Annotated in this window: 58 protein-coding genes and 2 tRNA genes (1 of these 60 only partly in view); 29 read left to right on the top strand and 31 right to left on the bottom strand. The window is 70.4% G+C overall.

Translation table 11 applies throughout. The features are described from left to right. From ACZ3II_RS42310 to ACZ3II_RS42295, 4 genes are all read left to right on the top strand, one after another. Positions 1-1,586, top strand: partial view of a putative bifunctional diguanylate cyclase/phosphodiesterase gene (locus tag ACZ3II_RS42310; protein ID WP_465526315.1) — the 3' portion only. The gene continues 358 nt to the left of window position 1, outside the view; the window shows 1,586 of its 1,944 coding nt (coding positions 359-1,944); its start codon lies off the left edge, out of view; the stop codon is at positions 1,584-1,586. Between the two features lie 81 nt (positions 1,587-1,667). Next, positions 1,668-2,882: a hypothetical protein gene (locus ACZ3II_RS42305; RefSeq protein ID WP_465526313.1), complete on the top strand. Its 1,215-nt coding sequence runs from the start codon at positions 1,668-1,670 to the stop codon at positions 2,880-2,882. A 70-nt stretch (positions 2,883-2,952) separates the two neighbouring features. Further along, positions 2,953-3,468 carry a SigE family RNA polymerase sigma factor gene (locus ACZ3II_RS42300; RefSeq protein WP_465526311.1) on the top strand — a complete coding sequence of 172 codons (516 nt, stop codon included), beginning with the start codon at positions 2,953-2,955 and terminating at the stop codon, positions 3,466-3,468. A gap of 14 nt (positions 3,469-3,482) precedes the next feature. Next, positions 3,483-4,688: a hypothetical protein gene (locus ACZ3II_RS42295; RefSeq protein ID WP_465526309.1), complete on the top strand. Its 1,206-nt coding sequence runs from the start codon at positions 3,483-3,485 to the stop codon at positions 4,686-4,688. A gap of 46 nt (positions 4,689-4,734) precedes the next feature. Here the strand turns inward: ACZ3II_RS42295 and ACZ3II_RS42290 are convergent, their stop codons facing one another. The 5 genes from ACZ3II_RS42290 to ACZ3II_RS42270 form a co-directional block, all read right to left on the bottom strand. Continuing rightward, positions 4,735-6,195 carry a glycoside hydrolase 5 family protein gene (locus tag ACZ3II_RS42290; RefSeq protein WP_465526307.1) on the bottom strand — a complete coding sequence of 487 codons (1,461 nt, stop codon included), beginning with the start codon at positions 6,193-6,195 and terminating at the stop codon, positions 4,735-4,737. A gap of 150 nt (positions 6,196-6,345) precedes the next feature. Beyond that, the gene (locus ACZ3II_RS42285) at positions 6,346-7,617 is read right to left on the bottom strand and encodes an SPFH domain-containing protein (RefSeq protein WP_465526305.1); all 1,272 of its coding nucleotides are present in this window, start codon (positions 7,615-7,617) and stop codon (positions 6,346-6,348) included. Positions 7,618-7,619: 2 nt separating this feature from the next. Further along, positions 7,620-9,185, bottom strand: coding sequence for an SPFH domain-containing protein (locus tag ACZ3II_RS42280; RefSeq protein WP_465526303.1), 1,566 nt, complete (start codon positions 9,183-9,185; stop codon positions 7,620-7,622). A 114-nt stretch (positions 9,186-9,299) separates the two neighbouring features. After that, on the bottom strand, positions 9,300-12,362 hold the full coding sequence (locus ACZ3II_RS42275) for a DUF4132 domain-containing protein (RefSeq protein WP_465526301.1): 3,063 nt from the start codon (positions 12,360-12,362) through the stop codon (positions 9,300-9,302). Between the two features lie 30 nt (positions 12,363-12,392). Further along, a complete protein-coding gene (locus tag ACZ3II_RS42270) occupies positions 12,393-13,889 on the bottom strand; it encodes a M1 family metallopeptidase (protein WP_465526299.1) in 1,497 nt (498 codons plus the stop codon). Between the two features lie 111 nt (positions 13,890-14,000). On the opposite strand from ACZ3II_RS42270, the gene ACZ3II_RS42265 reads away from it, so the two are divergent. Next, positions 14,001-15,119: an effector-associated domain 2-containing protein gene (locus tag ACZ3II_RS42265; protein WP_465526297.1), complete on the top strand. Its 1,119-nt coding sequence runs from the start codon at positions 14,001-14,003 to the stop codon at positions 15,117-15,119. A gap of 90 nt (positions 15,120-15,209) precedes the next feature. On the opposite strand, the gene ACZ3II_RS42260 is transcribed toward ACZ3II_RS42265, so the two are convergent. From ACZ3II_RS42260 to ACZ3II_RS42250, 3 genes are all read right to left on the bottom strand, one after another. Beyond that, on the bottom strand, positions 15,210-16,166 hold the full coding sequence (locus tag ACZ3II_RS42260) for a carboxypeptidase-like regulatory domain-containing protein (RefSeq protein ID WP_465526295.1): 957 nt from the start codon (positions 16,164-16,166) through the stop codon (positions 15,210-15,212). Positions 16,167-16,295: 129 nt separating this feature from the next. Beyond that, positions 16,296-16,949, bottom strand: coding sequence for a Bax inhibitor-1/YccA family protein (locus ACZ3II_RS42255; protein WP_465526293.1), 654 nt, complete (start codon positions 16,947-16,949; stop codon positions 16,296-16,298). Positions 16,950-17,032: 83 nt separating this feature from the next. Then, on the bottom strand, positions 17,033-17,254 hold the full coding sequence (locus tag ACZ3II_RS42250; protein ID WP_465526291.1) for a hypothetical protein: 222 nt from the start codon (positions 17,252-17,254) through the stop codon (positions 17,033-17,035). A gap of 147 nt (positions 17,255-17,401) precedes the next feature. On the opposite strand from ACZ3II_RS42250, the gene ACZ3II_RS42245 reads away from it, so the two are divergent. After that, positions 17,402-18,049, top strand: coding sequence for an RNase H family protein (locus ACZ3II_RS42245; protein WP_465526289.1), 648 nt, complete (start codon positions 17,402-17,404; stop codon positions 18,047-18,049). Positions 18,050-18,372: 323 nt separating this feature from the next. After that, positions 18,373-18,516, top strand: coding sequence for a hypothetical protein (locus ACZ3II_RS42240; RefSeq protein WP_465526287.1), 144 nt, complete (start codon positions 18,373-18,375; stop codon positions 18,514-18,516). Positions 18,517-18,771: 255 nt separating this feature from the next. Here ACZ3II_RS42240 and ACZ3II_RS42235 read toward each other — a convergent pair. The 4 genes from ACZ3II_RS42235 to ACZ3II_RS42220 form a co-directional block, all read right to left on the bottom strand. Further along, positions 18,772-18,845: transfer RNA gene (locus ACZ3II_RS42235), tRNA-Ile, on the bottom strand. 50 nt (positions 18,846-18,895) lie between these two features. Further along, complete coding sequence (locus ACZ3II_RS42230) at positions 18,896-19,066, bottom strand: hypothetical protein (RefSeq protein ID WP_173476693.1); 171 nt, start codon at positions 19,064-19,066, stop codon at positions 18,896-18,898. 21 nt (positions 19,067-19,087) lie between these two features. Further along, a complete protein-coding gene (locus ACZ3II_RS42225) occupies positions 19,088-20,353 on the bottom strand; it encodes an NAD(P)/FAD-dependent oxidoreductase (protein ID WP_465526285.1) in 1,266 nt (421 codons plus the stop codon). Positions 20,354-20,751: 398 nt separating this feature from the next. Continuing rightward, a tRNA-Asn gene (locus ACZ3II_RS42220) sits at positions 20,752-20,824 on the bottom strand. Positions 20,825-21,029: 205 nt separating this feature from the next. On the opposite strand from ACZ3II_RS42220, the gene ACZ3II_RS42215 reads away from it, so the two are divergent. Continuing rightward, positions 21,030-21,365 (top strand): hypothetical protein, encoded by a 336-nt coding sequence (locus tag ACZ3II_RS42215; protein ID WP_465526283.1) that lies wholly within the window; start codon positions 21,030-21,032, stop codon positions 21,363-21,365. Between the two features lie 68 nt (positions 21,366-21,433). On the opposite strand, the gene ACZ3II_RS42210 is transcribed toward ACZ3II_RS42215, so the two are convergent. From ACZ3II_RS42210 to ACZ3II_RS42175, 8 genes are all read right to left on the bottom strand, one after another. Next, complete coding sequence (locus ACZ3II_RS42210; RefSeq protein ID WP_465526281.1) at positions 21,434-22,258, bottom strand: hypothetical protein; 825 nt, start codon at positions 22,256-22,258, stop codon at positions 21,434-21,436. A gap of 1,032 nt (positions 22,259-23,290) precedes the next feature. Further along, positions 23,291-24,394, bottom strand: coding sequence for a YihY/virulence factor BrkB family protein (locus ACZ3II_RS42205; protein WP_465526279.1), 1,104 nt, complete (start codon positions 24,392-24,394; stop codon positions 23,291-23,293). 153 nt (positions 24,395-24,547) lie between these two features. Next, positions 24,548-25,357 carry an ABC transporter permease gene (locus tag ACZ3II_RS42200; RefSeq protein WP_465526277.1) on the bottom strand — a complete coding sequence of 270 codons (810 nt, stop codon included), beginning with the start codon at positions 25,355-25,357 and terminating at the stop codon, positions 24,548-24,550. Between the two features lie 21 nt (positions 25,358-25,378). Further along, a complete protein-coding gene (locus tag ACZ3II_RS42195; protein ID WP_465526275.1) occupies positions 25,379-26,137 on the bottom strand; it encodes an ABC transporter permease in 759 nt (252 codons plus the stop codon). A 1-nt stretch (position 26,138) separates the two neighbouring features. Next, complete coding sequence (locus ACZ3II_RS42190; protein WP_465526273.1) at positions 26,139-27,062, bottom strand: ABC transporter ATP-binding protein; 924 nt, start codon at positions 27,060-27,062, stop codon at positions 26,139-26,141. Between the two features lie 10 nt (positions 27,063-27,072). Continuing rightward, complete coding sequence (locus tag ACZ3II_RS42185; RefSeq protein ID WP_465526272.1) at positions 27,073-27,600, bottom strand: hypothetical protein; 528 nt, start codon at positions 27,598-27,600, stop codon at positions 27,073-27,075. Next, positions 27,597-29,462 carry a DNA primase gene (gene dnaG, locus ACZ3II_RS42180; protein WP_465526271.1) on the bottom strand — a complete coding sequence of 622 codons (1,866 nt, stop codon included), beginning with the start codon at positions 29,460-29,462 and terminating at the stop codon, positions 27,597-27,599. Before dnaG ends, ACZ3II_RS42185 begins: the two co-directional genes overlap by 4 nt. A gap of 45 nt (positions 29,463-29,507) precedes the next feature. Beyond that, complete coding sequence (locus ACZ3II_RS42175) at positions 29,508-30,722, bottom strand: deoxyguanosinetriphosphate triphosphohydrolase (protein WP_465526269.1); 1,215 nt, start codon at positions 30,720-30,722, stop codon at positions 29,508-29,510. Between the two features lie 46 nt (positions 30,723-30,768). Here ACZ3II_RS42175 and ACZ3II_RS42170 point away from each other — a divergent pair, with 46 nt between their 5' ends. Further along, positions 30,769-30,933 carry a hypothetical protein gene (locus ACZ3II_RS42170; protein WP_465526267.1) on the top strand — a complete coding sequence of 55 codons (165 nt, stop codon included), beginning with the start codon at positions 30,769-30,771 and terminating at the stop codon, positions 30,931-30,933. Between the two features lie 59 nt (positions 30,934-30,992). Here the strand turns inward: ACZ3II_RS42170 and ACZ3II_RS42165 are convergent, their stop codons facing one another. Further along, complete coding sequence (locus ACZ3II_RS42165; RefSeq protein ID WP_465526265.1) at positions 30,993-31,352, bottom strand: VOC family protein; 360 nt, start codon at positions 31,350-31,352, stop codon at positions 30,993-30,995. Positions 31,353-31,472: 120 nt separating this feature from the next. On the opposite strand from ACZ3II_RS42165, the gene ACZ3II_RS42160 reads away from it, so the two are divergent. From ACZ3II_RS42160 to ACZ3II_RS42120, 9 genes are all read left to right on the top strand, one after another. Then, positions 31,473-31,979 carry a DUF4388 domain-containing protein gene (locus tag ACZ3II_RS42160; protein WP_465526263.1) on the top strand — a complete coding sequence of 169 codons (507 nt, stop codon included), beginning with the start codon at positions 31,473-31,475 and terminating at the stop codon, positions 31,977-31,979. A 99-nt stretch (positions 31,980-32,078) separates the two neighbouring features. Further along, complete coding sequence (locus ACZ3II_RS42155) at positions 32,079-32,459, top strand: roadblock/LC7 domain-containing protein (protein WP_465526261.1); 381 nt, start codon at positions 32,079-32,081, stop codon at positions 32,457-32,459. A gap of 36 nt (positions 32,460-32,495) precedes the next feature. After that, a complete protein-coding gene (locus tag ACZ3II_RS42150; RefSeq protein WP_465526259.1) occupies positions 32,496-33,542 on the top strand; it encodes a DUF4388 domain-containing protein in 1,047 nt (348 codons plus the stop codon). Positions 33,543-33,585: 43 nt separating this feature from the next. Then, positions 33,586-34,068, top strand: a complete 483-nt coding sequence (locus ACZ3II_RS42145) for a roadblock/LC7 domain-containing protein (protein WP_465526257.1) — start codon at positions 33,586-33,588, stop codon at positions 34,066-34,068. A 56-nt stretch (positions 34,069-34,124) separates the two neighbouring features. Continuing rightward, positions 34,125-34,496, top strand: coding sequence for a hypothetical protein (locus ACZ3II_RS42140; RefSeq protein ID WP_465526255.1), 372 nt, complete (start codon positions 34,125-34,127; stop codon positions 34,494-34,496). Between the two features lie 211 nt (positions 34,497-34,707). Continuing rightward, the gene (locus ACZ3II_RS42135) at positions 34,708-36,339 is read left to right on the top strand and encodes a family 43 glycosylhydrolase (protein WP_465526253.1); all 1,632 of its coding nucleotides are present in this window, start codon (positions 34,708-34,710) and stop codon (positions 36,337-36,339) included. Between the two features lie 76 nt (positions 36,340-36,415). Then, positions 36,416-37,483, top strand: a complete 1,068-nt coding sequence (locus tag ACZ3II_RS42130) for a DUF2786 domain-containing protein (protein WP_465526251.1) — start codon at positions 36,416-36,418, stop codon at positions 37,481-37,483. A 99-nt stretch (positions 37,484-37,582) separates the two neighbouring features. Next, positions 37,583-38,566, top strand: coding sequence for an arabinan endo-1,5-alpha-L-arabinosidase (locus tag ACZ3II_RS42125; protein ID WP_465526249.1), 984 nt, complete (start codon positions 37,583-37,585; stop codon positions 38,564-38,566). Next, a complete protein-coding gene (locus ACZ3II_RS42120; protein ID WP_465526247.1) occupies positions 38,566-40,056 on the top strand; it encodes a family 43 glycosylhydrolase in 1,491 nt (496 codons plus the stop codon). Before ACZ3II_RS42125 ends, ACZ3II_RS42120 begins: the two co-directional genes overlap by 1 nt. A gap of 52 nt (positions 40,057-40,108) precedes the next feature. On the opposite strand, the gene ACZ3II_RS42115 is transcribed toward ACZ3II_RS42120, so the two are convergent. The 3 genes from ACZ3II_RS42115 to ACZ3II_RS42105 are packed head-to-tail and all read right to left on the bottom strand — an operon-like array spanning position 40,109 to position 42,331. Then, entirely contained in the window at positions 40,109-40,795 is a 687-nt protein-coding gene (locus ACZ3II_RS42115; protein ID WP_465526245.1) for a hypothetical protein, read from the bottom strand. 43 nt (positions 40,796-40,838) lie between these two features. Further along, entirely contained in the window at positions 40,839-41,972 is a 1,134-nt protein-coding gene (gene dusB / locus ACZ3II_RS42110) for a tRNA dihydrouridine synthase DusB (RefSeq protein WP_465526243.1), read from the bottom strand. Between the two features lie 50 nt (positions 41,973-42,022). Then, positions 42,023-42,331: a hypothetical protein gene (locus tag ACZ3II_RS42105; RefSeq protein WP_465526241.1), complete on the bottom strand. Its 309-nt coding sequence runs from the start codon at positions 42,329-42,331 to the stop codon at positions 42,023-42,025. Between the two features lie 139 nt (positions 42,332-42,470). Between ACZ3II_RS42105 and ACZ3II_RS42100 the strand changes: the two genes are divergently transcribed. Next, positions 42,471-42,953 carry an XdhC family protein gene (locus tag ACZ3II_RS42100; RefSeq protein ID WP_465526239.1) on the top strand — a complete coding sequence of 161 codons (483 nt, stop codon included), beginning with the start codon at positions 42,471-42,473 and terminating at the stop codon, positions 42,951-42,953. Positions 42,954-42,963: 10 nt separating this feature from the next. Here the strand turns inward: ACZ3II_RS42100 and ACZ3II_RS42095 are convergent, their stop codons facing one another. The 4 genes from ACZ3II_RS42095 to ACZ3II_RS42080 form a co-directional block, all read right to left on the bottom strand. Further along, positions 42,964-43,155 carry a hypothetical protein gene (locus ACZ3II_RS42095; protein ID WP_465526237.1) on the bottom strand — a complete coding sequence of 64 codons (192 nt, stop codon included), beginning with the start codon at positions 43,153-43,155 and terminating at the stop codon, positions 42,964-42,966. A 38-nt stretch (positions 43,156-43,193) separates the two neighbouring features. After that, positions 43,194-44,573, bottom strand: a complete 1,380-nt coding sequence (locus tag ACZ3II_RS42090) for a glycine--tRNA ligase (protein WP_465526235.1) — start codon at positions 44,571-44,573, stop codon at positions 43,194-43,196. 68 nt (positions 44,574-44,641) lie between these two features. Beyond that, positions 44,642-45,133: a hypothetical protein gene (locus ACZ3II_RS42085; protein WP_465526233.1), complete on the bottom strand. Its 492-nt coding sequence runs from the start codon at positions 45,131-45,133 to the stop codon at positions 44,642-44,644. Positions 45,134-45,149: 16 nt separating this feature from the next. After that, complete coding sequence (locus ACZ3II_RS42080; protein WP_465526231.1) at positions 45,150-45,491, bottom strand: antibiotic biosynthesis monooxygenase family protein; 342 nt, start codon at positions 45,489-45,491, stop codon at positions 45,150-45,152. A 35-nt stretch (positions 45,492-45,526) separates the two neighbouring features. On the opposite strand from ACZ3II_RS42080, the gene ACZ3II_RS42075 reads away from it, so the two are divergent. Genes ACZ3II_RS42075 through ACZ3II_RS42045 form a run of 7 tightly spaced genes read left to right on the top strand, consistent with a single transcriptional unit; the run spans position 45,527 to position 49,753 of the window. Next, positions 45,527-45,775, top strand: a complete 249-nt coding sequence (locus ACZ3II_RS42075; protein ID WP_465526229.1) for a DUF6703 family protein — start codon at positions 45,527-45,529, stop codon at positions 45,773-45,775. Between the two features lie 49 nt (positions 45,776-45,824). Then, a complete protein-coding gene (locus ACZ3II_RS42070; RefSeq protein WP_465526227.1) occupies positions 45,825-46,748 on the top strand; it encodes a metal ABC transporter substrate-binding protein in 924 nt (307 codons plus the stop codon). Next, entirely contained in the window at positions 46,749-47,531 is a 783-nt protein-coding gene (locus tag ACZ3II_RS42065; protein WP_465526225.1) for a metal ABC transporter ATP-binding protein, read from the top strand. Then, positions 47,531-48,397: a metal ABC transporter permease gene (locus ACZ3II_RS42060; protein ID WP_465526223.1), complete on the top strand. Its 867-nt coding sequence runs from the start codon at positions 47,531-47,533 to the stop codon at positions 48,395-48,397. Before ACZ3II_RS42065 ends, ACZ3II_RS42060 begins: the two co-directional genes overlap by 1 nt. Positions 48,398-48,427: 30 nt before the next feature. After that, the gene (locus ACZ3II_RS42055) at positions 48,428-48,730 is read left to right on the top strand and encodes an ArsR/SmtB family transcription factor (protein ID WP_465526221.1); all 303 of its coding nucleotides are present in this window, start codon (positions 48,428-48,430) and stop codon (positions 48,728-48,730) included. Then, positions 48,727-49,128 (top strand): Fur family transcriptional regulator, encoded by a 402-nt coding sequence (locus tag ACZ3II_RS42050; protein WP_465526219.1) that lies wholly within the window; start codon positions 48,727-48,729, stop codon positions 49,126-49,128. The genes ACZ3II_RS42055 and ACZ3II_RS42050 overlap by 4 nt, the downstream gene beginning before the upstream one ends. Before the next feature lie 16 nt (positions 49,129-49,144). Beyond that, a complete protein-coding gene (locus tag ACZ3II_RS42045) occupies positions 49,145-49,753 on the top strand; it encodes a hypothetical protein (protein ID WP_465526217.1) in 609 nt (202 codons plus the stop codon). On the opposite strand, the gene ACZ3II_RS42040 is transcribed toward ACZ3II_RS42045, so the two are convergent. Then, a complete protein-coding gene (locus tag ACZ3II_RS42040) occupies positions 49,733-50,254 on the bottom strand; it encodes a DUF6328 family protein (RefSeq protein ID WP_465526215.1) in 522 nt (173 codons plus the stop codon). The genes ACZ3II_RS42045 and ACZ3II_RS42040 overlap by 21 nt on opposite strands. A 31-nt stretch (positions 50,255-50,285) precedes the next feature. Next, positions 50,286-51,101 carry an alpha/beta fold hydrolase gene (locus ACZ3II_RS42035; RefSeq protein ID WP_465526213.1) on the bottom strand — a complete coding sequence of 272 codons (816 nt, stop codon included), beginning with the start codon at positions 51,099-51,101 and terminating at the stop codon, positions 50,286-50,288. Between the two features lie 159 nt (positions 51,102-51,260). Between ACZ3II_RS42035 and ACZ3II_RS42030 the strand changes: the two genes are divergently transcribed. The 3 genes from ACZ3II_RS42030 to ACZ3II_RS42020 all read left to right on the top strand — a co-directional run bounded on the left by ACZ3II_RS42030 (position 51,261) and on the right by ACZ3II_RS42020 (position 54,499). After that, on the top strand, positions 51,261-52,976 hold the full coding sequence (locus tag ACZ3II_RS42030; RefSeq protein WP_465526211.1) for a CehA/McbA family metallohydrolase domain-containing protein: 1,716 nt from the start codon (positions 51,261-51,263) through the stop codon (positions 52,974-52,976). Then, complete coding sequence (locus tag ACZ3II_RS42025) at positions 52,973-53,497, top strand: hypothetical protein (RefSeq protein WP_465526209.1); 525 nt, start codon at positions 52,973-52,975, stop codon at positions 53,495-53,497. The genes ACZ3II_RS42030 and ACZ3II_RS42025 overlap by 4 nt, the downstream gene beginning before the upstream one ends. Before the next feature lie 81 nt (positions 53,498-53,578). Further along, positions 53,579-54,499, top strand: coding sequence for a methylenetetrahydrofolate reductase (locus ACZ3II_RS42020; protein ID WP_465526207.1), 921 nt, complete (start codon positions 53,579-53,581; stop codon positions 54,497-54,499). A 6-nt stretch (positions 54,500-54,505) separates the two neighbouring features. Here ACZ3II_RS42020 and ACZ3II_RS42015 read toward each other — a convergent pair whose 3' ends face one another. After that, complete coding sequence (locus ACZ3II_RS42015) at positions 54,506-54,691, bottom strand: hypothetical protein (protein WP_465526205.1); 186 nt, start codon at positions 54,689-54,691, stop codon at positions 54,506-54,508. Positions 54,692-54,813: the final 122 nt, after the last annotated feature.

Genomic DNA, 54,813 nt, shown 5'->3' with positions numbered 1-54,813 from the left:
ACACCCTGTTCGAGCTGCGGCGTTCCCACAAGGATCACGAACGCGCCCAGGACCTCGCCGACCAGGCCACCCTCGGATCGTCGCTGCTGCGCAAGACCGCCAACGCCAACGTCACCCGGCACCGGCTGGCGATGGAGGCGTACCTGGCCGAGGCCGCCGAGTTCAACCGCAAGCTCAGCCTGGCCGCCGGCGTGATCTGCGGCGCCGACTTCCTGCTGCTGGTGCTCTGCGCGGGGATCCTGCTCACCCACCAGCGCCGGATCGAGGGCCAGGCGGTGGAGAGCCGGTACAAGGCGCTGCACGACGAGCTGACCGGGCTGGCCAACCGGGCGCTGCTCGCCGACGAGATCGAGAACGCCCTGTGGGCCGCCCAGCAGGACCAGGAGTCGGTCGGTCTGCTGCTGCTCGACCTCAACAAGTTCAAGGAGGTCAACGACACCCTCGGGCACCACGCCGGCGACCTGCTGCTCAAGGAGGTCGCGGCGCGGCTCACCCGCGCGGTCCGCAACAGCGACACGGTGGCCCGGCTGGGCGGCGACGAGTTCGCCGTGCTGATGCCGGCCGTCCACTCCGCGGCGCACTGCTCGGAGATCGCCCGCCGCCTGCTGGACGGCCTGGAGGTGCCGGTCGAGCTGGACGGCGTCACCGTCGACATCAGCGGCAGCATCGGCGCGGCTGTTTACCCGCTGCACAGCGCCAGCGGCGCCGAGCTGCTCCAGCACGCCGACATCGCGATGTACGAGGCCAAGCGCAACCGGCTCGGCGTCGCCGTCTACGACCCGCAGGCGGACCGGCACAGCTCCCAGCAGCTCGGCCTGATCGGCGAGTTGCGCCGGGCCATCGACGAGGACGAGCTGGTGCTGTTCTACCAGCCCAAGGTGGCGACCGGCACCGGGCGGGTCGCCGGGACCGAGGCGCTGATCCGCTGGGAGCACCCGGTCCGCGGGCTGCTCCAGCCGGGCGACTTCATCCCGCAGGCGGAGGAGAGCGAGATCATCGTGCCGCTCACCGACCGGGTGCTGACGATGGCGCTGGAACAGCACCGGCGCTGGCGCGACGCGGGCACGATCCTGCCGGTCGCGGTGAACGTGCCCACGGTCTGCCTGCTCGACCCGGCGTTCCCGGACCGGGTCGCGGCCGCCCTCGCCGCCAGTGACGTGCCGGCCGGCGTCCTGACCCTGGAGATCACCGAGACGTCGATCATCAACGACCCGGTGCGGGCGTCGGCGATCCTGACCCGGTTGCGGGAGATGGGCGTACGGCTGTCGGTGGACGACTTCGGCACCGGGTACTCGTCGATGTCGTACCTGCAGAGCATGCCGCTGCACGAGTTGAAGATCGACCGCAGCTTCGTCCGGACGATCACCGAGTCGCAGGGTGGCACGGCGATCGTCCGGGCGGTCCTGGAACTGGCCCGCGCCCTGGACCTGGAGGTGGTCGCCGAGGGTGTGGAGGACGAGGCGGCGCTGACCGTGCTCGGCGAGATGGGCTGCACGTACGCGCAGGGGTACCACATCAGCCGGCCGGTCCGGGCGGACGATCTGATCGCGTGGATGGAACGGTCGGCGCTCGCGGCCGCGTACTGATTGAACCCGGGTCCCGGTGGCGGGGTTCCCCAAGGTGAGCGTGTCCATGCCGGACGACACCTTCACCGAGAGGCAAATCCCATGTACAGCGAGCAGTGGCCGCCGTATTCGCCGCCGGAATATGCCCGGTCACGGACCGAGTTCCTCTATCAACATCCGGGGTACGCGCCGGATCCGTACGGTCATGGATACGCCCGGCAGGGCGATTCCGCGGCGATCACGATCACCGCCCGGTATTTTCCGCTCGCTTTCCTGCTGGCTCTGGTGAAGCCGGTGGTGACGGTCGACGGCCAGCCGATCCGGATGCGCTGGCGGGAACCGGCGGTGGTGCCGGTCACGCCCGGACAGCACCATCTGCACGCGCACACGCCCTATCTGCTCCCGCGCCGGATGGGCAAGGCCGATCTGGTCGTCACCGCGCACCCCGGGCAGAACGTGGACGTGGAGTACAAGGCGCCGCTCGTGGTCTTCGCCGGGGGCGCTCTCGGCGCGCCGCCGCAGAAGTACCCGGGCACCGCCGCGTTCGTCGCCCTGATGGTGGTGACCGTGGTGCTGGGCCTGTTCAGCATCGTGTCGACGGCTCTGGGCGTGGGGCGGATCGCGTCGTTCCGGCCGGCCGCCGGGCAGACCGCGGCGCCGTCGCCGACCGTGTCGGACATCCCGGCGCTGCCCCCGCTGTCCACCGACGGCCCCGGCCTGCCGACCGACGCGCCGGACGCACAGATCCCCGGCCAGGGCGCCCCCGGGCAGACGCCGGGGCAGACCCCGCCGGCGGAGTCGGCCGGAAAGCCGCGGCTCCGGGCGGACGCCCCGTCCCGGCGCATCGCCGGTCCCACGTTCGCGGCCGGTGACCGTACCCGCACCATGGGGTTCGCGGGCTGGCCGTTCGCGTTCCGGGTGCCGTCCGGCTGGGCCTGCAACCGGCAGAGCGAGAAGCGCCCGGACACCCGGGTGTACGTCTGCGCCGCCGACGACGGAACCGACCGGAGCCAGGCCGCCCTCGTGGTGCTGCGGCCCTGCCCGTCCGCCTGCGGGACCGCGCAGATGGACGCGCTGAACGCCCAGTTCTTCCGCCCCACCGACAAGCCGCGCCGGGACGGCGGCGACGCCACCTTCGTCATCGAGGAGGCCAAGGGCAAGTCCGGCGGGTACGAGCTGGCGGTCACCCATTTCTTCAGTGCGACGACCGGCGCCGGCACCGAGAACTGGCAGGTCGGGGTGGCCGGGTTCGCGTCACCGAACGCCCGGAGGAACGCGCAGAAGGTCGTCAATGACGTGGTGAGCCAGACCACGTAGAAATCGTCTGCAACCGATCCCCGCGAGACCCCGTTGGAAGGATGAGACAACGAACAGGGAAGCGGGGGCCATGCCGGACGGATCCGACAGTGACTACCTGGCCTATGTGCACGGACGTGCCGCCGAACTACGGCGTACCGCCTATCTGCTCTGCGGCGATCCGCACCAGGCCGACGACTTCGTGCAGGAGACGCTGACGAAGCTGTACGCCCGCTGGCCACGGATCGCGGGCATGGACAACGTGGACGGTTACGTGCACACCATGCTGGTCCGGGTGTTCCTCGACGACCGGCGGCGCGGGTGGTGGAAGGTCCGGCTGCTGACCGGCCATCCGGAACCGCCGCCCGTCGACGGCAACCCGGAGGACGGGCCGGTGATCCGCGCCGCGCTGGCGAAGCTGCCGCCACGGCAGCAGGCGGTGCTGGTGCTGCGCTACCTCTGCGACCGCTCGGTCCGGGAGGTCGCCGACCTGCTCCGGTGCACCGAGGGCACGGTCAAGAGCCAGACCGCGCACGGCCTCACCCGGCTGCGCGCCCTGCTCGGCGTTCCGCTTCCCGGAGCCGCTGTCTCATCGGGGCGACGATGAGAGGTGAGGACGAGATGACCGACGACCAGGCCGACCGGCTGCTGCGCCCGTTGCGGCAGGAACCGGAGACGCCGGCCGGGTACGACGTGTCGCGGGCAATGGCGGAGGGTCGCCGGCGACGGGTGCTGCGCCGCTGGTCGTCGGGGGCGGCGCTGCTCGCGGTGACCTCGGTCGCCGCCGGCGGGGGGACCTTCGCGGTCGCCGCCCTGCGTGACGAGAAGCCGCTGCCGGCGCCGACCACGACCGCCTCGGTGGCCCCGAGCGTGGCAGCGGCCGCTCCGGACGTTCCGAAGGACTGCAAGGTGGTCCGGCTGCCCACCGACGGGGTGAAGAAGGCGCTGGTCACGTCGGGTGATCCGGAGGGCCGGTATCTGGCCGGGCGGCTCTACGACTCGTCGGTGAGCACGATCATCTGGAAGGACGGGAAGATCCTCGCCCGGCCGGACGTGATCGGCGGGGACGCGAGCTTCGACGACATCAACCGGTCCGGGATCGCGGTCGGGTCGGCCTACGTGGGGGACGAACGGCAGCAGGCGTACGCGTACCGCAACGGGAAGGTCCGCACGCTGGACGGGGAGCACACCGCCGCGCACGCGATCAACGACGCCGGAGTGGTCGCCGGGGCCATCGGCCCGACGTTGTCCGAGGCTCCGGCCCGCTGGAAGTCGGTCACCGCGCCGGTGGAGCGCCTGCCTCTGCCCAAGGGCATCACGGTCGGGAGGGCCCGGCTCATCGCCGAGGACGGCACGATCGCCGGCACGGTCGCCAAGGACAGCAGCCAGACCGAGAGCGGCTACCTCTGGTCACCGGACGGCGCCGGCAAGGCGATGCCGCTGCCGACCGTCAAGGGCAAGAAGGCGGACTACTTCTGGCCGATGTCGATCGCCGACGGCTGGATCCTCGGCCGGGCCGTCTTCGACACCGAACAGACGCGGGACTTCGCCGCGCTCCGCTACCACATCGCCGGCGGCAGGTACGAGGAGCTGAAGAAGTACCTGGGCTACGACATGCTCATGGCCGACAACGGCTGGATCGCCGGGACCGCCGAGCAGCCGACGATCCTCGCCGGTTCCCGGACCGTGACGCTCCCCCGTTACGGCAAGCTCCGGGATTACCACGTCAGCAGCTTCAGCGCGGACGGCCGGGTGGTCGGTGGCTACACCAGCGACTCCGACGCCGACGGCGTGGGCAACGAGCCGCTGCTCTGGACCTGCCGCTGACCGGAAACAGCGCGGGCGGGCCGGGGCCCGCCTGCGCTGTGCTCGTTCAGGAGATCGCGACGTCGTCGAACCAGACCGTGCCGCTGTTGTCGCCGGACTTCAGGTGCAGCTGGACGCTGGTGGCGCCGGCCGGGGCGGCCGCCTCGACGACCAGCTTGGTCCAGGTGCTGTTACCCGCGGGCAGGCGGTTCGAGGTGTTCTGGCTGATCCACTTGCCGTTGATGTCGAACCAGCTCAGCGCGATCTCGGTGGTGCCGGTGGCGTTGATGCCGCGGGCGAACGCCTCGGCCCGCCAGCGGTAACCGGCCTGGACCGGGGTGATCGGCGAGGTGACCATCGACGGCAGGCCGGCTGTGGTGCGGGTGGTGCCGGAGAACCGGACCGACCGGCTGCCCAGGCGGGGCATGTCGGTGGTGACCACCGGGACGCCGGCCGCGGTGTTTGCCTCGCGCCACGGCGAGTCCTCCTCGGCCGCCTCGAAGCTCAGGTTCAGGATGCTGTTCGGCAGGGTGCCGGTGGTCCAGGCGGAGGTGACCACGGCGGCGGCGAGCTTGGCGGTGCCATCGGCGCGGAACAGGCCGAACTTGTACTGCGCGGGCATCGCCGACACCGACGAGTTGGCCGGGATCGCGCCGTCCGCGAAGTCGTTGAGCGTCCACGGCGACACGGAGCCCACGCCGGCGACCATCGCGGCACGGAACACCCGGGCCAGGTACGCGCCCTGCTCGCCCTCGCTGACGACGGCGCTGCTGACACCGGTCTCGCCGATCACGATCGGGGACGGGGCGACCGCCGCCTGCGCCTTGCGGATCTCGGCGAGCGCCCGCTCCGAGGAGCCGTAGAAGTGGAAGTCGTAGTAGTCGAGCGGGGTCCCGGACAGCGACGACTTGATCCTCGCCATGCCGGCCGCGCCGGTGCCGCCGTCCACCGACAGGGTCAGCGGCAGGTTCGGGGCGAACGCGCGGATCGCCGGGATCAGCTGCTTGACCCAGGTCACGGCGGCGGTGTCGCCGGGCTGGAACTCGTTCTTCAGCTCGACGGCGATCACCCGGGGGTCGTCGACGTACGGCTCGAGCACCGACTTCGCCCAGTTGATGCTGTTGGTGACCTCGTTGTAGCCGGACCACCAGTCGAACAGGGTCACCTTGACGGTGAGGCCGTGCGCGTCGGCGATGCTGACGAACTTGCGCAGCTTCTCGGTGAACTCCGGCTTCGGCGCCGGCCAGCCGAACGCCTGCGGGAAGACGATCACCCGGACGTTGTCGGCGCCCAGTTCCGCGGCCTTGGCCAGGTCCGCGTCGACCCGCTCGGCGTCGAACCCGGTCCACATCGCCGACCAGCCGGCGTCCGACGGGTAGTAGTTGATCGACTTGGCGGCCGTGACCGCGGCCATCCGGTCCGTCATGGACGCAGTCTGCACCTCGGCCTGGGCCGGGGCGGCGAGGACGCCGAGGCTCATCAGAACGGTGGAAGCGACGGTCGCGGCACGAACACGGAGGCTGCTCATCAGGTCGGGGTGGCCTTCCTCGATCAGGTTGCTTTTCGGGGGTGACCTCTCATTCGGCGGCCGCGTCGTCTCCTGCAGAATCCCGCTGATCGCATTGAGGTTGCAAAAGGGGTGCCCCCATCCGGCGACACCCCTCCCCTGCTCGGCACCTCACTCGGTGGCGCCGTCACTCCTCTGCGGCCGGTCCGCGCCGCCCAGCGCGATGCGCGGCAGCAGTTGCGCGGCGAGCAGGGTGGCCAGCGCGGAGTCGCCGCCACCGTCGCCGTCGGTGCGCACCACCACCGGCTGCGGCGCCCGGCCGGCCAGCTCGGCGCCGACCTCCAGCCGCCGCAGCGCCAGCTCGTACTGCAGCACCGCGCGGTTGTCCCGGTACGCCTGGGCCAGCCGGCGCTGCGCCTTCGCCTCGTTCTCCGCCGAGATCAGCCCGCTGCGCCCGCGCGTCTCGATCTCGAACCGGACTCGCTGGGCGTTGGTCTCCTGCTCCTCGAGCAGCTGCGCGACCTGCTCGCGGGCGTTGTTGAGCGCCGCCTTGACCTCGACGATCCGGGCGTCGCGCACCTTCTTGGCCCGCTCGATGTCCATCTGCAGGCTGTCGATGCGGCGTTTGCGGGTGAGTCCCCACTCCTGCTCGTAGGCGGCGCTCTCCTTGGACACCCGCTCCCGGGTGGCGAGATGCTGCTGGTACTGGGCGGGGAGCTGGACGTCCGGGATGTTGCAGCCGGTGATCCGGACGCCGTACCGGGAGAGCTGGCGGTTGAGCAGCTCCTGCATGTCGGCCACATCGGAGCCGCGCAGGTCGTACGCCCGCTCGGTCTGCACCATCCGGGCCCGCTGCCGGATCGCGTCCTGCACGGCGCTGGACAGCACCAGGTCGAAGTTGCCGGCGCCGATGGTCCGCACGAACAGCACGGCGTCGGTGATCCGCAGCTTCATGAAGAACTCGATCGAGCGCAGCGGCACGTTCTCCCGGGTCGGGCAGGCCATGACCGGGGCCGAGTACGGGATCTCGGTGGCCACGTCGACCACGAACGAGACCCGCGACCACGGGTGCCACAGGTAGTGCCGGCCCGGGTCCAGGGTGCTGACGACCGCGCCGTACCGGGTCAGGACGCCGTTGGTGCCCTGCTCGATCTCCACGATGGACGAGCGCCACCACCACAGCACCCCGACGAGCAGGAACAACACCCCTGCGAGGTACGACAGGACGGCGAGCGTCTCGTCACCGCGCACCGTGAACATCACGCCGGACAGGACCGCGAGCAGCCCGAACCAGAGCGGCAGGATCCAGAACAGCCGCCGCCGGTGCTTGGGGATGACGACCGGGATCAGGGTGCCGGCCTCGCCGCCGCCGCGCAGCAGCCGGGCGATGTCACCCCACGGCGCCACGGCCTCCGTGATCACCGAGCTTCGTGCCTTGGCCATCGTCACTCCCCCGCCTCGTCGTCGCCGTCTGCCGCGGCGGCCGGGATGGCCGGCTGGTCGTTCGCCCGCAGCGCGTTGATCTCCACCTCGCGGTCGGCGATGCGTTTCGCCACCTCGGCCAGCCGGGTCCGCATGGCCGTCATGTCGGCCTCGCTGAACAGCTCGTTGCCCCGCTCCCCGACCAGCTCCCGGGCCAGTTGCAGCAGGTCGACGCCGGCCGCGCCGTTCGGGTCGCCGGAGCCGCCGATGCGGACCAGCCGCGGCAGGTGGTCGGCGACCTCCTCCAGCCGGTCGAGCACCTCCCGCTGGTAGCGGTACTCCAGGATCTCCGGGGCCTCGGCGACGGTGACCGCGCGGATGTCCAGGGCCTGCGCCTCCAGCAGGGCGGCGTTGGCCTTCGCCTCGGACTCGGCCAGCACGTACCGCTGGCGGGCCAGGGCCTGCGCCCGGTTCGTCTCCCGCTCCACGGCGGTGTCCATCTGCGCCTGGTACTGGGCGATGTCGGCCTGGATCGCCGACAGCGTCTCCCGCAGCGAGGCGAGCTCCTTGCTCAGGTCACCCTCGTCCTGCTCCTTGCGCAGCTGGAGCGCGTACTCGTGGGTGTACGCCTCCTTGGCGACCCGCACCATCTCCGGCGCGGCCAGGTCCATCCGGTACTTGCGGTCGGACGGCTCGGCGTGGGTGATGTTGGCGTTGGTCAGCTCGACCGCCGGGCGGAACTGCTGGTTGAGCTGGTCCAGCAGCCGGCCGGTCTCCTCACCGACCATGTTGTAGATGTCGGCGGCCGCCTGCTCGTAGATCAGGCTACGGATCGTCTCGCTCACCGCGTTGCCGAGTTTCTCCTCGAAACCGCGCACCGCGCCGAGGGTGTAGACGAACTCCACCGGGTCACTGATCCGGAACTGGATGAACAGGTCGATCGACGCCTTCACGCCGCCCTTGGTGGGCGCCTCCCGGACCGGGGCGTTGAACGGGTACTCCCGGGTGGTGTTGACGATGTACGACACCCGCTTCCACGGGTTCAGCAGGATGACCCGGCCGGGGCCGACGACCTGCTCCAGCTTGCCGAACCGGGTGATCAGCGCGGCGCAGCCGTCCGGCACCATCACCATGCCCTGCCGCCACCAGACGAAGCCGACCGCGAGCAGCGAGAGCACCCAGTAGTGCACGCCGAAGAACGGGTTGGTCAGCACGTCACCGCCGGCCACCGCGACCGCCGAGGCGCCGATCGCGCCGATCACCAGCAGCAGCGACACCGGCAGCATGGTCACCAGGGACCGGCCGCGCGGGATCACCATCGGGCAGATGACGTGCACCTGCTCGCCGCCGTCCCGGCGCAGCTCGCTGTGGTTGAGCGCCTCGCCCGCGTCGTCCAGCGGCACGGTCCGCTGCTCCATCACCGTGTCGACGCTGCCGCCGATGTCGCGGGCGGCCGGGAAGTCGACCGGGTCGACGCCCAGCACGTCCTCACTCAGACGGCGCGCCTCGTCCATCGCCACGGCCCGCGGATCGGCGCCCTCGGCGATCGCGGTGGCGGCTCTCCGTAAACCTTGCTGGACACGTGCCACGGTTCACCTTCCCGATCTCGTCCGGCTGGTCGTGGGTGCTGTCTCAGCGGCGCTGAGACAACCCTGACAGCCAGCCGGGATGCTATCGACACGCCTCAACCGGGCGGGGCCCCGTCAGTCCAGAATTCGCAGGTCGTGGAGGAGTTCGCTGAAGACGACAGGCGGCAGCTCACCGAAGGTGACGCCGTTGCCACGGAACAGCGTCACCGCGCCGGTCGTCTGCGGCGGCGCGGTGTCCACGGTGTCGGTGGCGTGCCAGCCGGGATCCGTCTCCAGCACCGCCCAGGCGCCACCGCCGAGCGGCTTCGCCATCTGCACCGGCGAGTCGTGCCAGCGGGTCCAGCCGTGCCGTTCCAGACCGCGCAGGACGGCGTACGTCGTCTTCCGCCCGGCGTACCGCTCGATCTCGTGCTCCTCTCCCGGCCCGATCCGGTGCACCGGCCGGTCGAGCTGGGCGAACGGCTGCAGCAGCTCGTAGTCGGCGAACACGCCGGCCCAGTCGCCGAGCATGCCGTCGGGGAAGTTCAGCGGGTGCAGCACACCTACCGCAGAACCGGCCGGCAGCTCCAGCGTCTCGTCGTCCACGGTGGCCGGTGTGCCGTCCTCGGCGATCCTGGCCGTCGCGGTCAGGGTGTCCCCGGCGTACACGCCCCAGACCAGGCGCTGCGCGAGATGGGTCATCCACGGATGCCCCGCGAACCGCTCCAGGAAGATCCCGGACGGGATCCGCCGTTCCGTGCGCATGGCCCGTTCCAGCCGTGCGACGTGCAGTGACGCCGACGAGCGGGCCTCCTTGCGCAGCGCCGCGATCCGCGCCTTGCCCTCCTTGCCGAGCCGGCCGGTCATGTCCCGGACCACCGGCGCGAGCTGGTGGTCGAAGGTGATCCGGAACGTTCCGGTGTCGGTGACGACGGTGTCGCCGCCGTCCTCGGTCAGGCCCAGCGACGGGACGAGACGATCGGCCAGCTCGTCCGAGGTGAGGCCGCGCAGGTCGGCGATCGCCTCGATGTGCTCGCGGGCCCGGCTCTTGAAGACCGGGAACCGGGACTTCTCGGCGAGCAGGCTCAGCTCGATCAGGGCCACGTCGGTGCCGCGGTGGCGCAGCGCGTCCAGGGCGGCCTGGGCCCGGGCGGCGGCGTTGGCGCCGGCCCACTGGCGGGCGTGCGCGGCCAGCTTGCGGGCGCCCGCGTCGTCGCCGATCAGCCCGACGGCCTGCATGCACCAGTTGTCGGCGGCCGGGGCGCCGGCGGCCACCCAGCGGTCGAAGAGGGCGCCGGCGAACACGGCGCGGGAATCAGCGGTCCAGTGCTCCCGTGCGGACAGGACGGCCGGATGGACCTCGTCGGTGTCGCAACTCGCCAGGCGTACCAGCAAACGGTGTTGCTCGTGATCGTCGGCGACCGCTCCGGTGGGGGTGGTCAGCGGCGGCAACGGATCGGCGGTGAGATAGCCCGAGATCTTGGGCGGTTTGGCCCGGGGCGCGTCCAGCGGATCCCGTTCCAGCAGCGCGATCAGGTCCGTGGCGCGGTCCCCGGCCTGCTCGGTGAGAAGCGCGCGGTGACCCTGTGTGTCGAGGTAGCGCAGCACCCGGGTGGTCGTGGCGTCGCCCGGATCGTTCGCCCACAGCGCCACTGTCCCGGCCGCCGCGTGCCGCGGATGCCGCAGCAGCCAGGACCGTGCGAGACGGCGGTGCTTGCGGGCCGCGAACGCGCGCACCATCGGCGCGGCGAGCGCCACGTGCCCGGCCGGCTGCGCCACCTCCAACGCCGTATCAACACAGTTCCGGTCACCGAACGCGGCCAGCAGCGGCGCGACATGATCCACGCCGTGCCGGAGCAGCAGCGACGGCATCAACGTGCGCAGCCGGTACTTGTGGAGCGTGAAACCGAGCGCCATCAACCGGTCGTGGGTCCACCGTGGCGCCAGCACCAGCGACGCCAGATCGGCCGGGATCGCCCAGCGTTCGCGGTGGTCCAGCCAGGCGGTCACGGCGGCGGTGTCACAGCGGCCGATCGGCGTCCCGTCCCACGTCTCGGCGTCCTCGCGGATGCCGGCCTGCTCCGCCTCCGCCCGCTCCTCGTCCCGGAACCGCAGCTCCGGCGTCACCGGGACGGCCACGTCGAGCCATTGCGGCCGGGCCGCCTCCGGCGGCTGATAGGGATCAGGCAACCCTTGCGGTACGCCCAGCGGCTCGTACTCCGGCTCGGTGAAGAAGCCGGTCGCCCAGACGTGCCCGGCGGCCCGTTCCCGCGCCAGGGCCGCCCGGGCCGCGTCGTCGTCGGCGCAGGCCAGCAGCGAGCACCAGATCCCGTTGACCCGCGGGTCGTCCTCGAACGGATAGGCCGGCTTCATCCGGGCCAGCACCGGCCCGGCCGCCGCGCCCGCCACGTCGAGCACCCCGGTGAGGTAGAACCGCCCGCTGGACCGGGCGAAGAACTCGTGCCGCACCCGGTCCTCGGCCGCCAGAAAGCGTTCCAGGGTGTCCAGATCGCCCGCCGCCAGCCCGGACGGGTGCGCCGCCGAGTTGCCGAACCTGCCGCAGTGCAGCATCGCCTCCGCGTGCGCCGCCCGTTCCACCGAGCCGGCGAGGGGACCGAGCGGGAACAGGTAGGTGACGGCCCAGAAGACGTCGGCCCGCAACCCGCCGGTGAACCGCGCCGCCAGCCGGTCACGCAGCTCCAGCACCAGGTCACGGGACCGGGCATAGGTGGCGTCGTCGGTGACCGCCAGCAGCTCCCGCAGCCGCCCGAGGACACCCACCCGTGAGTAGTGCATCTCGGTGTCGAACCCGCCGAACACCCGGCGGCAGGCCTCGGGCAGCCCGTGCGCCGCCACCAGGAAGTCCGCGAGCCGGTCGTCGGCGTCCTCGGCCAGGTACTGGAAGCGGGTGCGGACCGCGCGGACCAGCGCCTCGTCCTCGGCGACCGTGCCGATCCGTACCCTCGGATCGAGCAGCCGGTCACCGAGCGCCCGGTCGCCGGCGTCGAACGAGGTGACCAGCTCCCAGACCCGGGACCGTTCCTTCGAGACGTCGCGGATCGCCCGGTCCTGTGCCCAGATCGCCTGCCGCAGACCGGTCCAGGCCTCGTCGAGGCCGGGGACCGGCCGAACGGCCACGGCGATGCCGCCCCGCCTCGGGTGCAGCACCGACCGCAGCCATTCATCGGATGACCTCATCGGGCCACCCTAGTCACCCTTGCTGATCTGTCAGTGGCGGTGCAGCAGCTCGTGCGCCCGCTTGATCTCGGCCAGCGACTTCGGCGCGACCGGGACGTCGTTCGTGAACGCCGACACGCCCGCCACCGCCGGCTTCGACGGGGTGAACAGCCACGCCTGGAACAGGTCGTCCAGGTTCTCCCCGGAGATCTTCTCGGACAGGGCGATGAACTCGTCGGTGGTCACGTCGCCGTAGCGGTGGATCGTGGGCCAGGTCCGCAGGATCGTGAAGAAGTCCTCGTCACCGACGGCCAGCCGGAGCTGGTGCAGGGTCATCGCGCCACGGTCGTAGACCGCGTCCCCGAACAGCTCGGCCACGCCCGGGTCGGCCGGCGCGGTGGTCCAGATCGCCGCGCCGTCCGGGTAGGTGGCGTACAGGTAGTCGAAGATCTCCTGCGCCGTGCCCTCCTCGTTCTTCTCCGACCACAACCACTCGGCGTACGAGGCGAAGCCCTCGTTGAGCCAGATGTGCTTCCACTCGGCCACCGACACCGAATCGCCGAACCACTGGTGCGCCTGCTCGTGCACGACGACCGAGGTGTTGGAGCCGCGCCGGAAGAACGCCGACGAGTAGGTCGGCCGGGTCTGGTTCTCCAGGGCGAACCCGAGCGTGCCGGGCGGGGTGACCACGCCACCGAGGGCCTCGAACGGGTACGGCCCGAAGACCGTGGACTCCCACTCGGCGACCTCGACGGTGCGTTCCACACTGGACTCCGCCGCGTCCCGGAAGTCCTGCGACAGCAACTGGGAGTACGCGTTGTAGACCGGCAGGCCGGTCGCGGAGGTGTCGGTGGTGACGTCGTACTGCCCGACCGCCAGGAACGTCAGGTACGTCGCCTGCGGTTTCACCGACCGCCAGCTCCACCGGGTGTAACCGAGGGTCTCCCGGACCGGCGGGCGCGGCTGGACACCGTTGCTGATCACCTCGAGCCCGTCCGGCACCGACACCGAGACGTCGAAGGTGGCCTTGTCCGACGGGTGGTCGTTGCTCGGGTACCACCACCAGGCGATCTCCGGCTCACCGATGGCGAGCGCGCCGTCCGGGGTCCGGATCCAGGCGGTGTAACCGGCGCCGACCTTCGTCGACGGGACGCCGGCGTACTGCACGACGATGGTCAGGGCGCCACCGGCCGGGACCGGACGGGCCGGGGTGACGACCAGCTCGTGCTCGCCCTGGCGGGTGAAGGTGGCGGGACGGTTGTTGACCCGTACCGACGAGACGTCGAGCAGGAAGTCCAGGTTGAGCCGGCTGAGATCCTGCTTCGCGGTGGCCAGGATCGTCGTGGTGCCGGTGAGCCGGTCGGTCGATGGGGTGTAGCGCAGCCGGATGTCGTAGTGGGAGACGTCGTACCCGCTGTTGCCGTAGTCGGGGTAGTACTCGTCACCGACCCCCGGGCCGCCCGGAGACGGCGCGGCCATCGCCGGGACACCGGTCCCGGCGATGGTGAGGGCGGTGGCGGCCAGGGCCGCCACGAGTAGTCGTCGCACGGTCCACTTCCTTTCGTCGGCGGAATCGTCCGTCAACATATCGAAGAACCTCGAACGACTTGTGTCCGGTGAATGACGGAGCCTCTTGCTCCGCATGGGATCGTGTCCGGTATGAGCAGCCCGGCACGCACCCACGCCGTGATCATCGGCATCGATGAGTACGAGCTCGGACCGTCGGCCCGCCTGGACGGTCCGGCCGACGACGCGGTCCGGTTCGCGCACTGGTTCCTCGGCCGCGGCGTTCCGGCGGCACAGGTGCACCTCGCGGTCACCCCCGGGCTTGCGGCGGTCGGCGACCTGGCCGGGATCGGAGCTGACGTACGCGGCCCGAGTCGCGCCGAGATCCACCGGCTGCTCACCCGTGACCTGCCCGGATGGGACGGCGACCTGCTGTGGGTGGTGTGGGGCGGGCACGGGGCGATCGACGAGCTGCGGCGGCGCCGGCTCTACTACGCCGACTCCACCCGCGCCGACCCGGCCACCCTCGACCTGGAGTCGGCGATGGCGATGGCCGCGAGCAGTTACGTCCCCGGCTTCGACAGGCAGATCTGGATCGTCGACGCGTGCCAGACCCACGGCATCGCGGTCCGGTCCCCCTGGACCCCCGGGACCGAGACGTTCCCGGTCGGCGCCCCCGGACGCGACCGGGAACAGGACGCGCTGTTCGCCGCCAGCCTCGGGCAGCCCGCGATCAACCTGACCGCCGCCCGGACCGGCCTGTTCAGCGCCGAGGTGCTCCGCGACCTGGAAGCAGCCGAACCCGGCACGTGGCCGCCGGACGTGGACGCGCTCACCGCCCGGCTCCGGGAACGGTTCACCCGGCTGCGGGACTCGTACGAGCAGACGCCGACCTACCTCTGGTACCGCAGCCGCGCCGGCGACGAGGGCCAGCTGCTGCAGTCCGGGACGGCGCACGCCGCGCCGGCCGGGCCGTCCGGGCAGCTCGACCTGCGGCTGCTCGGCGCGGCGGCGGACGCGCTGGTGCGGATCGACGAGTTCGTGCGGACCGACGTCCGCGAGGAGATGCTGTCGGTGCTGCGGCGCGACCTCTACGCGGCGATCAACCGGCAGGGCAACGCCCGGCTGGAGGCCGTCAGCGTGCTGCGGACCTGCGCCCGGTACGCCGGCGGCATCCCGGAACTGATCGAGGCGGTCCGCTTCTTCTGCGCCGACCCGTCCCGCGCCGACGACTTCACCGCCGCCGCGCAGCGCCTCACCTTCTCGCTCTGACCCGCCACGGCCGCAGAAGATCCGCTCGCCGTCCGCGCGTGATGACGCCTCCCGTGCCGCGGGCCCGGACCCGCGGCACGGGACGCCCGGTCAGCTCACCGGAAGCAGCCGCTCGTCGACGACCGTGGTGACACCGGCCGCGGTGGTGAACCAGGTGGCATTCTCCCAGTCGGCCGACCCGGTGGCCCACTGCTCCTGCCCGCTCGCCGTCACGAACCGGACCTTGAGATCATCCAGCGGGACCTTGGTGAACGTGTACCGGCCGTCGGCGTCCGTGCTGGTGAACTCGTGCACCTGGCCCCGGGTGGTGTAGCTGACGTCCGCGCCGGCCACCGGTGCCCCCGCGGCGTCGGTGAGCCGGCCGGTCAGCGTCGGCGCGACGATCAGTCGCGTGTCGACTCTGGTCGCGCGTCCCGGGGCGACCTGGTACCGGCCGGCCTGCGCGGCGTCGGTGGTGCCGGACGGCGCATACTGACTGAAGTTCCCGTCGGCGAACCGCAGAACGTACGGGGTGTTCGGGCGGACCTTCAGCACATACCCGCCGTCCGCCGCCGTGAATTCCTCGTACCACAACCGGCTGACGCTGTCGAAGGCGGAGACCGGGACACCCTCGGCCGGCTTCCCGGCGGCGTCGGTGACCTTGCCGCTGATCGTTCCGGCGGCGAAGACCAGACTGTTCACGATCGTCCTGCGTCCCTCCCGGACCTGGTACTGGACGCCCTGCTCGATCGTGAAACGGCGGCCGGGCGCGTATTCACCCCAACCTCCGGCGGCGATGCTGACCCGGTACTGGCCGGGGACCAGGCCGGGCAGAGTGTACGCCCCGCTCGCATCGGTGTTCGTGAACAGATAGGTGCCGTTGTCCCGATCGAGCGGCTCAGCCGCGATCCGGGCGTTGGCGAGCACATGACCGCTGGTGTTGACGACGCGGCCGGAGATGATGCCGCCGTCCGCGACGGCGGCCACGGCGGGTGAGGCCGCCGCCGGCGCCACGACCCCGAGAACCGCGAGACCGGCCACGGCCGCGGCGAACTTCCTGCGCTGCATGGACGAGTGTCCTTTCAGGAGCTGGAGCCGCTGATATTAGAGGAGATGATCAAACGACGCGGGCCGGAAGGATCGATCCTTCCGGCCCGTGCCTTCCCTGATCGCTCAGACGGCGGGAACGCTGACCACTCATCGGCCGCGGAAGATCCGCAGGAAGAACAGGAAGACGTTGAGGATGTCGAGGAAGATCGACGCGGCCAGCAGCGGCGCAGCATCCAGATCGGACGAGCGCCGCAGCCGCTGGAAGTCGAACATGATCAGGCCCGCGAAGATCACCAGACCGAGCACGGAGTAGATCAGGCTCCCGTACGGGATGTTCACGAAGATCAGCACGATGCCGAAGACCAGCAGCCCGACCAGCGCCCAGAAACACAGCCGGGCGAGCGCGCTGAGGTCACGGCGGGTGGCGTACCCCGCAGCTCCGAAAGCCCCCACGAACAGCGCCGTCGCGCCCGCCGCCTGCCACAGCGCCTGCGGATCGGTGCTGGCGTAATAGACCAGCGTCGGCGCCACCGCCACGCCCATCAGCAGCCCGAACCCCGCGAGCAGCGCGACAGTCGTCTGCCGCGACCTGCGTACGGTGAACTGCATCGCGATCAACGCCGCGAACGACGCCAGATACGCGATGAAGGCGAACCCGGCCGGCAGGTTCCGCCCCAGGTACGCCCCGAGCGCGAACAGCGCCGTCGTGCCAGCGACGTATCCCATCGTCTGCGCGAACAGGGTGCGCCCCCGATCCCGCACGGCAAGCCCGGCCGTACCGCCCGGATAGGTGTGATCCATCGCGATTCCCCTGGTGGTCGAGACAGTGTGGCCACCACTCTCAACCGTCGCGCGGATCCGTACACCCTTCGCCAGGGGTGATATCAGGACGCGCCACGCAGCTCGCCGGCGGTCCGCCTCTCCCCCGTGGACGGTTCGGCCCGCTCAAGCTTTCCCTCCTCCCACCAGTCCTCCTCACCGCCCTGATCCTCACTGCGAAGATCGATGACCACATGGGTACGAGTGGCCCAGGACGTCGCCGACTCCCCGGCACAGAACGATCGCGCCGTCCGGGGGTCCAGCACCGCCCGGGGCAGCCGCAGCATGATCCGCCGGGAGCCTCAGCTGGTCAGGTAGAGGTGCGCGTCGAAGTAGAGTTCCATCCACTTAGTCAGCACGCCCCGGCATCCATCGACAAGTCGCTCTCGTCCGCAGGCATTCATTGCTTACGATGCCTGTCGGGGGTGTCGCGGATGATCGAACGGGAGCAGGCAGTCGACATGTTCGTCGCCGGTGTGTGCGACGGCGATCGTGGTCCGGGTGGCTGGGGAGCCGTCCTTCGATACTGCAGGCACCTGCGCGAGGTGCACGGCGCCGAACCCGCCCCGACGACAAGCGACCGGATGCGGCTGACGGCGGTGGCCGAGGCTCTCGACCGGCTCACCCGAGCTACGTCGGTACGTGTCCATGCCGATCGAACCATCGCCGGCCGGCATCGGGACCTGGCGGCGCGGCTGACCGCGGCCACCCAGCCGCACCAGGTTCGATGGATCGCCGAGGCCACCGCGGCACCCGAACACGAACAAGCGGACGCCCTGGCCCGAGCCGGCCTGGTCGAGGCCAGGCGGCAGCTCGACGCCCGCTGCGTCCATGACCTGGTCGTCCGTCAGTGCTGGCAGTGCCGCCCGGCGGCCGGCAGCCGCCCGGACCGTGTCGCGGTCACGTCCGGCGGCTCCGTCTTCCACCTCAGCGAGAGCTGCACCGCCCTCCACGACGGCTGGCGGCACATCGAACGCCGCGGCGGCACCCGCGCCGACCTGACCTGGGTGCCGACCGTCGACGCGCTCGCCACCGGACGCGGCGCCTGCCGGGCCTGCTGCACCAACCACGACTTCCGATGACATCGCCGGCCACGGTTCCCGACCGCCCTGACGTTCGCGATCGTGAGTAACCGCTACGAAGCTGCTTCCTCGAACACCACACACCTGAGCCCGGTGTCCGGACACGCTCCGGTGGCTGTGCGACCTCTCCCGGTTCTGAGCCGTCCCGTCTCGACGGCCTCCAGGATGACGACTTCCCGTACCGGACGCTGCGCCCCGATCCCGACAGTCACCTGGCGGGCGGTGACGTCGCCCGCCTACGGCGCCAGGTTCGCGGCTTCAACGAGTCCGGCGACATCGTCGAGTGGGGTTTCTACGCCCGCACCTTCGTACTCGATGACGACATGGGCGAGGTGTACCGGATCCTCGAACTCATCGCGTCATACGTCTCCGACGACGGCTACGGCGGTCACGAGCGCGAGCAGTACGACGCCGCGGGCATGTCCCTCCATCTTTTCAGCGGCGGCACCGTCGAGGTCCGCCGATAGAGCAAGGCTGGGGCACGTCCGAACTGTCCGAGCAACTGCTTCGGCCGGTTCAGAATGCTGGTTGCGCTTGCCGGGGAAGCTCGGAGCCATGCAGATCCGCCGGACACGTCGATGGGCGTTGCTTCGGCACACCACCAACGGCACGATCCGAAGGCCTGCTCACGGCGTACCGCCGCAGCGGGAAACCCTGACCGGCACGGCCCACCGCAACCACCGTGACGTGGGGTCTGGGGGTCGCCCCCAGGCGAACAAACGTGGGGCGGGCGGGACTCGAACCCGCGACCGAGGGATTATGAGTCCCCTGCTCTAACCCACTGAGCTACCGCCCCGTACCGGCGGCGATACTATCCCGTGCCCCGCTCCCAAGCCTAGCGATCTATCACCGCACCAGGGATTTCGGCAGAAGAACGATCTGTCGCCGCGGATCTTCCACCATGTCCGGTGGCTGGAGATCCTCCACCCGGGGCAGTCCCTCGTCACAACAACTGGGACATTCCGGGCCGTCCTGGGTGGTGAACTCAGCGTAGTTCTCCGGGCTGATGTCGCTCATTGAAACCCCCTAAAACGGGCGTTAAACCCCGACCCGAGCGCCGAGTGACGCCAGGACTGCTCCTGCGGTACGCCAGCCGCCGGCCATCGCGCCCTGGATGGACGGGCTGTCGCGGTGGTCGCCGGCGACGAAGAGGCCGTCGCCCAGGTCGACCGGGCTGCGCAGCCGGGACTGGGGTGGCCGGGCCGCGGGGAGCGCCTGCGGGACGGCGACCACGTTGAGCAGTTCCCAGTCGTCGGTCGGCACTCCGTACATGCGGGACAATTCGACCCGGATCACGGCTTCGGAGGCGCTGGACGGCGCGGAAATCCCGACGACGGTGGCCGCGATCAGGCTCTTGCCGCCGGGGGCGTACTCCGGTGCGGCGTTGCTCATCACCACCGTATTGGCGATGATCTCGCGCCGGTCCCCGTCGAGCAGCAGGATCGGCTCGTCGATGGGCGCCCGGTCGGCCCCGAAGTAGAAGGTGGTCAGGCTGTGCATGTCGGGCCGGGGCAGCCGGCCGGGCAGCAGGGCGGCGGCGCCGTGCGGGTCGGTGGCGACGATCACAGCGCGGCAGCGCAGTTCGCCACCCTCGGTGACGACCATGCGGGGGCCGATCGACAGGGTGCGGGCGCCGATCAGCAGTTGCGGGAACGGCAGCGGCCCGGCGATGGCGGCCGGCAGCGCGGCCATGCCGGCGGCGGGCACACCGATCCGGCCGCGGGTGAACGAGCGCAGCACCATCGCGGCCACATGGCTCGACGTCTCCAGCGAGCGGTCGGCGAACACTCCGGAGAAGAACGGCCGCAGCGCCTCCTCGATGATCCGGTGCGACAGGCCGGCGGCGCGCAGCATCTCCTGCGTGGTGGTCTCCGGCGCGTCGAGCAGCCGGGACACCGGCAGGGTGGCGCAGCGGGTGGCGAGCGCGGCGAACTTCAGCCGGTCACCGAGCGTACCGATCCCGGAGATCAGGGTCTTCGGGCTGGCGAGCGGCTCGCGCAGCGGGTTCTCCAGGCGATGCAGGCCGCCGCCACGCCGTACCAGCACACCGGAGGTGAAATAGCGCATGTCCAGCGCGTCCACGTCGACGAGCGCGGGCAGCCGCGGATAGGCGGTGTTGATCGTCTGGAACCCGCGGTCCATGTGCCAGCCGTCGATCACATCGGTCGCGACCCGGCCGCCGACCCGGTCGGACGCCTCCACCAGGAGCCATTCGACGCCGGCACGGTCGAGACGGCGGGCAGCGGTCAGCCCGGCGAGCCCGCCGCCGATGATGACGACGTCCACCTCTACCGGCTGCGACATGTCCACCTCACAGACTGCAATCGACGCGGAACCCAGCGTAACCAGACATGCGTGTCCGAGGAGGCGAAAGAGCCAGGCCCTCAAAACCCCAAGATCAAATTCTTGGAGATGTACGCTCCCCGCCCGCCCTGCTCGATCAGGACAACGGCACACCGCCCCGAAACCTCAGCCAGGTCCACACTCCCACCCGTCAACCCCCTCGGCTGGTTCTCAGGGCTGTCTCCCGAGCCGCGAGACAGCCCTGAGAACCAGCCGGACCTGACCGCACGGGACGGCTCACGGCGTACGCCGGAAAGATCTTGGGTTTGGGGAGGTTCTGATCTCGGAGCGCCTCTTGCTATACAGAAGAGCGCACACAACAGAAAACCCCAGGCCGTTAAGCCTGGGGTCGAAGTCTGCTCCCCGAATTGGACTCGAACCAATAACCTGCCGGTTAACAGCCGGCTGCTCTGCCAATTGAGCTATCGGGGATAGTTCTCTTGCTCGCCGCCCGGTTTCCCTGGCGACGGAGAACAGACTACATGACCACCCGGACCGCCCGCGAACGGGATACCCCCCATTCGCCCGGCGGCCCGACAGCAGGCAGGAAACCCGGATGCGGGGAGTATCGCCCCGGCAGGATGGGTATGCACCCCGACAGACGCACGCGCGTCGAACAACGGAAGGAGCCGCCATCATGCGCGGAAAGCTGATGTTCCTCACCGGTCTCGCGGCGGGCTTCGTCATGGGCAGCCGTGCCGGCCGGGAGAAGTACGAAGAGATCCGGGCCAACGCTCAGAAGGTGTGGCAGCACCCGACGGTCCAGGAGGCCGCCGGTGTCGCCCAGGCGCAGGCCAACAAGCTCTACACCGAGGGCAAGGACAAGATCCAGTCCTCCAAGCTCGGCGAGAAGCTGAACACCGGAACCAGCAGCACGACCACCACGGACGAGCTGACGGCGTCGAGTGACTCGCTCTCCGGCTCGAAGAGCACCACTTCCAGCACCACCGGCAGCACCGGCACCACTTACTGACGCAGGTCCCGCCGTTCGGCGCCGTCCCCGGCTTCCGGGGGCGGCGCCGAGGCGTATCCGCGAGTGGATCAGGGAGCGGCGCAGGGCTGCTGTTCGGCGACGAGGCCGAGGCCGGTCAGTTCCTCCAGGACGTACGCCAGGGCGGCGCCCCGCTCCTCGTCGGTCCCGGGGATGTCGACGTCCACGTACTCCGTGCGGGCCGTGTCGGCGGCCAGCAGATGCCGCAGCACCGGCTGCCAGGCGGTCGACGGGTCGGTGATCCGGGCGGTGATGACCGACAGCCCGGCGTCGGTGATCCGGTCGATGCCTGACGTGGGGGCGGGCCAGTCGCGGACCACGGCGCTCAGGTCGAGGCACAGCCCCAGCCGGTCCTTGTCGATCCGGCTGAGCGCGGCGACGGTCTGCTCCGGGCTGTCCAGAACCCGGCCGGGACCGGGCTCGAACCCGGCCCGCACCGCACGGCCGACCCGCCACGCCAGGTCGGCCAGGCCGCCGGAGAGCCGGGACAGGTGCCGGGCGCCGGCCCGCTGGCGTGCCTCGTCCCAGTCCTCGGCCCAGCCCAGCCCACCGGTCGTGATGGCGCCGCGAACCTCCTCGAACGGCAGCAGGTCGACCAGCACCCGGGCCAGGGCGAGGGTGTGCCGAAGCCGGGCCGGTTCGCTCCAGTCGGGGTCCGGCTCGTCGCTGTCGCCGGGAGGCGCGCTGCTCAGCGTGAGCACTTCGAGTCCGCGGGCGTCGAGTTCGGTACGCAACCAGGTCCGGGCCCGGCCGTCGTCGGCGAGCCGGCCGGCCAGCCGATGCGGCAACCGGAGCGAGACGGTGCGGATGCCGGTGCCGACGTGCCCGCGCAGTGCGGCGTCGGCGGCGCCGAGACGAGCGACGGCGGCGCTCACGTCGTCGGGCTGGTCACCGTCGGCGTGATCTAGGCTGAGGCCGCAGCTGAGGTGCACAATCCGGCCGGAGGAATGTCGCAACCGCATCAATGTCCTCCCCGGACGAGTTCACCCGTGCAGGTGCACGTGCATTCGCACGAGCTGGCGACTCCAGTATGGACCATGCCGGAGCCGCCCTCGGAACGGCCGATCTCGCGCTTCCGGGTAGCCATCGTCGCCTCCATCCGTGGAACGCATGCCCTCGAATACGAGCCTGCGCCGCCTCCCGGATCAGCGACACACCTTTCGTGCGACGCGGCCACCAGCACCAACATGATCGAAAACGGCCGAGTCGATCGAGACATGCAGATGCTTCGGGAGGGGGTGACCAGCGAGTAACGCTCCCTTGACGGTCACGGAGAGCCATTGTCGGTCAGCCCGGCTTTTCAGATGGTGCATCAACGGACGTGCAATATACGGCTGCCCGTGCGTCCGCACGTCGCTTTTGCACCCTGGCATCCAGCCCGTCCCCACCCTCCTCTTTGCTGCAACCACTCGATCCATCTCTCAAAGCGCCCTGCGCGAGACGGATGCCAGGGCGGCATGGGCGCTCGGGTTGAGCAACCCGGCAGCGGTCTCGGTCACATCGGGTCACCGGCGCACCGCCCGCGCCCGCCCCGCCAACCCGATGACTTGCAACCCGAGATGCCTTCTTACCCGCGACCACCCTGAGCATTGCTCCTCCTTGCGTGCGGGCGAGGCTGACCACTCGTCAGCCGATGTTCCACGTCCCAGGGCGGCGTTGGTCGCCGGACAGCGGTGATCGCACGGGATCGGAGATCGGCGCCGGCCTCTGTCGCCGCCTTCTACCACCTCCGGCTGGTTCTGGTGGCTGTCTCACGTGCCCTGAGACAGCCACCAGAACCAGCCGGACGCGCGCCCCACCCGTGCCAACGGTTTTGAGCAACAAGAAAGCCCGGAGGGTGGCTCCGGGCTTTCTTGGCGGTGAGCGGTGAGCGGTGATGTGAAGCGTGCGGGCTACGGCAGTCCCGCTCAGCCCTCACTCAGCCCGCGCTCACTGCCCTTCTTGATCTTGCGAGTGTCACGCAGCTCGAGGAACGGCTCGTCGTCTGCGGGGTGACCGGCGGCGATGGCACGGCCGCGTTCGAGTTCCGCGTCGAGTTCGGCGCCGAGCAGGATCGCCATGTTGGAGATCCAGAGCCAGACCAGGAAGGCGATGACACCGCCGAGGGTGCCGTACGTCGCGTTGTAGTTGGCGAAGTTGGCCAGGTAGATCGCGAACGCCGCGGAGGCCGCCACCCACAGCACGACAGCGAAGATGCCGCCCGGGCTGACCCAGCGGAAGCCGCCGGTCTTCGCGTTCGGCGAGGCCCAGTACAGGACCGCGAACATCAGGCTGATCAGCATCACCAGGACCGGCCACTTGACGATGTTCCAGGAGGTGACGAAGACACCGCTGAGGCCGATCTTCTCGCCGACGATCTGGGACAGCTCACCGGTGAAGATGACGATGGCCGCGGAGGCGATCAGCATCACGCCGACCAGGGCGGTCACGCCGACCCGGATCGGCAGGGTCTTCCAGATCGGCCGGCCCTCCGGCACGTCGTAGATCGAGTTGGACGCGCGCATGAACGCCGCGATGTACCCGGAGGCGGACCAGAACGCCACGACCAGACCGACGATCGCCGCCAGCCCGGCCTTACCGGTGCCCTGCACCTGGTTGAGCACCAGGTCGACGAACTCCTGAAGCTTCGGGCTGGGCGCGAGTTCACTGACCGCGTCCCGCACGGTCCGCTGCCCGTCGTTGCCCATCATGCCGAGCAGCGACACGATCACCAGGACGCCGGGGAAGATCGACAGGACGCCGTAGTAGGTGAGCGCGGCAGCCCAGTCCGAGATGTTGTCGTCGGAGAACTGCTTGAACGTGCGCTTCACCGCGGCGACGAGGCCCTTGCCCTTGAGCTGGGTGGGGCTGTCCGGCCCGGCGTCCGGCCCCGGCGCGGAGAGATCCACGTCCCGGTCCTCACCGGTCCGTGACGTGGCCACGTCGTAATCGGCGTTTCCCTGACGGCGCGCCTCGGCCGCCTCTGAACCGGCGGCGTGTGGCGTCTCGTCAGCCTTGTGGCGAAGTTTCATGGCGGGGTTCCCTCCGGGCCGCAGCGATGGCTCCCGGCCGGCCCACACATCGTGTCCCCGTCACGACGTGCGCAGACGGCCTACAGGTGAGGTGCCCGATGTGACCCGATCCCTAACCTTTCTGATCTCGTCGTGGCCTCGGGGGGACGCTGTTCAACGGCAGAGGAGCCGCTCCATCCGCCGCCCGGCGATCGCCAGCCCGCCACCCGTCAGCGTCAGCAGATAGAGCACGTCGAGAACCTGGATGACCCCGACCGTGCCGAGGCTGATGCCGCGGATCAGGTCGACCGCCCGGTACAGCGGGGTGATCTCGACCAGCCACCGCAGCACCACCGGATAGCTGGTGGCCGGGACGAACGTGCCGGAGAACAGGAACAGGGCGAACTGGCCGGCCCCGATCATGTCGAAGTCCTGCCAGCTGCGGATCAGCGTGGCGATGGTCATGCCGAGCGCCCCGAAGGCGAACCCCACCAGGACCGTCGCCGGGAAGGCGGCCAGCGCCCGCAGCGGGCTGGTCAGATCCATCGCGACCATGATCACCAGGAAGGTCGCGGAGTAGAGGCTGCCCCGGAGCATCGCCCAGCCCAGCTCACCGAGCGCGATCTCGATCGGCCGCACCGGGGTGGCCAGCATGCCCTCGTAGAGGCGCATGAACTTCATCTTCCCGAAGAAGTTGAAGGTGGTCTCGACGATCGCGCCGCTCATCGCGGACGACGCCAGCATCGCCGGGGCCACGAACTCGGCGTAACCGATGGTCCGGCCGCCGGGCAGCGTGATGTCCCCGACCAGCGAGCCCACCCCGATCCCGATCGAGAACAGGTAGAACACGGGATCGAGCAGTCCGCCGAGCATCACCAGCCAATACGCCGGCTTGAGCGCCGACACGTTCCGCTCGGCCACCGCGACCGACCGGCGGCCGGCCCCCTCGAAACTCACCAGCCGGGGCAGAACCACGGTCAGCACGTCGCCACACCCCCGGTCATCTCAGAACACCAGCCGTCGCCGATAGCGCCACACCGCCAGGAACCAGCCGGCCACACCCCAGAGCAGCAGATAGAGCACCTGCCACACGGCGCCGGGACCGGGATCGAGGCCGAGGACGGCGGCCCGGCACAGGTCCACCCCGTGCCAGAGCGGCAGCACCCACGCGATCCAGCGCAGCACATCGGGCAACCGCTCGACCGGGAAGAACACCCCGGAGAACAGCGACATCGGCAGCACCACGAAACGGAACAGCATGGCCAGGAACATGTCGCTTCTCACCGAGGCGGTGTAGGCCGCGACCGGCGCCGCCGCGGCGAACCCGAGCAGCACGGCGAGCGGCAGCACGGCCAGGGCCCACGGCGACCGGAGCGTCCCGAACAGCAGCGCCACCAGCAGGAACGAGGTGACGCTGAGGAGCACCCGGAACAGCATGAAGATCAGGTGGCCGCCGAGGATGTCACCGACCCGCAGCGGCGCGGCGGCCTGCGCGAAGTAGTTCTTCACCCACTCGAAACTGCTCATCACCGGCCAGGTCGACTCGCCGACGGCGGTCTGCACGGCGGTCGTGGCGATCAGGCCGGGGACCATCCACTCCAGGTAGGAGAAACCCTGCACGTCGCCGGTCACCAGCGCGCCGACCCCGAGGCCGAACCCGAGCATCGTGAGCAGCGGCAGCACCACCGAGGAGAGGACCGTGGCCCGCCAGGTGCGGCGGTAGTTGACCAGGTGGTACTCGAAGACGTAGGTCGCGGCGGTCATGTCAGTCCACCAGGGTCCGGCCGGTGAGGTGCAGGAACACGTCCTCCAGGCTGCTGCGGCGGGCCAGCGAACTCGCCGGGGTCAGCGAGCGCCGGTGCACCTCGGCCAGCGCGTCGTCACCGTCGGCCACGTAGAGCAGGATCCGGTCGGGCAGCACCTCGATCCGCTCGCCGATGCCGTCGAGCTTGCCCGCGTAGGCGCTCTGATCCTCCGTGGGGAACCGCAACTCGACCACCTCACGGGTGGAATGCGTCTCGATCAGCTCACGGGGCGAGCCCTCCGCCACGATGCGGCCGCCGTCCATCACCACGAGCCGGTCGCACAGCTGCTCGGCCTCGTCCATGTAGTGGGTGGTCAGCACCAGGGTGACGCCCTGCTGCTTGAGCCGGAACAGCCGCTCCCACACCAGATGCCGGGCCTGCGGGTCGAGGCCGGTGGTCGGCTCGTCCAACAGCACCAGATCGGGCTCGTTGATCAGCGCCCGGGCGATGGTGAGCCGCCGTTTCATCCCTCCGGACAGCGGGTCGACCTTGCTGCCGGCCCGCTCCCCCAGCTGCACGAAGTCGAGCAGCTCGGTGGCCCGGGCCCGGGCCACCTTGCGCGAGATGCCGAAGAACCGCGCGTACGTCGTCAGGTTCTCCACGACGGTCAGCTCGGGATCGAGGTTGTCCAGCTGCGGGCAGACACCGAGCCGGGCCCGGATCGCCGGGCCGTCGCGCCGCGGATCCATGCCGAGGATCCGCAGCACCCCGCCGGTGGGTGGGGAGACACAACCGATCATGCGCATGGTGGAGCTCTTGCCCGCGCCGTTGGGCCCGAGGAACCCGAACGCCTCACCGGGCCGCACGTCGACGTCGATGCCGTCGACAGCGGTGAACCCGTCGAACCGTTTGACCAGACCGCGCGCGTGGATGAGGGAGTTCACCCCCGAAACCCTACGGAGGGGGTACGACAGAATCCCGCGCCGCGCCCACCAGTTCGCCGGTCGCCAGGACCACCGGCTCGCTGTCCACCGGGGTTCCGGAGTCGTACCGGACCGCCCAGGTGACACCGTCCCGCCCAGCCACCCGGCGGCCGACCACCCGGACCGCGCCCTCGGGCAGCGGATGATGGGAGGTGTACGCCACGGAGCGGGTCACCCGGGCCCGCACCTGGTCCGGCAGCTCCCCCGGCTCCAGCAGCAGGAACGACACGACCGGCGCGTCCACCAGGACGGTGTACCCGTCGCGTTCCTCGGCGACCTCGGCCGGCGTGATCCGCAGCTCCCGCCCGGACCAGGCCGCCTTGTGCACCTCATGCCAGCCCAGCCGTCCGGACAGCCTCGGCAGCCACAGCCCGTGGTTGGTGGCGACCACCACCTCCGCCGAGTCGGCGACCTGGCACCACGCCAGGACCCGTTCGTCCGCGGCCAGCGGGGGCCGGGCCTCGGCCGGCAGCTTGGGACGCCGTCGGAAGAGCTTCACAGTCCACCTGCCGCCTGGTCACGCAGGGCCCGCGCCTGCTGTTCGAGCGAGAAGAGCTCCCCGGCCAAGGCGAGGTACTGATCCTTGTTGGTCACCGGGTTGAGCCGTTGCACCTTCGACTTGAGATCACGGATCCGGGTGGCCAGGGCACCGCCCTGCAGCCGGGCCAGGGTGATCTGGACGTACCTCGGGTCCACCACGCCGTCGACCCGCAACGGCTCCACCGCCAGTTCGCTGACCAGCATCTGACCGCCCATGTCGGCGCACAGGTCACGGACCTTCTCGATCCACACCACACCGCCGGTGGACGACGCCGCCCCGCCGGCGTGGGCGATCGCCTCCCGCACCGCCGCGAGCACCGGGTCGCCGTAGTTCTCCGGGCCGACCGCGTCGAACATCGGCCCGGCCAGCACCGGCTCCTGCAGCGCCAGCTTCAGCGCCTCCCGCTCGACCAGCCGCTGCGGCGAATCGGCCGCCGCCGGGGACCGGGACCCGCGCTGCTGCTCGGCGGCGGCCTCACCGCGGAGCGCGTTGCTGACGGCCCGCTGCACCGGCTCCAGGTCCATCCCGAGGTCGCCGGCGAGCTTCCGGGCGTACTCCGGGCGCTTCTCCCGGTCCTTGATCTTGGCCACCAGCGGCGCGGCACGCCGCATCGCCTCGACCCGGCCCTCCACCGTGTCCAGGTCGAACCGCGCGATGGTCTGCCGCAGCGCGAAGTCGACCAGCGGCTCCCGGCCCGCGATCATGTCGCGCACCGCCAGGTCACCCCGGGCCAGCCGCAGCTCACAGGGGTCCATGTTGTCCGGCGAGACGGCGATGAAGGTACGCCCGACGAAACGCTGGTCCTCCTCGAACGCCCGCAACGCCGCCTTCTGCCCGGCCGCGTCCCCGTCGAAGGTGTAGATGATCTCGCCGGTGAAGCTGTCGCTGTCCATCAGCAGCCGCCGCAGCACCTGGATGTGATCCACCCCGAACGCCGTGCCGCAGGTCGCCACCGCGGTCGGCTCGCCCGCCTCGTGACAGGCCATCACGTCGGTGTACCCCTCGACGATCACCGCCCGGCCACGCTTGGCGATCTCCCGTTTCGCGTGGTCCAGCCCGTACAGCACGTGCGATTTCTTGTAGATCGGCGTCTCGGGGGTGTTCAGGTACTTCGGGCCGTCGTCGTCGTCGAACAGCTTCCGCGCCCCGAACCCGATCACGTCACCGGTCACGTCCTTGATCGGCCAGAGCAGCCGCCGCCGGAACCGGTCGATCAGCGAACCGGACCGGGCCTGCTTGCACAGCCCGGCCGTGATCAGCTCCTCGGCGGTGAAGCCCTTGAGCCGCAGGTGCTTGCTCAGCGCGTCCCAGCTGTCCGGGGCGAACCCGCACCCGTACTTCTCGGCGGCGTCCCGCCCGAACCCGCGCTCGGCCAGGAACTCCCGCGCCTTCCGGGCCCCCGGCGAGCCCAGCTGCTCACGGTAGAACGCCACCGCCGCGGCGTGCGCGGCGATCAGCCGCTGCTTCTGCCCGGTCTGCGGCCGCGGCGTGGACGGCCCGGTGTCGGTGTCGTACCGCAGCTGGATGCCGGCCTTGCCGGCGAGCCGCTCCACCGACTCGATGAACGACAGGTGCTCCGCGTCCATCAGGAACTTGATCGCGTCCCCACCCTGGCCACACCCGTGGCAAAAGTAGACATTCCGGGCGGGGGAGACGTTGAAGGAAGGGGTCTTCTCGTCGTGGAAGGGGCACAGCCCCTTCATGTTGCCGCCGCCGGCCGACCGGAGCGTCACCGTATCGCTGATCACGTCGATGATCGAGGTCCGGTCGCGGACCAGTGCGATGTCCTCGTCCTTGACCCTGCCCGCCACGGCATACATCCTGCCTCGCGCGATCGGCCGTCCGCCAGCAGGGTGGCCCGCGCCTCAGCCGCGTGTCCCGACGACCGCGCGGTGCCAGGCCACGGCGGTGTGGTCGGTGAGCGAGGCGACCTGGTCGATCACCACCCGCAGGCGTGCCGCGTCGTCCCCGGCGGCCGTGTGCAGCGGCCGGAAGAGCGGATCCAACCTCTCCGGGGTACGGGTGAGCGCCCGCACCAGCTCGGTCAGGATCGTCCGCTGCTGCTCGTACCAGTCCTCGGCCGCCCGGGACCGCATCACGTACCGGTAGGCCATCCCCTTGAGCAGCGCGCACTGGTTCCGCACGGCGCGCGGCACGATCAGGTCGGCGTCGTAACGGCGCAGTGGCGCGGTGCCGTGCCGGCCCTGGGTGGCGCCGACGGCGGAGGCGACGAACCGGCCGGTGAGCACGCTCGTCATCCGTTTGAGGGCGGTCAGCGCGGTGTACCCGCCGTCGTAACCGGCGACCGCGGCGACGGCCGGGTCGGCAAGCAGCTGGTCGAGGGCGTGCCCCAGTTCGCCCGGGGTCTCGCCGGAATAGGTGGCGGCGACGTCGGCGCAGAGCGCGGCCCGCTCGTCCGGGTCGGCGAGCAGCGTCCGCAGGTCGATGTAACCGCCGTGGATCCCGTCCTCGACGTCGTGGACGGAGTAGGCGACGTCGTCGGCCCAGTCCATCACCTGTGCCTCCAGGCAGCGCCGCTCGTCGTCGCGCCCGTCGCGCAGCCAGTCGAACACCGGCCGGTCGTCGGCGTAGACGCCGAACTTGCGATGGCCGGGTCTGCGGAACCACGGGTACTTGGCGCAGGCGTCGAGGGTGGCCCGGGTCAGGTTGAGGCCGGCGCCGGGGACCTTGGCCTCCAGCCGGGTGATCACCCGCAGGGTCTGGGCGTTGCCCTCGAAACCGCCGCACGGCCCGGCGACGGCGTCCAGCGCGGATTCGCCGTTGTGCCCGAACGGCGGGTGGCCGAGGTCGTGCGCGAGGCCCGCCACGTCGACCACGTCGGGGTCGCAGCCGAGGCGGGCGCCCATCTCCCGGGAGATCTGCGCGACCTCGAGGGAGTGGGTGAGCCGGGTCCTCAGGAAGTCGTCGGATCCGGCGGTGTGCACCTGGGTCTTGGCGGCGAGCCGGCGGAAGGCGGCCGAGTGCAGCACCCGGGCCCGGTCCCGCTGGTACGGGGTGCGCCCGTACCCGCTGTCCTTGGCGGGCTCGGCTACCCATCTCCGGGCGTCGGCGGCCGTCATGATCCCCACCCTAAGGCGTTTGTCCAGGTTGCCGGTGGGTCAAACCGTGGAGTCCGTCTCGCTCACGATCGTGGGCCGGCTGGTGGTCCTGGGCGCGGCCGCGCAGATCAGCGGCACGGTCTCGCACATCACCTCGTCGAGCGCGTCCACCGCCGAGGGCGCCAACACCACCCGGCACTCGGCACCGCCTCCGACGAGATCCGGACTCTGATCGGCCGGTTCCGGTACTGACTTCCGGTGTGTGTAGTTCGGCCGCTATACGCGCCCGAACTACACACGCGGTCGGGCACTCAACACGCAGAACTCGTTGCCCTCGGGGTCGGCGAGGACGACCCAGGGGACGTCGTCGGTCTGGCCGATGTCGACGTGCCGGGCGCCCATGCCGACCAGGCGTTCCACCTCGGCCTGCTGGTCGTCCGGGCGCAGGTCGATGTGCAGTCGGTTCTTGCCCCGCTTGACGTCGGTGCTGACGCCGAACAGCAGGCCGGGCAGCTCGTCGGGGGTGCGCCGGATCTCCACCTCGTCGGCGGACTCGTCGACGACGACGTAGCCCAGCGCCTCGGCCCACCAGCGGCCCAGCCGGGCCGGGTCCTGCGCGTCCACCACGACCTGTTCCCACCGACTGGGCACGAGTCCTCCCGAAATAGACATATAGCGATCATGTTACGCGATCCGGCCGGGTGAACCGGACATCACAGCGCACCTGCCGTGCGACGACGGCCCTCGATGACGGGTTCAGGATGACGACCCGTGATTCCAGGTTCACCGGCGACCGCATCGATGCGGCGCCTGCTCACCGAACTGGGCGAGTCGGGACGGACCGGCGCCCTGCACGTCGGCGGCACCCCGGGCGGGGTGCTCTATCTGATCGCCGGCCGGATCGCGTACGCCGAATCACCGGCCTGCCCGGGGATCGGCGAGCGTCTGGTGGCCTCCGGGCGGCTCGCCCCGCAGACCTGGCGGATGGCCTGCCAGGAGGGCCGGGGCAGCCACCGGGTCGGCCGGGTGCTGCTGCGGGACGGCTGGCTCGGGCAGAACGAGCTGGCGCTGCGGGTGGTGGCGGTGATCGCCGACGCCACCCACGTGCTGTTGCAGCAGGCCGACGCGCCGGCCCGGTTCGTGCCGGGCGAACGGCACTGGCTCGGTGAGGTGGCCGGTGTGGACCTGGGCGCGCTGGGCCATTACACCGCGGCACGGCTGCGGGCGGTGCCACGCCCGCGGCGCGCCGGGGCCCGGGTCGCCGCGACTGGACCATGACGCACAAAGGGTGCGACCCGTCAGCGCCCGGTAACCGGAGGATGGCCCACGGTGGCGGCGGGAAGCGCCCGACCGCCGACCGTAGCGCTGAGGAGTGAAGTGCCCGGCGTCGACCACTGCCTACAGGAGGCGATGACGATCCCCGGCGCCGTCGGGGCCAGCATCGTCGACTACACCACGGGTTTCCCGGTCGCCACGACCGGGGCCGCCCCGAACTCCGACCACGAGGCCGCGGCCGCCGGCACGGCCGAGGTGGTCCAGGCCGCGAACAGCCGTTCACTGTTCGTCTCCGCCGTTCCGCACGACCTGCTCGAAGACCTGATCATCACCACCGCCGGGGGTTACCACCTTCTCCGGATGGTCCAGACCGAGTTCGACAGCCGCCTGGTCCTCTACGTGTGGCTGGACCGGGTCCGCGGCAACCTCGCCGTGGCCCGCCGGCAGATGCAGCGCCTGGCCGACGAACTGGTCGCGCGATGAGAGACGCCCGATCCACTGACCAAGAAGGAGCGTTCGGTGGGCCCGACCAGGACGTTGGCGCCCGGAGACCTGCTCGCGCGGGTCGCCGGGGCGCGGCAGACCGGAGCGCTGGTGGTCAAGGGCCATCCCGGCGGCGCGGTCTACGTTCTCGAGGGCCGGGTGCTCTACGCCGAGTCACCGGCCGCGCCGGGGGTGGGCGAGTTGCTCACCTCGTCGGGGCGGCTCGCCGGGCGGACCTGGCAGACCGCGCTCGACCTGGGCACCTCGACCGCCCGGGTGGGCCGGCTGCTGGTGGAGCAGGGCCATCTCACCCAGGGCGAGCTGGAATTGTGCGTGCTCGGGGCGACCTACGACGCGGCGTACTTCGTGCTCTCCGACGATGCGGCGCCCGCCGAGTTCCTGGCCGGGGCGATGCACTGGCTGGGGCCGGTGGTGCACATCGACGCGGCGGCGGTCACCCGCGAGGTGGGCCGGCGGATCCAGCTGCTCGACGAGGTGTTCCCGAACCCGCGGATCGACGTGGCGCCGGTCATCCCGGTGACCCGGCCGCCCCGGGAACGGGTCACCGTCACCGCGCCGCAGTGGGAGCTCCTGGTCCACGCGGACGGTCAGCGCACCCCCGCCGACCTGGCCCAACTGCTGGGGCGGGCGGGGTACGCGATCATCCAGGAGCTGCGCCGGATGGCCGCGGCGGGACTGATCGAGCCGCCGGAGACGAAGGCGCCGGAGGGTCCGGACCTGATCCGGCTGCCGCATCCCCGGGGCGCGTCGGTTCCGGTGAGCCGGGCCGCGCCGTCGAGTCCCGTACCCGCGAGTCCCGTACCGGTGATCTCGGGTCCGGAGCCGGCGGCCCGCAACCCGCCGCCCGGCGGCGAACCAGCGCCCCCACCGCCTCCCCCACCGCCTCCCCCGCCGCCAGCCGGCGACAGCACCGCGGGAACGAACCGGCCACCGCGCCTGGCCCGCCGAAAACCCGGGGCGAAGCTGCCCAAGGAGTTCGCGGGCGAGAGCCCGCCGGCGCATCAGGGCGCCGATGAGGTCCTGCTCAAGCGCATACGCACCGCATTGAGGGCACTGCGGTGACGCGCGCGCCACCGACCAGCCGAAGGAGCGAGAAGAAGTGACGGTGGATCCGGCGGTACTCGACGAGCTCGCTCGCCTGCGCAGCAGAGTGCCGGAGCTGGCCGGCAGTGTGCTGGCCACCGCTGACGGGCTGGTCGTGGCGCACGACTCGCACGGCATCGAGCCGGACACCCTGGCCGCGCTGGCTGCGGCCCACCTGGCGCTGGCCCGCCGATTCGCGCACGCGGTCAATCACGGCGACCTGCGCGAGTCGGTGGTGGAGTGCGACGGCGGATACATCACGTCGTACACCGCGGGGCCGAACGCGCTGCTCACCGTGGTCACCTCAGGCGACGCGAACCTCGCCATGGTGCATCTGGAAGCGCGGCGGTGCGTACGCCGCCTGATCCGGATCATGGCCCTGGAGACCGCGCCGCAACTGCGCCCGGAGATCCCCACGCAAACCGGCCCGATGACTCCGCTGGCCCGGCGGACCCCGATGGCCACCCTGCCGAACGTCGCCCGGCGCCGTCAGGCGGCCGGCTGACCGGCAGGTCAGACCCGCAATCAAACACCATCCCACCACAACGGAGGAACGATCCCATGCCCGACATGGACACCGCACTCAAGGAAATCATGGACATCGACGGCTGCATCGGCGTCGCGCTCGTGGACCACACCAGTGGCATGGCCCTGGGCACCGTCGGCGGCGGCAAGGACCTGGACCTGACGGTCGCCGCGGCCGGCAACACCGACGTGGTCCGGGCCAAGCTGCGGGCGATGGAGATGCTGAACCTGTCCGAGAAGATCGAGGACATCCTGATCACCCTGGACACGCAGTACCACATGATCCGGCCACTCACGAGCCGGTCCGGCAAGGGCCTGTTCCTGTACGTGGCGCTGCGCCGGGATCGGGCCAACCTGGCGATGTCACGGCACCAGCTCCGGCGTATCGAGAACGATCTCGACGTCTAGGCCCGAGGCGTGATCGCCACCCCTGGCGGCGGGGAGGGCCCGCACCGCCCTCCCCGCCCTCGCCGGTAGATGCCCCGGAGACCGAACCGTAATCAAGGTTTCCGGGACGTTACCTCTTGCCGACGGATTCACGCGCATGCATCCTGTCTTTGCAGCGCTGCAAAGACATCGCGCCTCTTCAAGACGCTGCGCATCCGTCTGTGAGGATCATGTGAATCTATTCAAGGCCTGTCTTGCCGCGCTCCTTCTGATCGCCGCCCCGGCCGTCCCGGCTCACGCGGCGAAACCCGTGCCGAGCAACCCGGACCCGGTGGCCCACGACCCCACGCTGATCAAGCAGGGCCGCTACTACTACGAGATCATCACCGGCGACAGCGCCACCCGGACGTACCTGCCGATCCGGCGGTCCACCGACCTGGTCCACTGGACCTACGTCGACACCGTCTTCGACACCGCGCCGGCCTGGATCACCGCCGAGCTGGGCGTCACCCCGGACGACTTCTGGGCGCCGGACATCAACTACTTCGACGGCGAGTACCACCTGTACTACGCGGCCTCGTCGTTCGGCACCAACAACTCGGTGATCGGCCTGGCCACCACCCGGAGCCTGGAGAGGCCGCAGTGGGTGGACCGGGGCCTGGTGCTGCGCACGACCAGCGGCGTGGACAACGTCAACGCGATCGACCCGGACGTCAGCTTCGACCGGGCCGGCAACGCGTACCTGTCGTACGGCTCGTTCTGGGACGGCCTGCGGATGCGCAAGCTGGACGTGACGACCGGCCTGCCCTCCACCACGGACACAGAAGAGCACCGGATCGCCTCGCGGAACGGCATGGCGATCGAGGGCCCGTCGGTGACCTGGCACAACGGCTGGTACTACCTGTTCGTCAGCTTCGACTTCTGCTGCCGGGGCGTGAACAGCGACTACCGGGTGATGGCCGGCCGGTCCCGGAGCATCACCGGGCCGTACGTGGACTCCGACGGCGTCGCGCTCACCGACGGCGGCGGCACCCCGATCCTGTCCGGCTACAACGACTTCGCCGGGCCCGGCCACGGTGACGTCTACGGCGACCTGTTCGCGCACCACTACTACGACAAGGCGGACGCGGGCGCCCCGAAGGGCTCGATCCGCCGGATCAGCTGGGTGAACGGCTGGCCGCGGCTGTCCGATCCGCTCAGCGGCAACCGCGGGTACGGCCACGGCCCCGCCTACGTCCAGCTGACGCACCGCGACAGCGACGCCGTCCTGGCGAATGCGAGCTGCGGCTACGAGGGCGCGGCCGTCACCCTGGCCGCTCCGGAGGAGAACGACCCGTGCCGGCAGTGGCAGCTGATCGACCGCGGCGACGGCAAGGTCAGCCTGACCAACCGGCAGAGCAACAAGGTCGCCGAGGTGGCCGCCTGCATCGACGCCGACGGCGCGACCGTGGCCCAGTGGGGCTGGCTCGCCAACGACTGCCAGCGGTTCCAGCTCACCCGCGCGTCCGCGGGCTGGTCCCGGATCGTCAACCCGCTCGCCGGCCGGGCCCTGCAGCCCGCCGCCTGCGGTGGCGCCGGCTCCGCCGTGCAGACCTTCGCCGTGGAGGAAACGGCCGGCGACTGCCAGGAGTTCCGGATCCAGCCGGTCGGCGAGGTGCTGCTGACCGACCTGGCGAACACCAGGCTGATCGGCAAACGCTGGCGGTTCACCCACACCACCAGTGGCTGGTACCGGATCACCGACTCGGCCTCGCGCCGGTCGCTGGACGGCACCTACTGGCGGATCGAGGCGCTGCCCACCGGCGGGTACCGGCTGGTGGGCCTGAACGGGCAGACCCGGGAGGTCCTGCTGCACACTCCGTGACGGTCCGGTCGCTCGGCAGTCACGGCGCCGGGGTCCTGGCCGGGAACCAGGACCCCGGCAACTACCATCTGCTGTCATGACGGCCCGCGAGATCGTCGACCGCGTCCGGGCCGGGGAACTCGACCACGAGACCGCGCTCGACCTGCTGACCGGCGCGCCCGCCGCCGAGGTGGACGACGCCCTCGACACTGCCCTGACCGGCCAGTTCGACCGATTGTTCCGTAACGGATGGCAGCCGCTCGAGCTGCACCGGGCGGTGGCCCGCAAGGGCAACCCGATCCAGGCCCGGCTGGTCGCGGACGGCGCGAGAGCGTTCCTGCGCGGCAAGGACCCGGTGGACGCCAGATGGCGCGACCAGATCCCGAAATATGCCGACAAACGGCAGGACCGGATCACTCTTCTCGACGCTTCTCTCGGACTGTTGTCCGATCTGCGCCAACTGCCGGCCATCGAGATCCTGATCCCGCCGCCGGGCACCCCGCTCACCACCGTCCCGCACCACGGTGACCAGCGCATCCTCGGCCGGGTCCGGGCACTGCTGGCGAAGGCGGAGGCCACCGACTTCCCGGCCGAGGCGGAGAGTTACAGCGCCAAGGCGCAGGAGCTGATCACCCGCTACCGGATCGAGATGGTCGCCGCGCCGGACGTGGACGTGACACCGTTCGCGCGGCGGCTCGGCGTGGACCACCCGTACGAGACCGAGAAGGCCGGGCTGCTGGACGCGGTGGCGCGGGCCAACACCTGCCGTACGGTCTGGTCGCCGGACCTGGGGTTCAGCACGATCTTCGGGTTCGACACCGACATCGACGCGGTCGAACTCATGTACACGTCGCTGCTGGTCCAGGCGAACCGGGCGATGGTCCGGGACGAGAAGAACGTCCGCAAAGCCCGCCTGAAGGCGTTCCGCCGGTCGTTCCTGGTCTCCTACGGGGTGCGGATCGGCGAACGGCTGCACGAGACGGTGGAGCGGGAGATGGCCGGGCACGGCGACCTGCTGCCGGTGCTGCGCAGCCGCGAGATCAAGGTGCACGAGGAGATGGAACGGGTCTTCCCGCGTACGGTCCGGACCCGTGGCCGCCGGGTGGACAGCCTGGAGGGCTGGGAGTCCGGCCGGGCCGCCGCCGACGAGGCCGAATTGCGCTGATTTCGGTTATCGCCGGGGTGACATCGCATCTACGGGGCAACCTTTCCGGCCCCGCCGGACACCTACCGATCGATTCCCCCATCGAAAGGCGATCCCCCGATGCGATCCCGCCTGCGCAAGTTCCTCCTCGCCGGAGTGACCGGCATGCTGGCCGTGAGCGCCAGTGTCTACGGCTTGACCAGGGCTGATGCCGCGACGTACCCGAATCCTGGCGTCGTGACCGGCGCCACGTTCGCGCACGACCCGACCATGGTGAAGAAGCCCACGGGCGGTTACATCATGGCGTACACGTCGCCCGGCATCGGCCTGACCACGTCGGCCGACCGGACGAAGTTCACCGCCGCGGGCAAGGCCTTCCCCAACGGCACGCCGTGGGCCGACGCCTACACCGCCAGTGACAAGAACCTGTGGGCGCCGGACATCTCGTACCAGGGCGGCAAGTACCTGATGTACTACTCCGCCTCGACGTTCGGCTCCAGCAGGTCGGCGATCTTCCTGGCCGGCAGCACGACCGGCGCGGCCGGCACCTGGAGCAACTACGGCAAGATCATCGAGAGCACCGCGACCAGCGGTTACAACGCGATCGACCCGAACCTGACGGTCACCCCGTCCGGCGAGTGGTACCTCAGCTTCGGGTCCTTCTGGAGCGGCATCAAGATGGTCAAGCTGAACCCGTCGACCGGCAAGCGTGCCGACAGCACGATCCACCACATCGCCGAGCGGTTCGTGAACAGCAAGTCGGTCGAGGCGCCGCACATCTACTACCGCAACGGCTACTACTACCTGTTCACGGCGTTCGACCTCTGCTGCAAGGGCGCGTCCAGCACGTACCGGACCATGGTGTCCCGGTCGACCAGCATCACCGGGCCGTACAAGGACCGGGCCGGCACGCTGGCCACGGCAGGTGGCGGCACCGAGATCCTGGCCTCGCACGGCGCGGTGCACGGCCCCGGCCACCCGGCGGTGTTCAAGGACGGCGACCAGGACGTGCTGGTCTACCACTACTACACCGCCGCCGGTGACGCGAAGCTCGGGATCAACCTGCTGAGCTGGAGCTCCTCCGGCTGGCCGGCGGTCCACTGATGCGGATCCGTCCCCTGCGCGCCGCGCTCGTCACGCTCCTGATGACGGCAGCGGCCTACGTCACCGTCGCGTTCAACCCGCTGAGCAGCGACGCCGCCGTCGGGTTCACCAACCCGGTCGCGGCCGCGCCGTACGCCGCCGACCCGTGGGTCGGTTTCGACAACGGCTACTACTACCTGGCCGCGACGACCTGGAACAACACGATCGTCGTCAAGAAGGCCAAGTCGGTCGCGGCGCTGCCCGGCGCGACCGAGACCGTCGTGCACACCGGCACGGCCGCCGCGAGCTGCTGCAACGTGTGGGCGCCGGAACTGCACAAGCTCTCCGGGCCGAACGGCACCCGCTGGTACCTCTACTACACCGCCGGCACCACCGCGTGCTGCGACGGGCAGCGGTCGTTCGTGCTGGAGAGCGCCGGCACCGACCCGGCCGGCCCGTACACCTTCAAGGGCCAGCTCAACGTGCAGGCGAACAACGGCTGGGCGATCGACGGCAGCGTCGCGACGATCGGCGGGAAGAACTACTTCCTGTACTCGTCATGGGTCGGTGACCTGCAGAGCCTGTTCATCGCGCCGATGAGCAACCCGTGGACGGTGTCGGCGTACGGGACACGGATCTCGTACCCGACGTACGACTGGGAGAAGGTCGGCACCAAGGTCAACGAGGCGCCGTACGTCCTCCAGCGAGGCGGGAAGACGTTCCTGACCTTCTCGGCCAGCTCCTGCAACACGCCGGACTACAAGCTGGGCATGCTGACACTGACCGGCAGCAACCCCCTGGCCGCGGCCTCCTGGACCAAGAAGTCCACGCCGATCTTCCAGCGGTCCGATGCCAACAGCGTCTTCGGACCGGGCCACCACTCGTTCTTCACGTCGCCGGACGGCACCGAGACGTGGCTGGCGTACCACGCCAACGAGACCACGGCCCAGGGCTGCGGCGCGACCCGGACGACCCGGCTCAAGAAGGTCACCTTCAACAGCGACGGAACACCCAATCTGGGTACGCCGGACAAGCTCGCCACCACCCTGACGGCCCCGTCCGGCGACCCCGGCGGTGGCGTCTCGTACCCGGTGGCCGGCACGAAGTACCGCCTGATCAACAAGGCCACCGGCAAGGTCCTCGACGCGAAGGACTGCGGCACCGCCAACGGCACCGCGATCCGGCAGTGGTCGCCACTCGGCAACGCCTGCCAGCAATGGACGTTCACCAGGACGACCAGCAACTACTACCGGATCACCAACGCCAACAGCGGCACCGTCCTGGACTCGGTGAACTGCGGCGCCACCAACGGCGCCGCCGTCGACCTGTGGGCCTCTCTCGGCAACACCTGCCAGGAGTGGAGCCTGACCCCGGTCAACGGCGGGTACCTGATCGCCAACCGGGCGAACGGCCTGGTCCTCGACGTGGCGAACTGCGCCGCCACCGACGGCGCCGCGGTCCGCCAGTGGGCCGCGCTGGGCAACACCTGCCAGCAGTGGACCCTGGCCTAGCAACTTCCGGTGTGTGGAGTTCGGCCGCTATACGCGCCCGAACTTCACACACTCACCAGCTGCCGCTGTCGCTGCCGCCGTTGTCACCGCCACCGTCGTACCCACCGCTGTCGTAGTAGACGCCGGCCGGGATGTAGTCGGACGACCGCGGGTCGCGACCGTAGTCGGCGCTGTAGTCGTTTCCGCCGCCGCTCTTCTTCTTCGACGGCAGCCGGCCGCCGCGGGCGACCAGGGCGTCCCGGAAGTCCGTCTCCCCCTCGTTGCGCTCGGCCAGTGTCTGCAACTGCGGCACCGCGGCGGTGCGCACCAGCTCGGCCCGGAGCCCGGCCAGCTCACCCTCCCGGCCCTGCCGCTCGAGCAGCCTGACCAGCGGTTTCCAGGCATCGCCACTGCCGGCGTCCAAGGCCTGCCGCAACGCCTGCTCGGCCTGCTCCGGGCGCTTGAGGGCCATCCGTTCCGCCAACTGGGCGTGCCGCCACCACTGGTGCGGGTGCCGGGCGAGCTCGTACCGGTCGGCCAGGTCACTGTCGTACGGCGGGATCCACTCCATGTCACGGATCCACGCGCAGACGCCGAAGGCCGCCGCCACGCCGCCGGCGACACCCCACACGGTCGACTCGAAATGCCACCGCACCAGAAGACCCGCGGCGGCGAACGACACCACGGCCGCCGTCACCCACATGAACCAGACCATCACCACGGCGGGCCACACCCGGACCCCCGCCACCTCGCCTCGCATGGCGGTGATAGTGCCTGATCAGGTCAAACGCCGGTGACCCGGGTCAGCCGCCGGAGTCCTCGGTCTCCGCGCCCTCCGGGACGGTGTCGTCGTCGCGGCTGTCCAGCCAGCCGTGCGGCAGGGACACCTTGCCCGGCGCGTTGACCCGGCCCCGGGGCTGGCCCAGCGCGTCGGCCGGGAACGGCACCGACGGGTCCAGCTTGGCCAGCAGATCGTCCAGCTCGGCCAGCGAGGAGATCATCGCCAGACTGCGGCGCAGATCACCGCCGACCGGGAAGCCCTTCAGGTACCACGCGACGTGCTTGCGGAAGTCGGCACAGCCGTGCTTCTCGTCCTCCAGGGCCTCGACCAGCAGCTGCGCGTGCCGGGCCAGGATCTTCGCCACCTCGCCGAGGGTGGGCAGCACCGGCTGATAGTCCGTGCCCTGGGTGAACGCGGCCTCCAGGTCGGCGAACAGCCACGGGCGGCCGAGGCAGCCCCGGCCGACCACCACGCCGTCACAGTTGGTGTGCGCGACCATCCGCAGGGCGTCGGAGCCCTCCCAGATGTCGCCGTTGCCGAGAACCGGCACGTCCAGGGCCTGTTTCAGGGTCGCGATGGCGTCCCAGTCGGCCTTGCCGGAATAGCGCTGCTCAGCGGTCCGGGCGTGCAGGGCGACCCAGGCCACACCGGCTTCCTGGGCGGCGAGACCGGCTTCCACGTACGTCAGATGGTCGTCGTCGATGCCCTTGCGCATCTTGATCGTGACCGGGATGCCGAACGGTTTCGCCGCCGCCACCGCCTGGCTGACGATCCGGCCGAAGAGCCGGCGCCGCCACGGCAGGGCCGAACCGCCGCCGCGCCGGGTCACCTTCGGCACCGGGCAGCCGAAGTTCAGGTCGATGTGATCGGCCAGGTTGTCCTCGCCGATCATCCGCACCGCGGCGGCCGTCACGTCCGGGTCCACCCCGTAGAGCTGGAGGCTGCGGTAACCCTCGTCCTCGGCGAACGTGATCATCTTGAGCGTCTTGGGAATCCGCTCCACCAGCGCCCGCGTGGTGATCATCTCGCAGACGTAGACCCCGCCGCCCTGCTCCCGGCAGAGCCGCCGGAACGCCACGTTGGTGATCCCGGCCATGGGCGCGAGCACGACGGGCGGCTTGACGACGTGGTCGCCGAGGATGAGCGGTGCTGTCACGCGCTCTAGGGTGACACGCCCACCCCGGCAACCTCGAATCGCCCGCTTCGTCAGTTCGGGCTTTCCTTGCTGATCAACGCGTCCAGCATCTCGACGATCCGCTCGACACCGCCCTTGACCACAGCAAGCTCGCCCTCCAACCGGTCGAACCGCCCGGAGTGGCCCTCGAGGATCGCGGTGTGCTTCGCGAGGGTCGCGGTGTGCTCGGACTGGGTCTCCGCAATGGCCTGAATGAGGTCGTGCTGGACTCGAAGCTTTTCAGAGAGGTCGGATAAATCCCGGTCCTGACTCGCGCGGAGCCTTTCCTGCTCATCCATACGCTTCTCCAAGTCGCTCACGCGCTTTTCCAAGGTGGGCATCCGTGCCTCCGGGTGAAGGGTAGTCGCTCGACGAGCCGCCGTTGAGCTTTTCGACGCGCATGACTATAGGCGTTGAGCTAGTTCGTAAGCGACACCTGAACGGGTGCACGTTGGATGACCTTCTGGCAGAGTCGTGGAGGTGAGTGATGAGCTGAGCCCGCGGCGGCTGATCGCCGTGTTCGAGTCGCCGGTGTCGGAGATGCTGTTCCGGTTCGGGGTGGAGCTGGGCTTCCAGACCGTCCTGGTGGAGCCCGATCCGACCCGGATCGCGGGGACGCCCCGGCCACACGGCGACACCTTCGTCGGCGACCTGTCAGCGGCAGCGGCGGACGAGCACACCGACATCCTGCTGACGGATCATCACCGGGCGGAGATCGGGCCGGTCCTGCGCGAGGCGCTGGGCGGCAAGTCCCGGTGGATCGGGATCCTGGGAAATCCGAAGGTGGAGGGGCCGCACGTGGCGGCGCTGCGCGACCTGGACGTGCCCGACGGCGAGATCGCGCGGGTGCACCGGCCGGTCGGGTTGAACATCGGTAGCCGTACACCCGCAGAGATCGCCGTGGCGGTGCTCGCCGGACTGATCGCCGACCGCAACCACCGCCCCGGCGGTTTCGAGTTCTGAGCCGGAAGGTTCAGTGTGTCTGGCGCATCCGGCGCACGGCGAGGGCGACGATCACGAGGCCCGCGGCGAGCCACAGCGCGACGAGCCAGTGGAACTCGCCCATGAGGATCATCGTGGTGACGCCGAAGATCAGAAGGGCGACCGCGCCGACCGCGATCAGAGCCGCCAGCGGCTGGGAGGGGCGCGTGAGGATGGGAGGCATGGCCGGAGCCATGCCCCCCATTCACATCGGTGAAACCGTCAGCAGCCGGGCAGACGCTTGATCAGGTAGTCCTCGATGTTGTCGAGGGAGACCCGCTCCTGCTTCATGGTGTCGCGGTCGCGCACCGTCACCGCGTTGTCGGTGAGGGTGTCGAAGTCGACCGTGACGCAGAACGGGGTGCCGATCTCGTCCTGCCGGCGGTAGCGACGGCCGATGGCCTGCGAGTCGTCGAACTCGACCACCCAGCGCTTGCGCAGCAGCGCCGACAGCTCCTTGGCCTTCGGCGACAGCTCCGGGTTGCGCGACAGCGGCAGCACCGCGACCTTGACCGGGGCGAGCCGGGGGTCGAAGCGCATGACGGTGCGCTTGTCGACGCCACCCTTGGTGTTCGGGGCCTCGTCCTCGTCGTACGCCTCGAGCAGGAACGCCAGGACCGCGCGGGTCAGGCCGGCCGCCGGCTCGATGACGTACGGCACCCAGCGCTCGCCCTTCTCCTGGTCGAAGAAGGAGAGTTCGACGCCGGAGTGCTTGGAGTGCGTCGACAGGTCGAAGTCGGTGCGGTTGGCGATGCCCTCGAGCTCGGCGAACTCGGTGCCGCCGAACTGGAAGCGGTACTCGATGTCGACGGTCCGCTTCGAGTAGTGCGAGAGCTTCTCCTTCGGGTGCTCGAAGAAGCGCAGGTTGCTCTCGGACAGGCCCAGGTCGCGGTACCAGTCCCAGCGCTGCTGGAGCCAGTACTCGTGCCATTCCTCGTCGGAGCCGGGCGCGACGAAGAACTCCATCTCCATCTGCTCGAACTCACGCGTACGGAAGATGAAGTTGCCCGGGGTGATCTCGTTGCGGAAGCTCTTGCCGATCTGGGCGATGCCGAACGGCGGCTTCTTGCGGGCCGCGGTGGCCACGTTGTTGTAGTTGACGAAGATGCCCTGCGCGGTCTCCGGCCGGAGGTAGTGCAGGCCGTCGGCGCTCTCGGTCGGGCCGAGGTAGGTCTTCATCAGGCCGTTGAACATCTTCGGCTCGGTGAAGGTGCCCTTGTTGCCACAGTTCGGGCAGTTCAGCTCCTGCAGGGACGCCGGGAGCTTGCCGTGCTTGGCCTCGTACGCCTCCTCCAGGTGGTCGGCCCGGAAGCGCTTGTGGCAGGACTGGCACTCGGTCAGCGGGTCGACGAAGGCGTCGAGGTGACCGGAGGCGGCCCACACGTCCTTGGAGAGGATGACCGCCGAGTCCAGGCCGACGATGTCGTCGCGCTGCTGGACCATGGTCTTCCACCACTGACGGCGGACGTTCTCCTTCAGCTCCACGCCGAGCGGACCGTAGTCCCAGGCCGAGCGGGTGCCTCCGTAGATCTCGCTGGAGGGGAAGACGAAGCCCCGGCGCTTGGCCAGGCTGACGACGCTGTCGATACGGTCGGCAGGCATGTGCGGTTTCCTCCTACGCCGGCTGGGTGTCGGCGGGGAAATCTCGAGTGAATGGACGGAGAGTGAGGTTACTCTTCGAGTTCGCAGACCTCGAACTCACCCGTCTGCGTGTTCTGCCCGAGCAGGGCGTCGGCCGGCACCGTGTCGCCGCCGGCATAGACCAGGTCGACCGGCAGGACGATCTGGATGCCCATGCTGAGTTCCCCGAGCCGGTACGACCGGAGCGGCTCGGACGCGGCCATCCGCGCCACGTAGTCGGCTTTCGTCTCGCTGTCCCGCGCGTCCTGGCAGAGTTGGTCGTAGGCGCCGCCGAAGTCGCGTTCCCGCAGGTCGTCGAGGTAACGGCCGACGACGACCTGGGCCTGCTCCTCCATCGCGCTGCTGAAGGCGGTGAAGAAGCCACCGGCCGCGACCGCGCCGGCGCCACACACCAGCACCAGGACCACCGCGACGATGCCGAGGGTGGTCCCGGTCCGCTTGCCGCGCCCCTCGACCGGGGGTGCCGGGAACGGCGGGTGCACACCCGGGCCCGGCGGCGGTGGAGGCGGAGGAAGACTCATGTATTCAGCCTAGTTGTCAGCGCCAGGGTTCGGTCGCCCGGTCGCTGGCGGTGATCACCACGTCCGCGCCGGGCTCGGCGGACGCCAGGGTCTCGAAGGCCGACGGCTCGTCCAGCGAACGGGCCAGCAGCGGGGTGGCGTGCACCTTGACGTCGAAGGATCCGAGCGCCCGGCGGTAGGCTCCGACGGACTCCCACTCGGTGACGAGGGTCCAGCCGGCCGGGTCCTCCAGGGCGCGGGCGAGCCGGCCGGAGCGGTACCCGGAGGTGCGCGCCAGGGCGGCGAGCGCGGCGTGCGCCTGCTCCCGGAAGGCGTCCTGCGTTTCCGGGGGGACGGTGAAGCGGTTGAGCACCAGCATGTGACCGAGGGTACGCACACACGACAGGAGTGGATGTGACGCGCTCGATGCTGCACCGCCTGGCCCGGGTGAGCCCGACCGTGGCGTTCGCCGGGACCCTGGCCGCGCTGCTGGCCGGCCTCTTCCTGCCCGGGATCGTCGGCGGGCTGCTGCTGTTCGTGCTGGCCGGCGGCCTGGCCACGCTGACCTTCACCACCTGGCCGGTGCAGACCGGCATCACCCGGACGGTACGCCTGGCGCTGCTGACCCTGCTGGTGGCGGCGGCGGTGGCGAAGACACTGTGAATGCATGCGGCTTTGACAATCATTGTCATTATCGACCACAGTTGGTGGCATGATGCGCCGCCTGTTGCCCGCCCTGCTCCTGACGACCGCCACCGCCCTCGCCGGCTGCGGGGGGTCGGCCAGCGCCGACGACCGGCTCTCCGTCGTCACCGCGTTCTATCCGCTGCAGTTCGTCAGCGAGCGCATCGGCGGCGACGCGGTGACCGTCTCCACCCTGACCAAGCCGGGCGCCGAGCCGCACGACGTGGAGCTGACCGCCGGCCAGGTGGGTGAGGTCGCCGACGCCGGCCTGATCGTCTACCTCGCCGGTTTCCAGCCCGCGGTGGACGACGCGGTCAAGCAGAACGGCGGCGACCGGGCCTTCGACGCCTCCTCCACGGTCAAGCTGATCGAGGCCGGCGAGGCCGACGCGCACGCCGAGGAGCACGCCGGCGAGGGTGAGAAGGGCGAGGAGCACGCCACCGACCCGCACGTCTGGCTCGACCCGGACCGCCTCGCCACCATCGGCGACAAGCTGGCCGAGCGCCTCGGCAAGGCCGACCCGGAGCACGCGGCCGACTTCACCGCCCGGGCCGCCGCGCTGCGCACCGAGCTGACCACCCTGGACGGCGAGTTCAAGACCGGCCTGGCCGGCTGCCTCCGGCGCGAGCTGGTGACCAGCCACACCGCCTTCGGGTACCTGGCCGACCGCTACGAGCTGACCCAGATCGGCATCACCGGCATCGACCCGGAGACCGAGCCGTCGCCGCAGCGGCTCGCCGCGGTCGCCGCCGAGGCCAAGGAGCACAAGACCACCACGATCTTCTTCGAGACGCTGGTCAGCCCGAAGGTGGCCGAGACGATCGCCCGGGAGATCGGCGCGCAGACCGCGGTGCTGGACCCGATCGAAGGCCTGGCCGACGGCTCGGCAGACTACTTCTCGGTGATGCGCGCCAACCTTGCCGCGCTCAAGCTGGGGCTGGAGTGTAAATAAATGAGTGTTGTCGAGGTCTCGCATCTCGCGGCCGGCTATGACGGCCGCGAGATCCTCCGGGACGTGTCGCTGTCCGTCACGGCAGGCGATGTCGTTGCGGTCCTCGGCGCCAACGGCTCCGGAAAATCGACGTTGATCCGTACGATCCTCGGCCTCGTCCCGTCCCGCCGCGGCGAGATCCGGCTGTTCGGGACGCCGCAGAAGCGGTTCCGGCAGTGGGCCCGGATCGGTTACGTGCCGCAGCGGCTGGGCGCCGGCAGCGGCGTCCCGGCCACCGTCGGTGAGGTCGTCGCGTCGGGCCGCCTGGCCCGGCGCGGCATCTTCCGTTTCCCCGGCGCCGCGGACAAGGCCGCCGTGCGGGAGGCGCTCACCGCGGTCGGGCTGCTGGACCGGATCGGCGACCCGGTCGCGACCCTCTCCGGCGGCCAGCAGCAGCGCACCCTGATCGCCCGGGCGCTGGCCGGCCGGCCGGACCTGCTGGTGCTGGACGAGCCGAACGCGGGCGTGGACGCGGCCAGCCAGGAGGCGTTCGCCGCGGCGCTGGCCCGGTTCGCCGGTGACGGCGGGACGATCCTGGTGGTCCTGCACGAGCTGGGGCCGCTGCGGCAGCTGATCGGGCGGGCCGTGGTGGTGCACGACGGGCGGATCGCGCACGAGGGGACTCCCCCGGAACCGGCCGGCCACCACGCCGAGCCGGACCACGAGCACCTGCACCCGCACGCCGAAGAGGTCCAGGCCGGCATCTGCGAGTGGGCACCGACCGAACAGACGAAGGCGTACTGATGGAACTGCTCTCACTGCCGTTCATGCAGCGCGCCCTGGCCGCCGCCCTGATCATCGGGCTGGCCGCCCCGGCGCTCGGCATCTACCTGGTGCAGCGCCGCCTCTCGCTGATCGGCGACGGCATCGGTCACGTCGCGCTCACCGGCGTCGGCCTGGGGCTGCTCACCGGCAACTCGCCGGTCTTCTCCGCGGTGCTGGTGGCGACGGTCGGCGCGGTCGGGGTGGAGCTGATCCGCGAGCGTGGCCGTACCTCCGGGGATCTGGCCCTGGCCATGCTCTTCTACGGCGGGATCGCCGGTGGCGTGCTGCTGGTCGGCCTCTCCGAGGACAGCGGCAGCAACAGCCTCATGCAGTACCTCTTCGGCTCGCTGCTCACCACCTCGCCGTCCGACCTGATGGTGATCGGCGGCCTGGGCGCCGCCGTGCTGATCGCCATGCTGGTGTTCCGCCCGGCCCTGTTCGCCCTCTGCAACGACGAGGAGTACGCCCGGGTCAGCGGCCTGCCGGTCCGGACCCTCAACATCCTGCTCGCGGTGACCACCGCGGTGACCGTGACGATCGCCATGCGTACCGTCGGCCTGCTGCTCGTCTCGGCTCTGATGGTCGTCCCGGTCGCCGCCGCCCAGCAGGTCACCCGCGGTTTCGTCAGCACGATGCTCGCCGCCATGGCGATCGGGCTGGGCGCGGCCGGCGCCGGTGTGCTGGTCTCGGCCGAGGCGGACACCGCGCCCGGCGCCACCACGGTCCTGCTCGCCCTGGCCGTCTTCGTGGTGACCGCGGTGGCCGGCTCGGTGCGCCACCGGCTGCGCCGGTCCAAGGCCCATCCGGTGGCCTCCGAGCCACCGGATGTCGTCCTGCATGCCTGACCGCGGGCGCCCTGTACCGTTGTCGCCACGATGACGACGACCACCGGTTACGAAGCGTACGAATCGGCGGGGGCGCTGCTGCGTGCGCTCTCCGCTCCGATCCGTGTCGCCATCGTGGTCGAGCTGGCCGTGGGCGAGCGCTGTGTGCACGATCTCGTGGAGAAACTCGGCGCCCCGCAGCCGCTGGTGTCCCAGCATCTGCGTGTGCTGCGCGGGGCCGGTGTGGTCCGGGGTGTGCGGCGCGGCCGGGAGATCGCATACTCCCTGGTGGACGAACACGTCGCCCACATCGTCGCGGACGCCGTGAGCCATGCCAGGGAGAGCCGACAATGAACGCCGAGACCCCGATCCGCAACACCAAGCAGCGCAGCGCGGTCAGTGCCGTCCTGGCCGAGACCGAGGGCTTCCACAGCGCTCAGGACCTGCACGCGATGCTGCGTGACCGGGGCGAGCGGGTGGGCCTGACCACGGTCTACCGCACGCTGCAGGGGCTGGCCGACGCCGGGGAGATCGACGTCATGCGGCCGCCGGGCGGCGAGCACCTCTACCGCCGGTGCAGCCAGGGTCACCACCATCACCTGGTGTGCCGCTCGTGCGGGCGGACCGTCGAGGTGGCCGGTCCCGCCGTCGAGTCGTGGGCGGACAAGGTGGCCGGGCAGCACGGGTTCGTCGACATCTCGCACACCATGGAGATCTTCGGCACGTGCCCGGAGTGCGCCGCGAAACGCTGAATGCGACAGTTCGGGGGTGAAGTTCTACGCCGACCGCGTCCCCGTCGCCCTGCGTCAGCTGATCACCGACATCCTCGTCGTCATCTGGGTCTACCTGTGGCTGCGGGTCGCCTTCTGGATCCGGGACATCGTGGAGAAGCTCGCCGTCCCGGGCGAGAAACTGGAGAGCGCCGGCAGCGGCATCGCCGCCAACCTGGCCGACGCCGGGGGCAAGGTCGGTGACGTCCCGCTCGTCGGTGACGAGCTGACCAAGCCGTTCACCGGGGCCGCCGACGCGGCCCGGTCGATCGCCGACGCCGGACGGCAGCAGCAGGAGTTCGTCGACCAGCTGGCGCTGATCCTGCCCGCGGTCGCGGTGGCGGTGCCGCTGGCCCTGGTGCTGTTCCTCTGGCTGCCGTGGCGGGTGCTCTGGATCCGCCGGGCCGGGGTCGCGTCCACTGTTCGCGACACCCCGGCCGGGCAGGATCTGCTGGCGCTGCGGGCGCTGACCTCCCAGCCGCTGACCAGGCTGGCCAAGCTGGGACCGGACATCGCCCAGAGCTGGCGGGCGGGCGACGCCGCCGCGGTCGCCGCCCTCGCGGAACTGGAGCTGAAGCAGCTGGGGCTACGAGGCCGGCGCCGCTGAATCGTCCTCGTTGTCGTCGTCGTCGCCCCACTCGCGGTGCGCGAACGGCAGGATGGCCCAGAAGGTGAGGAACCAGCCGCCGGCCAGCACGGTCAGCGGGATCGCCCACTTCCAGTCCAGCAGGTAGTCGGTGATCAGCAGGACGCTGCTGGTCATCGCGATCAGCATGAACGCCAGACCGCCGGTGGCCATCTTGTGGGCGTACTTCACCAGCTCCGGTTTCCGGCCCTGACGGAACAGCGCGCGGTGGAACGCCACCGGTGAGATGATCATCGCGGTGGCGAAGGCCGCGCTGATCAGGGCGACGATGTAGACGTCCTTCTGGAACTGGCTGGCGGCCGGGAAACCGCTGCTGAACGGGAGGGTGAGAAGGAACGCGAAGAGGATCTGCACACCGGTCTGAGCAACACGCAGCTCCTGGAGCAGGTCCGCGAAGTTACGGTCCCAGCGCTGCTTCTCGGTCTCCTGGGATTTACCGGGGGTTTGCGTATCGACGGCCATGGTGCGCGTCCGTTCCCCCGTACGCCGAAAATCAAACCCCGATCCGTGCCAGCACCGCGTCGGCCAGCTCGCGCGGCGCCTGCTCGGGGATCCAGTGGCTCACCCCGCGCATCGCGACCAGCTGGTAGTCGGCCTGCACCCAGTCCCGGGTGCGCAGCGCCGCGGTCAGCCCGACAACCCCGTCCTTGTCGCTCCACACGTACGTGGTGGGCACGTCGACCACGCCGAGGCCGGAGATCTGCTCGGCGGTGAACGCGCGGTACCAGTTGAGGCCGCCGGTGAGCCGGCCCGGTTCGCGCATCGCCGCGACGTACTGCTCGGCGCGCATGCCGATCGGCCGCAGCATCAGCCGCAGCGCCAGGGCGTGCTGGGCGAGCAGGAGTTTCTCCGCGTGCCGGTTCCGGAACACGCCGAAGTAGGCGAGCCGGGCCTGCTGGCTGGGCCGGACCCGCAGCGCCAGCAGCAGCGCGCGCGGATGCGGCACGGAGATCGCGGTGAGGGTCCGCACCCGGGCCGGATGCCGCGCGGCCAGCTGCCAGCCCACCTGGGCGCCCCAGTCGTGGCCGACCACGTGCGCCTTCTCGATGCCGAGACTGTCCAGGACGGCGAGGGCGTCGGCGGTCACCGAGCCCATGGTGTACGCCGAGACGTCGGTGGGACGGGCGCCGGGCGAGCATCCGCGCTGGTCCATCGCGTAGGTCCGCAGACCGGCCGCGTGCAGGCGGGGCAGGATCAGGTCGAACTCGCGGTGGTCCTGCGGGAAGCCGTGCAGCAGCAGCACCGGCGCCCCGTCGGCCGGCCCGCTCTCGTGCACGTCGAAGACCAGTCCCCGCGCCTTGACCTCCATCTGCGCAACCTCCCCGCGCCGGTGACACAACCGGGTACCCCGCCATCGAAACACATCCCGCGGGAGTTGGCCGGACAGCCACCGGAACCAGCCGGTTGTTCGCCGGTCGGCCACGAGATCGACAACGGGTGTTGTCCTGTTCGGACGAGGGTGTCGGCCATGGGTCACGGCCACGATCATTCACACGACCACGCGCACGAGACGGTCCCCGCGGGCGACCTCCCGGAGGCGCTCGATCTCTCCGTACCGGCCGCCGAGCTGTCGCCGTCCGACGCGTCCCGCCGCCGTTTCCTGCTCGGCGCGGGCCTGCTCGGCGCGGGCGCGGCCGCCTCCGTGCTGGCCCAGCCGGACGCCGCCGAGGCCGCCGGGCTGCCGCACACCCACGGCCCGCAGGGCGGCGGGACCGCGAAGGGCGGGTTCCGCTGGCTCGCCGGCGACCACCACATCCACACCCAGTACAGCTCGGACGCCCAGTACCGGGTGATCGACCAGGCCCGGCACGGGCACGCGTACGGGCTGGACTGGCTGGTCATCACCGACCACGGCAGCGCCACCCACGCCAAGATCGGCGTCGACAAGGTCAACCCGGACATCGTGAAGACCCGGGCCGCGCTGCCGGAGCTGCTGACGTTCCAGGGCCTGGAGTGGAACATCCCGGCCGCCGAGCACGCCACCGTCTTCGTGCACCCGGGCCGGAACGAGGTCGAGGTCCTCAAGCAGTTCGAGACCGCGTACGACGGCTCGCTGCTCCCGGCGGCCAACACCGCCGCCCAGAACGAGGCGATGGCGATCGCCGGCATCCGGTTCCTCGGTGAGCAGGTCCGCCGCCGCAAGATCGACGGCGCGCTGTTCTTCGCCAACCACCCGGCCCGGCGCGGCATCGACTCCCCGCACGAGATCCGCAACTGGCGCGACGCCGACCCCACCGTCGCCGTCGGGTTCGAGGGCGCGCCCGGCCACCAGGCCGCAGGCATCCCGGCTCCGAACGGCAGGGGCGGCGCCCGCGGCTACTACGACAACAACCCGTCGGCGGCGTCGTTCGCGCAGTACCCCCTGGAGAGCTACCGCACCTGGGGCGGCTTCGACTGGATGACCGCGACCGTCGGCGGCCTCTGGGACAGCCTGCTCGCCGAGGGCAAGGCCTGGTGGATCACCGTCAACTCGGACAGCCACGTCAACTACCTGGACCAGACCGAACGCGGGCCGGGCAGCGACTTCAACGCCAACGGCAAGTACGACGACCCGGTGTACAACGGCTCGATCAACACCCAGGCCGGTGACTTCTGGCCGGGCTACTACGGCCGGACCAACGTGGGCTCGACGTCGTTCTCGTACAAGGCGGTCATGGACGGGCTGCGGGCCGGGCGGGTGTGGGTCGACCACGGCCGGCTGATCAAGGCTCTGGACGCCCGGGTACGGGTCACCGGCGACCGTCACTGGTCGACCGGCACCCCACTCGGCGGTGTCCTCCGGGTCAAGCGCGGAACCTCCACCGAGCTGGTCCTCGACATCGACCTGCAGGACCTGCCGAACTGGGCCGGTTTCGTCCCGTCGCTCAAGCGGGTCGACCTGATCGTCGGCACCGTCACCGGGCCGGTCGCCGACAAGGACGTCTTCACCACCCCGAACACCCGGGTGGTCACGTCGTTCGAGATCGCGGCGAAGAACGGCAAGGTGTCGCTCAGTCACTCGCTCGGGCGCCTCGACAAGCCGTTCTACCTGCGGCTGCGCGGCACCGACGGCAACCGTACCCAGCCGGGGCTGCTCGGCACGGCGGTCGACCCGTACGGCCCGCAGCTCGACGTGGCCGGTGCCGCCGACCCGTGGGGCGACCTGTGGTTCTACACCAACCCGATCTGGGTCCTGCCCCGATGACAGCGTTCCCCTCGAACGTCGCGCCGGCCGCCTCGGCGGCCGGCGCCGCCCGGATCGTCGGCGTCAGCCTCGGGCACGCCACCCTCGCCGAGGCCGACCACTGGATCCAGGCGCTGCGGCCGGCGCCGGTGCTCGCCTGCACCCACCTGGTCAGTGAGCCGTTCCCGCACGTCGCGGTCAGTCTGCTCACCGCCCGGGACTTCCCCACCGCGCCGGAACTGGCCGCGGCGGCGACCGCGGCGGCGGCGGGACGAGCCGGGCGGGCGGTACGGTTCCCCGGCGTGGAACGGCTCACCGGATCACTGACCGTCAGCGAGATCCTGCAGCGCAGCTCGATCGGCCGGATCGAGGTGCTGGGCAGCGGCCCGGCCGCACCGGACGTCGTCGTCGACACCGGGGACTTCGTCCGCCCTCAGTTCCGCGCCGGTGAGCTGGTGCTGGTCACGACACCGGCGGCGGGCGGGCGGCTGATCCCGTTCGAGAGCCGCAACCCGACCCCGTGCTGCGCCGACCATCCGTGACCCGTACCGCGGAAAGCTCGCAGTGCGGGACACGCCGCCCGCGGTGACCACCGCGAACTCGCTTTTACCTACGGTGTTCGCATGTCTCGTCACTCCTTGCCACAACTTCTGGCGGAAGCGCGCAGCGGCGTGCTGGTCTTCAGCATCACGCCGCCGAAGCGCCACAACACCGAGGAGCGGATCAAGGAGATCGCCGAGGTCACCCTGGACCGGCTCACCGCGCTCGACCTCGACGGCCTGATCCTCTACGACATCGACGACGAATCGGACCGCAACCCGGACAACCGGCCGTTCCCTTTCCTGCCGACGCTGGATCCGGGGAGCTATTACGCCGAGCACCTGACCGGCTGGCGGCAGCCGGTGATCATCTACCGGTGTGTCGGGAAGTATCCGGAGCAGGAGCTGCGTGAGTGGATGGCCGGTGCCGGGCCCGGCGTGCTCACCGTCCTCGTCGGCCCTTCCTCGGGCGGCAAGGACGTGCGGACCAGCCTGCGCCGCGCCCAGGAGCTGCGCGCCGAGGTGCGCCCGGACCTGCCGCTGGGCGCTGTCGCGATCAGCGAGCGCACCGACGAGCACCTGCGGATGCTGGCCAAGCAGGAGCGGGGCGCGTCGTTCTTCGTCACGCAGGTCGTCTATCACGTCAACGAGACGAAGAACCTGCTCAGCGACTATTTCTACGAGTGCCGCGCCCGTGGGACCGACCCGCGTACGGTGATCTTCACGCTGTCGCTGTGCGGTTCACTCAAGACTCTCGAACTCGTCCGCTGGCTCGGCGTGGACGTGCCCCGCTGGCTGGAGAACTCGATCCGGCACGCCACCGACCCACTGGCCGAGTCCTACCGGCAGTGCGTGGCGATGGCCCGCGACCTGATGGACTTCTGCGAACACCTGGGCCTCCCCTACGGCTTCAACATCGAGAGCGTCTCCATCCGCAAAGCCGAGATCGAGGCCAGCATCGACCTGGCCGCCGAAGTCACCGAAATGCTCCGCTACCGTCGCTGACCCCACTCACCCCGTTTCAGGATGGCTCTGGCTCTCCTGAGCCATCTCCTTCTCGCGCGCTTTCAGGCGGAGGTAGAGACCGGAGAGTTCAGCCAATGCCGCGGACACGGTCTCCTGAACTCCAGTGGTACCCAACAACTCCGCAGCCTCCGCCAGAGCAGCCTCGTCAATCTCCACCAAGCGCTTGACCATCGAGATCACCATCCGCAGAGTCAGCCACCGGTCACGTCCACGGAAGTGGTGTATGAACCGGACTTCCGGGACAAAGAGGCGGCCACCGCAGATCCTTCGGATTGTCTAGATCACGAAGGGGA

The organism is Actinoplanes sp. NPDC019969 (genome assembly GCF_055562375.1).
This window is presented reverse-complemented; position numbering and strand designations above follow the sequence as displayed.

Excerpts from the sequence above, each read along its gene's own strand:
- ACZ3II_RS42305 (WP_465526313.1), top strand. The coding sequence starts at position 1,668 with ATGTACAGCGAGCAGTGGCCGCCGTATTCGCCGCCGGAATATGCCCGG.
- ACZ3II_RS42300 (WP_465526311.1), top strand. The coding sequence starts at position 2,953 with ATGCCGGACGGATCCGACAGTGACTACCTGGCCTATGTGCACGGACGT.
- ACZ3II_RS42295 (WP_465526309.1), top strand. The coding sequence starts at position 3,483 with ATGACCGACGACCAGGCCGACCGGCTGCTGCGCCCGTTGCGGCAGGAA.
- ACZ3II_RS42290 (WP_465526307.1), bottom strand. The coding sequence starts at position 6,195 with ATGAGCAGCCTCCGTGTTCGTGCCGCGACCGTCGCTTCCACCGTTCTG.
- ACZ3II_RS42285 (WP_465526305.1), bottom strand. The coding sequence starts at position 7,617 with ATGGCCAAGGCACGAAGCTCGGTGATCACGGAGGCCGTGGCGCCGTGG.
- ACZ3II_RS42275 (WP_465526301.1), bottom strand. The coding sequence starts at position 12,362 with ATGAGGTCATCCGATGAATGGCTGCGGTCGGTGCTGCACCCGAGGCGG.
- ACZ3II_RS42265 (WP_465526297.1), top strand. The coding sequence starts at position 14,001 with ATGAGCAGCCCGGCACGCACCCACGCCGTGATCATCGGCATCGATGAG.
- ACZ3II_RS42260 (WP_465526295.1), bottom strand. The coding sequence starts at position 16,166 with ATGCAGCGCAGGAAGTTCGCCGCGGCCGTGGCCGGTCTCGCGGTTCTC.
- ACZ3II_RS42255 (WP_465526293.1), bottom strand. The coding sequence starts at position 16,949 with ATGGATCACACCTATCCGGGCGGTACGGCCGGGCTTGCCGTGCGGGAT.
- ACZ3II_RS42250 (WP_465526291.1), bottom strand. The coding sequence starts at position 17,254 with ATGCTGCGGCTGCCCCGGGCGGTGCTGGACCCCCGGACGGCGCGATCG.
- ACZ3II_RS42245 (WP_465526289.1), top strand. The coding sequence starts at position 17,402 with ATGATCGAACGGGAGCAGGCAGTCGACATGTTCGTCGCCGGTGTGTGC.
- ACZ3II_RS42240 (WP_465526287.1), top strand. The coding sequence starts at position 18,373 with ATGGGCGAGGTGTACCGGATCCTCGAACTCATCGCGTCATACGTCTCC.
- ACZ3II_RS42230 (WP_173476693.1), bottom strand. The coding sequence starts at position 19,066 with ATGAGCGACATCAGCCCGGAGAACTACGCTGAGTTCACCACCCAGGAC.
- ACZ3II_RS42225 (WP_465526285.1), bottom strand. The coding sequence starts at position 20,353 with ATGTCGCAGCCGGTAGAGGTGGACGTCGTCATCATCGGCGGCGGGCTC.
- ACZ3II_RS42215 (WP_465526283.1), top strand. The coding sequence starts at position 21,030 with ATGCGCGGAAAGCTGATGTTCCTCACCGGTCTCGCGGCGGGCTTCGTC.
- ACZ3II_RS42205 (WP_465526279.1), bottom strand. The coding sequence starts at position 24,394 with ATGAAACTTCGCCACAAGGCTGACGAGACGCCACACGCCGCCGGTTCA.
- ACZ3II_RS42195 (WP_465526275.1), bottom strand. The coding sequence starts at position 26,137 with ATGACCGCCGCGACCTACGTCTTCGAGTACCACCTGGTCAACTACCGC.
- dnaG (WP_465526271.1), bottom strand. The coding sequence starts at position 29,462 with ATGTATGCCGTGGCGGGCAGGGTCAAGGACGAGGACATCGCACTGGTC.
- ACZ3II_RS42175 (WP_465526269.1), bottom strand. The coding sequence starts at position 30,722 with ATGACGGCCGCCGACGCCCGGAGATGGGTAGCCGAGCCCGCCAAGGAC.
- ACZ3II_RS42140 (WP_465526255.1), top strand. The coding sequence starts at position 34,125 with ATGCCCGACATGGACACCGCACTCAAGGAAATCATGGACATCGACGGC.
- ACZ3II_RS42130 (WP_465526251.1), top strand. The coding sequence starts at position 36,416 with ATGACGGCCCGCGAGATCGTCGACCGCGTCCGGGCCGGGGAACTCGAC.
- ACZ3II_RS42125 (WP_465526249.1), top strand. The coding sequence starts at position 37,583 with ATGCGATCCCGCCTGCGCAAGTTCCTCCTCGCCGGAGTGACCGGCATG.
- ACZ3II_RS42120 (WP_465526247.1), top strand. The coding sequence starts at position 38,566 with ATGCGGATCCGTCCCCTGCGCGCCGCGCTCGTCACGCTCCTGATGACG.
- ACZ3II_RS42115 (WP_465526245.1), bottom strand. The coding sequence starts at position 40,795 with ATGCGAGGCGAGGTGGCGGGGGTCCGGGTGTGGCCCGCCGTGGTGATG.
- ACZ3II_RS42105 (WP_465526241.1), bottom strand. The coding sequence starts at position 42,331 with ATGCCCACCTTGGAAAAGCGCGTGAGCGACTTGGAGAAGCGTATGGAT.
- ACZ3II_RS42095 (WP_465526237.1), bottom strand. The coding sequence starts at position 43,155 with ATGCCTCCCATCCTCACGCGCCCCTCCCAGCCGCTGGCGGCTCTGATC.
- ACZ3II_RS42090 (WP_465526235.1), bottom strand. The coding sequence starts at position 44,573 with ATGCCTGCCGACCGTATCGACAGCGTCGTCAGCCTGGCCAAGCGCCGG.
- ACZ3II_RS42085 (WP_465526233.1), bottom strand. The coding sequence starts at position 45,133 with ATGAGTCTTCCTCCGCCTCCACCGCCGCCGGGCCCGGGTGTGCACCCG.
- ACZ3II_RS42080 (WP_465526231.1), bottom strand. The coding sequence starts at position 45,491 with ATGCTGGTGCTCAACCGCTTCACCGTCCCCCCGGAAACGCAGGACGCC.
- ACZ3II_RS42070 (WP_465526227.1), top strand. The coding sequence starts at position 45,825 with ATGATGCGCCGCCTGTTGCCCGCCCTGCTCCTGACGACCGCCACCGCC.
- ACZ3II_RS42065 (WP_465526225.1), top strand. The coding sequence starts at position 46,749 with ATGAGTGTTGTCGAGGTCTCGCATCTCGCGGCCGGCTATGACGGCCGC.
- ACZ3II_RS42060 (WP_465526223.1), top strand. The coding sequence starts at position 47,531 with ATGGAACTGCTCTCACTGCCGTTCATGCAGCGCGCCCTGGCCGCCGCC.
- ACZ3II_RS42055 (WP_465526221.1), top strand. The coding sequence starts at position 48,428 with ATGACGACGACCACCGGTTACGAAGCGTACGAATCGGCGGGGGCGCTG.
- ACZ3II_RS42050 (WP_465526219.1), top strand. The coding sequence starts at position 48,727 with ATGAACGCCGAGACCCCGATCCGCAACACCAAGCAGCGCAGCGCGGTC.
- ACZ3II_RS42040 (WP_465526215.1), bottom strand. The coding sequence starts at position 50,254 with ATGGCCGTCGATACGCAAACCCCCGGTAAATCCCAGGAGACCGAGAAG.
- ACZ3II_RS42035 (WP_465526213.1), bottom strand. The coding sequence starts at position 51,101 with ATGGAGGTCAAGGCGCGGGGACTGGTCTTCGACGTGCACGAGAGCGGG.
- ACZ3II_RS42030 (WP_465526211.1), top strand. The coding sequence starts at position 51,261 with ATGGGTCACGGCCACGATCATTCACACGACCACGCGCACGAGACGGTC.
- ACZ3II_RS42025 (WP_465526209.1), top strand. The coding sequence starts at position 52,973 with ATGACAGCGTTCCCCTCGAACGTCGCGCCGGCCGCCTCGGCGGCCGGC.
- ACZ3II_RS42020 (WP_465526207.1), top strand. The coding sequence starts at position 53,579 with ATGTCTCGTCACTCCTTGCCACAACTTCTGGCGGAAGCGCGCAGCGGC.
- ACZ3II_RS42015 (WP_465526205.1), bottom strand. The coding sequence starts at position 54,691 with ATGGTCAAGCGCTTGGTGGAGATTGACGAGGCTGCTCTGGCGGAGGCT.